This window comes from Shewanella sp. MF05913, assembly GCF_059758095.1.
Window position 1 is genome coordinate 346,029 of the sequence record NZ_JCAYNT010000002.1, and the last position, 57,671, is coordinate 403,699.

The following is a 57,671-nucleotide window of genomic DNA, read 5'->3' on the forward strand; positions in this document are numbered from 1 at the left end:
TCATTAAGGTTCCCGCTACAGGGAAACTCATGGTTGGCGAATGGAAACCGTAATCGTTAAGACGCTTAGCGATGTCCATTTCGGTCACGCCTGAGGTTTCTTTTAATGGACGTAAATCGATAATACATTCATGCGCTACACGGTCATTACGGCCGGTGAACAACACTGGGTAATGTGTTGATAGCTTTTTCATGATGTAGTTAGCGTTTAACAATGCCGTTTGGGTTGATTGCTTAATGCCTTTGGTGCCTAACAGCTTGATGTACATCCAGCTGATAGGCAGGATGCTGGCGCTGCCATATGGTGCGGCAGATACCGCGCCGTTATGGTCGCTTTCGCGGCCTGGCTTAACCACTACGTGGCCGGCAACAAATGGCGCAAGGTGCTTTTTAACACCGATAGGGCCCATACCTGGACCACCGCCGCCGTGCGGGATAGCAAAGGTTTTGTGCAAGTTTAAGTGCGATACATCTGCGCCGATAAAGCCAGGTGATGTTACCCCAACTTGTGCGTTCATGTTGGCGCCGTCTAGGTACACTTGACCGCCATATTGATGGACGATTTCGCATACTTCGCGGATAGATTCTTCGTACACACCGTGAGTCGATGGGTATGTGATCATAATGCACGATAAGCTGTCGGCTAACTCAGATGCTTTAGCGCGTAAGTCTTCTAAATCAACGTTACCTTGCTTGTCACACGCGGTGACAACCACTTTCATACCGGCAAGTTGCGCCGATGCTGGGTTGGTGCCGTGAGCAGACTGCGGAATTAAGCAAATGTCACGGTGCGCGTCGCCGCGAGACTCGTGGTATTTTCTAATGGCGAGTAAACCCGCGTATTCGCCTTGTGCGCCTGAGTTTGGTTGGATACACACTTCGTCGTAACCGGTGATTTTAACTAAATACTCAGACAGCTCATTGATTAACTGCGTGTAACCCTGGGCCTGATCTAATGGGCAGAATGGATGCATGTTGGCAAATTCTGGCCAGCTGACCGGCAGCATTTCTACAGCGGCGTTAAGCTTCATGGTGCATGAGCCTAACGAAATCATAGAGTGGTTTAAGGCTAAATCTTTATTCTCGAGACGCTTGATGTAACGCATCATCTCGGTTTCGCTCTGGTAGCGATTAAACGTTGGGTGAGTTAACACCGCATCTTGACGCACTAATGCTTCAGGAATTGACTGGCTACCATTAGCTACGATGTCAGCATCGATTACAGCAACATCTAGGCCGTGGCCTGTGCCTAAAATCACGTCGAACAATACTGCGATATCTTGACGCAGAGTGGTTTCATCTAGGCTGATACCCAATATGCCGTCGGCGTCGATACGTAAGTTAACTTGTGCGGCAATAGCGCGCTCATTGATGGCGGCTACGTCGGCGTCTTTTACGCTGATGGTGTCGAACCAGGTGTTGTTAACTAACGTTTGGCCTTTAGCTTGTAAGCCTGCGGCCAGGATGTCAGCTAAACGATTAATGCGTGATGCAATGGTTTTTAAGCCTTGTGGGCCATGGAACACAGCATAAAACGAGGCCATGTTGGCAAGCAAAATCTGCGCGGTACAAATGTTTGAGTTGGCTTTTTCGCGGCGAATATGTTGCTCGCGCGTTTGCATGGCCATACGTAATGCGCTGTTGCCGCGGGTGTCTTTTGACACTCCAATAATACGGCCTGGCATTGAACGCTTGTGTTCGTCACGGGCAACGAAGAATGCGGCGTGTGGTCCGCCGTATCCCATTGGTACGCCAAAACGTTGCGCGCTACCAAATACCACGTCTGCGCCCATGGCGCCTGGTGATTTAAGTAGCATTAACGACATAATATCAGCAGCAACGGTCACAATGACTTTGTTGTCACGCAGTGTGGCAAACAGTTCGGTGTAGTCTGTAATTTGGCCGTAACGGTTGGTGTATTGAAATAAGGCACCAAATAATTCGTAGTTTACCGCTTCATTGGCTGGGCCAACGACCACTTCAAAGCCAAAGCATTCTGCGCGGGTTTTCACTACGTCTAGGGTTTGCGGGAACACATCGTCAGCCACAAAGAAGATGTTGGCTTTTTTAGCTTTAGACACACGCTTAGCCAGCGCCATGGCTTCTGCGGCGGCGGTGGCTTCGTCGAGTAATGAGGCTGATGCAAGGTCAAGACCGGTTAGGTCCATCGACACTTGTTGGAAGTTTAAAATCGCTTCGAGACGACCTTGAGCGATTTCAGGTTGGTATGGCGTGTACGCAGTGTACCAACCTGGGTTTTCAAATACGTTACGCAAAATGACATTTGGTACTTGTACGCCGTAGTAACCCATACCGATATAGCTTTTAAAGACTGTGTTTTTGTCTGCTATGTCGCGGATATAAGCGATACCTTCGGCTTCGCCACATGAATCACCGATGGTGAGATCTTGTGGAAGGCGAATTTTACCCGGAACCGTTTGTGCGGTTAAATCGTCTAATGATTCTGCGCCAATGAAGTTCAACATTTCTTGTTGTTGTTCTGCATTTGGGCCGATATGACGAGTAAGGAAAAGTTCGTGCTGTTCTAGTTGTGTCAGGGTTTGCTTGGTCATGATAAACCTTGTTCCAAATCGACCAGTTAAGGCGGTAGGGCACAGAACTGGAAAAGGGTGAAAACGTGTAATACGTGACTAACCCGTTAAGGGTTTAAATGTTGCGCCCTCGCCCTTGGCTTATCGTTGCCATAGGTCCGAATAATAGCGCTTCATTTGGCGATGCATTTAGCGCAGTGCTAAAGATACATAGCAAAGAAGCTCCCTAGGGAGCTTCCTGTGGTTGGCGATTATTCTTCGTCAATCACTTCTTGATAACCGTCTGCATCAAGTAATGAATCAATTTCTGACTCATCTGATGGCATAATACGGAAGAACCAACCGTCGCCGAATGCGTCGCTGTTCACTAACTCTGGCGAGTCTTCTAATGCTTCGTTTACGGCAATCACGTCACCAGAAATCGGCGCGTAAATGTCTGACGCGGCTTTAACTGACTCAGCTACTGCGCAGTCTTCACCAGCAGTAACAGTGTCGCCTACTTCTGGTAATTCTACGAATACCATGTCGCCAAGAAGCTCTTGAGCATGCTCAGTGATACCTACTGTGTAGCTACCGTCTGCTTCTTTACGGATCCATTCGTGTGAAGATGCATATTTCAATTCTGCTGGAATAGTGCTCATTGCTGTTGTTCCTTTATCAAATGTTTTAGTGCTTAATCAATAATTTTTTGGGGTAAACCACAACCCGACTTAAGTAACTGCGGTGCTGTTGAAGATGTTCAATACACCGTAATACTCTAGCGCAGCAGTGGTTTACTCACACTTAAAAGGCTTGTTTACCGTTGCGCACAAAGCTGGGTGCAATCACGTTGACCGTGACGCGCTTTTTACGCATTTCAACTTCGGCGGTAGCGCCAATGCCATTAGGCACGCGGGCCATAGCGATAGAGTAACCTAACGTTGGCGAAAACGAACCGCTGGTGATCACACCTTGATGCTCTACACCGTCTGCGTCGGTAAAGAACACAGCCATATCATGGCGTAAAACGCCCTTTTCTTCCATGACTAAACCGACTAATTTTTTAGTGCCCGCGGCTTTAATGGCGGTCAGTGCGTCGCGGCCAATAAAGTCACGATCGCTTGGTTCCCACGCGACAGTCCAGCCCATGTTGGCGGCTAATGGATTGATTGACTCGTCCATGTCCTGACCGTATAGGTTCATGCCCGCTTCTAAACGTAGGGTGTCGCGTGCACCTAGGCCACATGGCTTAACGCCTGTGTCTAATAATGCTTGCCATAACGCTTCTGCTTCGGCTTCTGGAACAATGATTTCGTAGCCTGCTTCGCCGGTGTAACCGGTTGTGGCAATAAATAAGCTGCCTGACTGCACGCCAAAAAATGGCTTCATGCCGTCTACGGCTGCATTTTGCTCAGCGTTGAATACCTGTGCGGCTTTGGCTTTAGCGTTAGGGCCTTGTACGGCAATCATTGCCAGTTCAGGACGCTCGGTAACCACAACATCAAACGCAGCGGCTTGCTTGTTGATCCACGCTAAGTCTTTGTCGCGAGTGGCTGAGTTAACCACAACACGGTAGTGAGTATCGGTTAGGTAATAGGTAATAAGGTCGTCGATGATGCCAGCGCTTTCGTCTAGCATGCCACCGTAAAGGGCTTTGCCCGCAACGGTGAGTTTGGCGACATCGTTAGCAAGTAACTTACGTAAAAAGGCACAAGCTTCGTTGCCGGTTACGTCAACCACTGTCATGTGCGATACGTCGAACATGCCCGCATCTTGACGCACTGCATGGTGTTCTTCGATTTGAGAGCCGTAGTTAATCGGCATTTCCCAACCATGAAAATCAACCATTTTGGCTTTCGATTCTAAATGCTTGTTAAAAAGTACAGTTTTGCTAGCCATTATTATCCCTTTTTTTGAGGCCTTTCTTATGTAGGTCTTTGATAAAATGCGGTCAAAATTATACTCCGCAGACCTGTTTTGTATACAAAAAATTTTTCTAATCCGAGGTTTGTCGCATTAGTTTAGCTAATCCATTGCTGTAATTTTTTTACATAACTTTTTACAATAAAATGACTGATTTGACTGTATTGCCTGATATTAAACAACTTTCTACATTAGCTAAGATGAAATTGATTCGCGGCAAAGTTTAGGTAATGTCATTTTGTTACCCATAGCCTGTTTGATGAACACTGTTTTCAGCCCAGCGACATTATCGACCAGGGTTAAACCGATATCACGAATGGCTTTTTTAAGCGGGTTACTGCCGGCAAACAGTCTTTTGAAGCCTTCCATGATGGCAATCATTTCCATGGCGTCGGCTTTTCGCCAACGTTCTAGGGCGCGTAAATGGCTATATTCACCTAAATCTTTGCCTTGCTGGTGCAGTTCGTTAAAGGTGTCGACAATACTGGCCGCGTCTAAAAAGCCAAGGTTTACGCCCTGGCCAGCTAGCGGATGAATAGTATGAGCAGCGTCACCGGCTAACACCAAACGGTGGCGAGCAAAGTGGCGCGCATAACGCATACGCAGCGGGAATGATTGCCGTTCGCTCTCAACGCTACACACACCTAATCGACCATCTAAGGCAGCGGTTAAGGCTTTGCCAAATTCGACATCGTCTAAAGCTTGTAGGTGTTCGGCTTGCTCGGGCGACACCGACCACACGATGGAACATAAGTTATCTTGGTACAGTGGCAACATGGCTAATGGGCCGCCGGGTAAAAAGGCCTGTCTGGCAGTAGCGTCATGAGCAAGTTCGGTGCGCACTGTGGCGACAATAGCGTGGTGGCCGTAGTCCCAAAACGTTAATGGAATACTGCACTGCTGACGCACCCACGAGTTGGCACCGTCTGCAGCAACCACCACCGCAGCGCTGATATTGTCGCCATTGGCGAGCGTAAGCCAGGCTTCTCGCTCACCAAAGGCCACACGCTCAAGGCGTTGGTCTTCAAGGTGGGTAAGATTACTGATTTCACTGGCACGTTTGGCAAGGGCATGACTAATGGCATCGTTTTCGATAATCGAGCCTAAATAGGTTTCGCTAATGCTGTGAGCATCAAACTCAATTTTGCCTAGGCCGTCTTTGTCCCACACTGACATTTTTTGATACGGGCTAATGCGACTGTCGTCGAGGTATTGCCATGCGCCGAGATTTTCCAGCAGTTGTTGGCTGGCTTTATTGATGGCGCTAACACGTAATTTAGGTTCACCACTGACGGCCTGAGTTGTGCCTGCGTCTATTACCACCACATTCAGGTCGGCATTGGCTAACCCAATGGCAGTTGCGAGCCCGACCATACCACCGCCGACGATGGCTACATCATATGTTTTGGTTGAAAACATGGTCAATCCTTACCTTAAAATGAGTTAACGCCAGCCCATGGCAGTTTGTGCTACGGGGCGTTTTAACGGCGGCAGCCAAGACAATAAACGCAAGCCAATACTGCGCCCTGCGACTAATGGCCAATATTGATTGGAAAAGCCACGGACTAAAAATTCGATGTTACGTAAAGTGCTGTCGCGGTCTTGTTGGCGTGCGGCCAAATATTGATGCACGATGTCGCTACTGCCAAGATCGACTTTTACTTCAGTTTCACTATTGGCTTGCGTTAGCGCGGTTTCAATAACATCTAACAAGCCAACCACATCACGCAGGCCTAGGTTAAAGCCTTGCCCTGCAATAGGGTGTAACGTTTGCGCTGCATTACCGACAAACACACAGCGGTGATATATCGGCCTTGGCATGTATGACAAGGTAAGCGGATAACTGACACGCTGGCCAACATCGACAAACTGGCCGACGCGGTGGCCAAATACATGTTGTAATGCGGCTAAAAACTCGCTTTTATCGACGTTTTTCAATTCATCGGCTTGCGCTGGCGGCAATGCCCACACAAGTGAAAAACGCGATTGTCCTTTGGCAGAGTCTGTTAATTGCGCAGATGGCTGTTTTAATTGAGTTGAGGGCTCTTTTAATTGCGCTAAGGGCTCTTTTAATTGCGCTGATGGCTCTTTGGCTTGCGTCGATGATGCTTTAGATTGCGCTGAGAATGCGGTCATGTTTTGCATCGGCAGCAAGGCTAATGGGCCTGTTTGAGTAAAGCGCTCATAAGCCCAATGCTGGTGCGGTTGATTGGTGGTGACATTGGCAACGATAGCCGTTTGCTGAAAATCAACTTGTTCGGTGGTTTGGCCTAAATACTGGCGTACCACTGAGTGCGCGCCGTCTGCGGCCACCAGCAATTGACAATGTAACTGGCTGCCGTCATCTAACGACAACACATGGCCATCTTGCAGGGCCTGTAAAGCGGTGACCTTAGCGGGGCAATAAACCTGTACCGACGATTTCGCCAGTTCATCAAACAGTACGCTACCGACTTTAGCCAGTTCAACCACCTGCCCTAGCGCATCTAAGCCTAGCGGTTTGGCGTTAAGCTCAGTCATGCCAAAGTGGCCGCGATCGGACACATGGATGTTTTCAATCGGCGTGCCTAAATGCTTGAGCTTTGGCCAAATGCCTAAACGAGTCAGTTCAAAAATAGAGCCATGCGCAATGGCAATGGAGCGAGCATCAAAACCTGGGTGTTTATTGTCAGCAACATGAGCTTCAATTAAGGCGATACGCAGCGGGCGTGCGAGTGATGCAGATAACTTGGCTAACCCTAGGGCTAATGTCGCCCCAGCCATCGCGCCACCTACAATGGCAATGTCGACAGCTTGAGGTGAAGTTGAATGATGTGCTGTGGTCATACGCTGCGCCGCTGCTAATGAAAGCTAAAAATTAATGAATAGTCGATGACTGGTCGGTGTCATTTAATGGCATGTCTAAACCAAACTCTGAGTAACATAAAATGGCTGACATTCTGACAAACTCTTGCAATTCAACGTAGGCGGTTTCTGATTCGTCATCATCACCAACATCAAATTCAACCTGGGCAATTTCTGCTAAATCTTTAATGACTTCGCGAACGTCCGGTGATGCTTTAGCCAGTTCTGGCTGAATAATCGCAATGCCGGTTAAAAAGCTTTGCGTCCACAGGGCCAGTGCTTCAACACGGTGACTAAGCGAGACTTCTTCTTCTGGCAGTAATAAGGTAAAGCCAAATTCAAAATCTGCTAGACGAGCAACGGTGTCCTGGTAAAGCTCAGCAATTAATTGCTGTAGGTTAGACTCTAGCGGTTGGCCATCATTCATTAAGTCTGCCAGCGGTTTTAGCCACGCATAATTGTCTTGCTGTACACCACCACAAATTAGCCCAACAAGTGCACCGTGCACTTCTACAGGGTGCTGACCAATTTCGGCCGCATCTAAGGCTTTTTTAAGATTTTCGATACATAAAGAAGGTGGGGTTGCCATGGTTTTTTCCTAATAGCGCGATATCTGTCTCAATGCTAGCAGAGTTACTATGATGCTCCAAATACTAGCGCGACATGTGATCAAATTTGTGAATAGTAATACAATGATTGCAGGCGATTTGTTCACTCAAACAACAAATCGTTAAAAAGGGCCGCTGTTGCCTTGCGCTTTTAAATTCAGCCCTATATAGTTCGCGAACTGACTAAGGATTGGGGCGACATTATGAGTAACAGTGCTGTTGATATAACCCTTTTAGGGCGCACCTACTCTATTGGCTGTCCAAAAGGACGCGAAGATGCCTTACGCACCGTTGCCAGAGAAGTTGAAAACCAACTGACAACCTTAAAGTCGCGTACTAACAATTTAAGCCGTGAAGAATTAGCCATCATGGCTGCATTGAACATTGGCAATGAGTTGTTTGAAGAAAAGCAAAAAAATAAGCAATATATGGCGCAAATGGATGAGCGTATTTCGTTATTACAATCGACGTTGGAAACATCATTGGTTGAACGAAGCCGCAAGGATGACTAAACTAAGAATTCAGAATTAAGTGTAATACTTACTTCTACCCTGTTTTGCTCCCTGGGATATGCGCGAACTGGCTATGTCCCTGTGCCGATAATTACAAACCCAGGGTGAATGCTTTTGTTGACATTGTGCATGCTCGGCTCGTACCGAGAAGCCTTAGGAGATGAACATTTACCCGCCTTGAACCTACGGTTCAAGGGCTACGCCGGCAGCGGTGTTCTGGGGAGCATCCTATCATTTGTACTTCACAGTCGCGTTTACATCGCGATTTAATCTCAAATCACTGTGTTACCTTAACAGCATCAATCTTGTGCACCCGTTTATGATGTTATTCAATCTGTCACTAATGACCTAAATTGGTGCATCTCATTGCCATTTCTGTATATTAAGCAACCGTTCGCTTTAGAAAACAGTCATCCATTCACATTTTAAACTTTTAAATTTAGTAACTTTATTCATAAGGTTGTGTTACAAAACACATTAATGTATAAAGCCTTATATATTAATAGCTTGTATTTATGGATTATGACAAGTCTTACCTTTAGCCTGAAGTTATGCGGCATCATTATTGCGTTTCTGCTGTTCTCGTTAACAGGCTGTAAATCTCTCCCTACGCCCTCTCCAGCTAAACCGGTTAATGTTATTCCTCTCGAGTTAACTCACTTACCAACAGATGCTGCTACCCAGGGCTTGAATATTATTGATACTCAGTTGAGCTTAGGTGACCGGAATTTATACCTAGCCAATAATGGCAATATCAAAATGCTGTCTACCGCCCAATGTCAGCTAGAAATATCAGCCCATCGAGGTGACTTTAGACAACCAGAAAGCAGTGCAAATGCCATCGCGTCGGCGTTAAATGATAACTTTAATAGTGTTGAAATTGACGTAATGCTGCTTAAAGATGGCACCTGGGTTAATCATCACGATAGCCAGACAGGCCGCGCGACCGTGTATTACACTGGTGAACGATTTAAACTCAATCGCATGAACTTTCAGGCGTTTTCCAATCTCAAACTACGCGATAAGCAAACTAACAATTTACTCGATCAACGCCCTATTGCCGCTGTTGAAGCCTTTAAAACCTTCGCCGCATATCGCCATAATAATCAACAACTCAATGTAGAGATAAAATCTGATACCAACGGCCAAAAACTCGTTGAGCTTGATAATATGCTCCGAAAATATATTGGTTTAGGAGGATTTTATTATTCAGCCGCGGAACAAGAAATACTCTATAAGCTACGAGGCATTAATCCATCGGTGTATTTAGGGTTTATTCAGGGTGGACACCCAACAAGCATTGAAAAATTAACGGCTGATTTACGTAACGGCGTCAAAAACGATGCTTATTACTTAGATAATCAAAGTAAGCTTGAACTCGTAGGGCGATACGGCACCAAACGTTACCGCTCACGCTATAAAGACTATACGGCAAAATCGTCACTCTCTGCCATACACAAAAAGCTCGGTGATAATTCAGGACTCCACTTGGATATACGCAGCTTTATGCAGCATCCAAACGTTAAACATGACGCTCACCAACTGGGTATGAAGGTCTATACCTATTCACTTAATGGCAGCGAGTATCACCAGTCACAATTAATTAAATTAACCACGGTACAATTACCTGATGGCGCCATTGTTGATGCAACGCCTTATAAAATTTGCCAACGCTTATTTAATGCGGCTGTGCCGGCTAAACGCTATGAGCCATCAAGCCATCTTGGCCGTTATATTGTTTCTTTACCACAAGATGCTGACTTTGACCGTTTTAACGAAATGCGTGGATATCAAACTGAAGGTTACTATTTGTCATTAGATTCTGGCCTTGCTCCAATTAGCCGTCCACCAGTAAAAGTGGAGCCTAATAATATTCCTACCCCATTGTTAGAGCATGGTTTTCCTACAATCACAGATGAAAAAATTGATAACGATACGGGCGAGACAATTATTTTAAGGCTCCCCCAACGCCAGGCTAAATAGCGGTAAAAAAGCATAACGATAAAAAGATGATGGTTGATAAAGATTAATATGACTGAAGATAACAAAAGCCCATTTGCAACAAACTTGCTGAACAGCGCCCCGACACAAAAGAAAATGGAATCCGCGGTAAAACAGCTGGAAAAAGTACAAAAAAGTCAGCAATCAACCGCCAAAAAAGTAGAAAAGCAACAAGCCGTTGAAGCCCAGATTAGTAAAACGGGCCAACCCTTCTGGTGGATGCTGCTGATGTTCGTTTGTTCCGTAATGTATTTGTTCCCGGAAGCAGTATTTAATGCAGCATTAACCGATGTTGCTGGAGGACGAAACTCCAGTATGGAAGACTTACGCTTGGTTGAGCTTTTTGGCCGAACCATCAGCGGTATTGGTGTGACGTTACTGTTAGCAGATTTATTATTAAAAGGTAAACGAGTCGCTAAAGTGTCGCGCGCCTTAGGTTACTTCACCTTAATTGCGGCCATTGTGTGGCCAACGGTATTTTTTGGACAAAAATGGTTAGTCGATCATTTTATTATTGATGCATCAACGCCTGCTGAACGTCAACAAGCTTACTTGTCACAGTTACTTCGCAGTGCATTAATTGAAAACTCAATCAAATTCGAAGGCATAGAGTACGATCCCAATAAAGAACACAATGCGACCGAAAAAACCTTTCTCTCAGTATTTGGTGGGTTGGTTTACGCTGACGATAAATTAGTGGCCGATTTAAAAAACAAAAAAAGTCTGATAATGGAAAAATTTGTCCGCGATCGGGCAATGTCTCGTTTTGATGAACACTATCGTCACTATGATGATTTCCGCCAAACACTTCGCAATAAATATACCGAGTACGCCACGGGATCGAATCAATATAATCAAGCACTAGGCAGTGTACAAACTCGGTCTGATTCGTACTGGTTAGATACCCAAAATCAAGTTAAGCAAGGTTGGGAACAATATCAAAAAGGCACCAAGGCGTATGAAGCAAGAGTAGAATCTCGTGCACAAAAAATTGCGCCTAAACTGTATGACTATTTTGAACGTCGTAATAAATGTGCTGAAAAGAAAAGCGGCAGTAGTAAAGATAGCTGCTTTGAGCGACTGCAAAAAGGTTATGACAAAGAAATAGCCAAATACGGCATTCCTTATATTCCGCCTAATGATTGGCTCATTCGCGAAGAGATTTCAACGTCAGAAAATGTCGGTAATTCTATTATTTCGGGCATCATGACTTTAGGTCTATTCACGGCAATGCAAGCAGCAGATGCAGTAACAGGCGGTGATGCAGGCTTTAAAGATCATCGAATGGTATATACCAACGATGTAAAACACTATAAACGTGTGCTGATGGTAAAAATGGCCCCTGATTTTAGTAAAGAATCAGGAGGTTACCCATTAGGAATTAACTCAATCCATGAGTTTAGAGTACATGAGCTGACTAGCATCAAAGTCAATAAGAAGCTAAAGCAAAAAGGCTTAACGTTATCCCCTTCTTGGTCAATCACTGATCGCAATAGTTTTGATATTGCTGTCGCTAAAAAAGTGCGTCAGCAAGCCGATGCCGAGTGGCGAACCAAAATGAAAGCCAAGGGTAGCGACATGCCGCCTAATTTGAGTTGGCAAGCATTTCAGCAACAAGGCATGATCCAACAGCGTATTCAACGAGAAATGAAAGAGCTGTATGTAAACCCAACACTGGCGGATTGGAATAATCGCGAATTTAAACAACACATTATTGAACCTAATATCAAACGTAAAACCACTGAGTATCTGAATGTACTCGAAGCTCAACAAGTTGAATTTGCCGATGGCGGTGCATTTGAATCAACGGGTAAATCGGCATTACGTTCAACCATTATTCCGCCTATTTCTATGGCGATTAGCTTAGCATTAGTGTTACTTACCGTATTAAAACTCCCGATGAAAGCAGTCGAACTAGTACAAGCTAAACGGGCGTCCTTGACGCCTGAAGTTAAGCCTAATCGCCTGATAAAGCCGGTGATATCAACGGTATTACTCGCGTCAATATTTGTGGTTCCGTTATCAATGGGCGGTAACCAATACACTATGCCTGGCTCATCAATGCATTACTTTTTTGATCAAATGGAAAAGAATGATTCCGCCACAGTGTCATATACACTTAAATGGTTATTAGTGACCCTACCTATGGTGCAGCCTATCGGTTCATCTATTGATCAACGCTTGTTTATTACTGAAGGATTTAATGCCATCAGTGAATCGATTGATCGCTTTGATTTAGCAGTAATGCCCACACATGATTCAACGAAAACCGTTACATCATCACCTAAAAACTCAGCCTTATTGCCACTGACCATTAACAGCAATATTGCCAAAGCCAAGGTTTCAGTGATGAACATAAAACCCAAGTATCAAGCAGGCATGATGTTACGTGCAGGCAGTTACGACATTAAAGTCTCTGCGCCAGGACAAGAGCCAATGAGAAAGTGGGTTTATTTGAAGGCCGATGAAACGAGTTTTGACATCAATTTTGAATAAACAGCTTTTAGCTCAATAACAATAAATAGCTTAATAACAATAAATAGCAAAATGTATCACGCATTGATTATAGGAAGTATTACGTGAGTAAATTAGAACAATTCCAACGATTTATCCGTAATAACGGTAAAGACCTCACTGGTGTTGATGTCCCCGTAATATTAAGTAACGAACAAACAAAACAACCTCAGCTTAAGTTTACTTTTGGGTGGACGATCGAAATTGGGGTAAGTCAGCACGAACATGGATCTTATTGTCCTAATGGCATCCAATCTGGTAGTGCATCAAATGCGAGGGATTACGCCCACGACAAAGCAAAAGAGTATGTTAGCGGACAAAACTCGTTATTTAATGACCGTTTTATAAATATTCTTGGGCCTGATATTTCTAGCAATTTTTTGATCAGAAATAGAGACTTAAAATCTGCACCAGAAACCTATGTAGGCAGCAAAGTGTGTTACAACTGCAGCGGCTCTGGGTCACAAAGCTGTTATAATTGTAATGGCTCAGGCAAGAATTCTTGTACCGGTTGTAGTGGCAGCGGCCGCATTAGTGTGTCACGTTTCGACAGTTATAATAATCGCACGGTTTACACAACTGAATCATGCTCATCTTGCTGGGGAAGTGGCAAAAAAACCTGTTATACCTGCAACGGATCAGGTTCAGTAACCTGCAATACTTGTAATGGTGGTGGATATCTCTATTACAGTTACACCATTGATGGTGATGCTAAACGCAGCACTAAATGGGCTTATAACAGTAACGACTATCACGAATGGACTTCTGAATTCGTTAAAAATAATGGTTTAGACTTAGTTTATCATTTGACCGAGATAGCTGAAGTTGACGTTGAAGGCGCCCTTGATGGTTGTACTTTTATTTATGCTTTTACCGCTAAACTGCCGACGTTACAATTTACCGCTACGATAGATAAAGTCGATACAACAATGTGTTTTGCGGGTAAAAAAGACACAACACACAATGCCGGTGGAGTTTACGATCCTGCTGTATGGTTTGCAGCGCAAAAAATGACCGGAAATGACAAAGAAACCGACAAAGAAGTATTAGCAACACCCGCGATAAAGGACATTATTGAAGCGCACACCACCCAGACTCAAATTGCGTTACTAACAGAAAATTGGGTTTCAAAAGAGATTAACGATGCTGTTATCTCTAACTATCAACACTTAGTCACTAAGTTAAAAAAGCAGAGTGTTAAGGGTATTGCGCCCAACATGTTTTTAAGCTTAATAAAGTACACTTATTTGTTCTTTACGTTAGGAATGTTAATCGCGCTGTTATTTCCTTCATTTGCCGCAGAAACAAGTCATCGCATGAGCGTGTCACAAGTGCCTGAATGGATAATGGCGTTGCTGAGGATGAGATTTGATTTATTTGGGCTCCCCGCTTATATGAACTATGTGTTTGTTTTTGGGCTCCTGTGGTTAAGCTATAAGAGTGTGAAAAAGTGGTATTGGAAAAGTATCAGCAAAACTAAAATATGGTTGTTAGCGATAAGCATCACACTATTATTGCCACATATTGGCTTTACATGTTATTACAATACGTTAGAGCTACTTGAACTATCACCAGCTATCGGTAGCACGCTTGTTACAGGTTCAATATTAGTGGGTGTCTATTTACTTATTATTGGCATTAAAAGGCCACAGAGATGGTATAGCAAGTTGTTAGGCTTACTGGTTGGGTTTGGTATTTTCTGCGCAATTCAATTTGGACTTTATGCCATAAATCCTACCTATGGTTTTATTGCAGATCATGCGCACTATGTTGGTGACGTAACAACGTTATTGGCATCTGGCATAGATTTTATGAAAAACAATGTACTTGAATGGGGCATATTATCTATCAGCTTTACTTACTTCTTAACGCGAAGACGTTTTTGGTTAAAAGCAAAAACCATGGTGGCAGATTATGATAGCCCTGTATTACTAAAATCCATGAATATGGACAAATAGGATTAAGCATTTAGGTTAGTCGAGGTTAATCAGCTGCAACATGAGCAGATGATTAACCAGTGCTTTCATATCGACTCATAAAGCGCTAACCTACTTTCATTCTGTGTTTTGGTGTTTTTTAATTTGTCAGTGATGGAGTACTCCTAATATATGAGTATCACGCGTTTTATGACGAACAACGACAACCGTCCTGTTACGTCTACCTCTTCGGCACGCATTAGCTATTTTGCCACCCCATCTGAGTTTCAAGAGCCTTTGTTTGATAGCACAGACATGAGCCGCGACAATATTCGCCGCCATGTTAGGCAAGAGCGCAACAGTTTATCCACTGAAGAGCAAAGCCAATTAGCCTTAATTGCCAGCCGCCATATGCTGGCAGAAATTCAGGCCCAATCGGCACAGTATGTGGCCGTGTATTTAACCCATGACGGCGAATTAGCCACACAAAAATTGATTGATGCCTTGTGGGATTTAAACATCAATGTTTACTTGCCGCTTATCCATCCATTTTGCAAAGGTCACTTGTTATTTGTACGTTACGATCGTGACTCGGTGATGGTTAAAAACCAATACGGTATTAGCGAACCTAAACTCAATGTGCAGCATGTGATCACTGTTAATCAACTCGATATGATCATCACGCCGTTAGTGGCATTTGATGAACACGGTAATCGTATGGGCATGGGCGGCGGTTATTACGATCGCACCTTAGCTCAAGTTGTTAACAACAACCCCTTAGCCGTTGGTTTTGCCCACGATTGCCAGGAAGTGAGCCAGGTACCAACCGACTTTTGGGATATGCCATTGCCAGTGATTATTACCCCAACGAGACGATTGGCTATTTAAAATAGCTTAATACTATTAAGGTCGTGGCGCTTCGCCCACACCAGACCAAGAAGGGGAAAACTGCTTCCCCCTCTTGGATCTCCCCGGCAGCTCCGGCAAAGTGTTAATCCTTATAGCATAATAAAAATCACCTAACGACTCAGATGGTACATCTGATGTGAAGGGATTCACGAATGTCGTGGTGACATGGATGTCAAAAAACGACCATGTACCCCCGAGCCTGTTACATTTCTGCAAGGCAGGAGCCTAAATGCCTTGAAACACATGGATGTGTGAGAAAGGCCATGATGTCACTACGGCATTTTCATCACGCTATTTCGGACACTTTGACGGAGACACGTTGATACTGCAGATTCCTCTTACATACCAACTAGACTTTTAGAAGGTAGAAATTAAACATATCAGAATAGAAAAAGCCCCATCAATACATGTTATTGATGGGGCTTTTTAGTTAAATGATTAGACTAAAAGTGAGCTTATACAATCGCCTTATCAAGTGCCTGGCTAACATCAGCAATGATGTCGTCGATATGCTCAATACCCACTGAAATACGCACTAAGTCTTCTGATACACCAGCTTTGGCTAGCTCTGCACCGCTGAGCTGGCGATGAGTGGTACTAGCAGGGTGACAAGCGAGCGATTTAGCATCACCAATGTTGACTAAACGTAACACCATTTGCAGCGCATCAATAAACTTACCACCAGCCACTTTACCCGCTTCTGCGTTGGCGGCTTTAATGCCAAAACTGATGATACCTGAGGCTTTACCGCCGGTGATTTTTTGACAGGTTGCATGGTGCGGGCTATTGGGTAGTGCAGCATAATTGACCCAGCTAATACTTGGGTGTTTTTGTAAAAATTCAGCCAGCGCGAGTGCATTACTGCAATGACGTTCCATGCGTAGACTAAGGGTTTCGAGCCCTTGCAACAGCAAAAATGAACTGTGTGGCGACAAGGCTGCGCCAGTATTACGTAATGGCACTACGCGGCAACGGCCAATGTAGGCAGCGGGGCCAAAGGCGTCGGTGTAAACCACGCCGTGATAAGACGGATCGGGCTCATTAAGTATCGCAAAGCGTTTTTTGTTGGCCAACCAGTCAAACTTACCTGAGTCAATAATCACCCCACCAATAGTGGTGCCGTGACCGCCAATGTATTTGGTCAGTGAATGGATAACAATGTCGGCGCCGTGATCAAACGCGCGGCACAATACTGGCGTCGCGACAGTGTTATCAACAATTAATGGCACCCCATGTTTATGGGCAATATCGGCCAAACGCTGTAAGTCGACGATATTACCGGCAGGGTTACCAATTGATTCACAAAATAATGCTTTGGTTTTATCGTCAATTAATGCATCTAGACCGTCAAAGTCATCAAACGCTGCCATGCGCACTTCAACGCCTTGGCGCGGCAGCGTATGAGCAAATAAGTTATAGGTGCCGCCATACAGTTGGCTTGTGCTAACAATGTTGTCGCCCACTTGAGTGAGCGCTTGAATCGCATAGGTAATCGCCGCCATGCCAGATGCCACTGCAAGCGCGCCAATACCGCCTTCGATAGCCGCTAAGCGTTGCTCTAACACACTGGTGGTTGGGTTCATGATGCGGGTATAAATATTACCTGCGACTTTGAGGTCGAATAGGTCTGCGCCATGCTGGGTATCATCAAAGGTGTACGAGGTGGTTTGGTAAATCGGCACTGCCGCAGCTTTAGTCGTAGCTTCTGACTCGTAGCCATAATGTAATGCCAGTGATTCCAGTTTCATGTTTTCTGCAGACATAGCGACTTCCTTGAGATAATTGACTGTGGTGATATTGATTAATATCCACACTACCAATTAGCCATCTAGAAGTCTATAACAAAATACCGCGAAATGATGATAGCCATATAGCGGCACACTTTGTGTCGCTTTATATGCAATGACTAAGCGCTATAATTAAACGCTTATTTTACATGCCTACTTTAAATGCCTACCACCATCTACAGCATAACTGCGACCCGTCACATAATGGCTGCTTTGTAGATAATCGATAAGGCTAATAATTTCATTATTACCGGCCTCCCTTGGCAATATCGCTTTCGCTAATGCTTTGACTTTATAAGCATCATCGTCGTGCTCATTAAATAGAATCATCGCAGGGGCAATCGAGTTCACTTTAACGTGTGGCGCAAGCAAGCTGGCAAATGACAAGGTCATATTATGCAATGCCGCTTTACTGGCCGCGTAAGCAATGTGCTTTTTACTGCCCTTTTCGGCGACATAGTCGGTGATATGAATAATGTTGCTGGCACCGATACTGTCGTCATTGGTTTTAGCGGCAGCAACCAACAATGGCGCTAATGCAAGGTTGATTTGATACGGCGCAGACACATGAATTTGCATCATTCTGGCCATCGTGTCACTCGGGCTTAAGCCGCTGTTGTCTGGCAACCAGTCTGAAGCATTATGGATAATAGTGTCGAGGCGATCATGATGCTTATTGATGTGAGCAATAAGCTCATCAATAGCTGCAGGCTCAGTTAAGTCGCACGAATGCAAACTGGCTCCAAGTTTACCTAACTGCTCAATACTGTCGTAATGAGTACGATAAGTACCAATAACATGATGACCCTGAGCCAAATAATACTTAGCTAGTGCATAACCAATGCGCTTACCTACGCCGGTGATCAGTATTGTGCGTTCCATAATGCTCTCTTTATGTTTGGTTAATGACTTACCCTAAAACTTATCATAAGCAAATTAGGTGCTTATGATAAGCATTTATAATAAACGTTAAGGATTAAACTTTTAATACAAGGTTTGCAGCCTAAAAAAAATGGCCTCAACTCGGGGGAGGTTGAAGCCATTAAATAAATGGAAGTAGACCGTATAAAATTATGCTAAAAATTCAGCACGACTGGCTGGGTTTGCTTTAAAGCAACCGCCAAGCGCCGTGGTTTGGGTGCTCGATGACGTGTCCATAATGCCGCGAGATTTAACACAGTAATGAGTAGCGTTAATGCTAACTGCGACATCGTCGGTTTCGAGCAAGGTTTGCAGTGCCACTAAAATTTGTTGTGTGAGACGCTCTTGCACCTGCGGGCGTTGAGCAAAAAAGCGCACAATTCGGTTAATTTTAGATAAGCCAATAATGTTGCCTTTAGGAATGTAAGCCACTTTGGCTAGGCCATCGATGGTAATAAAATGATGCTCGCAGGTACTTACCACACTGATATTGCTGATTTTAACCATCTCTTCTACACCCATTTTATTGTCAATTTGGGTGATTTTAGGGAAGTTAGCGTAATCAAGGCCTGAGAAAATCTCGTTGACGTACATTTTAGCAATACGATGCGGGGTTTCAGCTAGACTGTCGTCGCTTAAATCGAGGCCAAGTGTCGACACAACTTCTGTCATTAAGCCTTTAATACGCTGATACTTTTGCTCGCTAGTCAGGTCACTTGGAATCAGTGGCGTTTCAAGGCCATGGTCAACTAACGCTTGTTGTACTTTTAATGCTTCTGCAGACAACTCGACGCGAGTTATGTCATTAATGGTGGTCATAATAACATCCTTAATAATAGGTTAGGCTTGATACTCTAAAGACAAAGAAACAGAGTCGGCAAAACGTAATGCATGCGGCTTATCAATAGTCACTCGTGCTAAGGTTACGCTTGGATGTTCACGACAAATGTCGAGCACGTCAGCCACCAGTTTTTCGAGTAATAAGAACCGGCCTTCTTCTACATGCTGAATCACTTTTTTAGTGATTATCTTGTAGTTTAGGGCATCGGCGACATCATCGGTTTGGAACGATCGATCCGCTGGATAATGGATCTCAATGTTGATCACCACGTCTTGCTGTTTTTCGCGTTCGTCTTGGTTAAACCCAATAAAGGTGCGTAAACGTAAGTTGGTGACGTTAATAATAGCTTGGCTTAATGGCATTATTTAGCCCTAGTGGATTGTTTTTAATCTATACGCCAGGGTGAAATAAAAAGATCATAAATCTTAAATGCTCACGCCGATCGCTAAATGATCAATGCTAATCACAATAAAGGTAAACTAGCTTGGGATCTGGTGCGTACAATCTCAATAAAAGCGACACGAGGTGAATAATGGAACTGACAATATTTTACGATGGCACTTGCCCGCTTTGTCTTAATGAAATGCAGCAATTAAAGCGCTACGACAGCTTAAACTGCATCGGGCTTGAAGACATTAACGCGGCAGATATTAATCAGCGTTTCCCTGACTTAGATGTAGAACAAGCCAATACCATATTGCATGGTTTGCAAGCGGATGGCAGTTGGCTGTATGGCTTAGACGTGACTGCTAAGGCATGGGGATTAACAGGTAAACACGGTTGGATAAAACTGCTGCGCCTGCCCGTGATTAAACCTGTGGCAGACCTCGCGTATTTGGCCTTTGCACGTAATCGCTACCGGATATCGTATTTACTGACCGGCAAAAAACGCTGTGATAATGGCAGTTGTAACATTAAATAAGGGCAAAGCGCATGAGCGATTCAACGACAACTGAAACCATTATTGTAATTGGGGCGTCATCGCTAATTGCCCAAGCCTTTATTGAACAAGCTTGTCATCAACACGTAAAGCAACAGCAGCCAAACTTACCTGTCGCAGAGCCGTTACAAATCATCACGGTTAGCCGTCAGGCCAGCATTAAATTGCCTGAACTAATGGGCATTGAACTAACTGACAGCGAACTAACTGACAGTGAACTAACGGGACGTATTAACCACCAGCACTTTAGCTGTGATTATCAACAAGCCTCAATAGAACAATGTGTTAGCGATATCGCGGCGATTGCAGGCACAGTGACTAGCATAGTGATGTGTAATGGCATTTTGCACAGTAAAAACCAGCACATCAGCACAAACGAACCAGCCTTAATGCCCGAGAAACGCATTGAAGATATTGATGCACATTCGTTAGAGCAGCTGTTTTATGCCAACAGTATTGTGCCGATGTTATGGCTAAGCGCCCTCACCCCATTGTTGTCGCAACCTCGTCATAAAGTAAGCGCTGAGCAAAAATGTGTTATCAATATATTGAGTGCTCGAGTCGGCAGCATTTCAGATAATCGCCTCGGCGGTTGGTATGGTTATCGCGCCTCAAAAGCGGCATTAAACATGCTCATTAAAACCACGGCAGTAGAATATGCTAGACGCCTTAAACGCGTGAAACTCATTGCGTTTCACCCCGGCACCACCGACACGCCATTATCAAAACCTTTTCAAGCCAACGTACCAGCAGGAAAGCTTTTTACCCCTGAATTTGTTGCCAGCCAGTTGCACCATATTATGGATAACATTGAGCCAAATGGTGAAGCTAGCTACCTTGACTGGCAAGGCGAGTCGATTAACTGGTAGCGCTCATTGATGTTACGGTTATGGCTAAGTACATGCCAAGTTGCTGATGCCATATGGTACTAAGGTGCCAATTAAATTGTGCCTAAATTGCTTTACCCTGAAAGTACTAAATTGGATTGAGGAACCGATACTATGTCGACGTTACACACGGGACTAAAAGGGAAAGTAGCACTGATTACCGGCTCAACAAGCGGTATAGGCTTAGCCACCGCTCATGTACTGGCTGAACAAGGTTGTCATATCGTATTGCATGGTTTGATGGCGCAAGATGAAGGGCAGACTTTAGCCACTGAGTTTGCTACCCAATACCAAATAAACACCTATTTTAGCAATGCCGATTTAAGAGACTCTGCCTGCATACATGAGTTTATGGATGCAGCCGTGGAGCAATTAGGCAGTATTGATATTTTAGTCAATAACGCTGGCATTCAGCACACTCAAGATGTGGCCAACTTTCCGATTGAAAAGTGGAACGACATCATCGCGATTAACTTATCTTCTGCATTTCATACCATCCAAAAAGTTGTGCCCGCAATGACCAATAAACAATGGGGGCGAATTATTAATATTGCCTCAGTACATGGTTTAGTCGGCTCAGCAAATAAAGTGGCATATTGCGCGGCAAAACACGGCATTGTGGGTTTAACCAAAGTGGTCGCCATTGAGTGTGCAGAGCAAGGCATTACGGTCAATGCGATATGCCCAGGCTGGGTTGATACGCCGCTTATCGGCAAACAAATTGACAACATCGCAAGCGACAAAAACCTGAGTTATGACGAGGCAAAATATCAACTGGTTACCGCAAAGCAACCGTTACCAGAAATGCTAGCGCCGAGACAGATTGGCGAGTTTGTATTGTTTCTTTGTGGCGGCGCGGCAAAAGGCATAACCGGTGCAGCATTACCAATGGATGGTGCCTGGACAGCGCAATAAGCTTGGGGTTATTGTTCTATAAAATGGTAGCGTTATATTATAACTTTCTGTTAAAAAATTTGGTCTGATTACAGCGTAAGATTCTGACAATTTTTTGCGCTAATAAACAATAGTTCAACTTGAGATTAATCTGCAGGCTCAATGATTCTCCGTTCGAAGTGTCCGAAATAGAATGATAAAAATGCCGTAGGGTCATCATGGATGATGACCCAGACTCGGGGGTACATGGATGTACCATCTGAGTCGTAGGCAATTTTTATTATGCTATGAGGATCAAACACTTTGTCGGAGCTGCGGGGGAGATCCAAGAGGGGGAAGCAGTTTTCCCCTTCTTGGTCGGGTGTGGGCGAAGCGCCACGACTTTGATTTTATTAACCCATCGCCAATACGAAACAATGATCACTTAGTTATGAAGAAAGGTATTAAATGTTAGCCCTTATTGATATCGATAAGGGCTTTTTTAATGCCTAAAACAATAAGCAGTGGTTAAGTCTTGGCCATAAACTCAGCGATATGTTGATAGGTTACCATGCATTCATCTTTCACTAAATCGTGCAATAACATGTAGGCGTGGATCATACCGTCGAACGAATGATGCTCGACATCCACTCCAGCAACAGTTAATGCATTGGCATAAGCTATGCCCTCATACCGGAGTGGATCGCAGCCTGCAGTAAAGATCAGCGTTTTAGGTAATGCTGCCGATATCGGCCCAAATAAAGGTGAAGCCTTTTTAATAATATCGGCATCGGTTGATTGAAAATACTGCTCGAAATACCATTTAATCCGAGACGTTTCGAGTAAGAACCCTGTGCCATTACTGTCTAATGATGGGCTTGTTAATGTGTAATCGACACTGGGGTATATCAAAATTTGTTGGTCTATTTTAAGCCGTTTATCCGTTAAGCTATTCATGCTTAAACTGGTGCAAATGGCACCACCGGCACTGTCACCAATAATCGTGACAGAATCTTGATGCTTAACATCACCGAGTAACTCAGCGTAACGTATAAGTACCTGTTCGCAATCATCAATCCCTGCGGGATAAGGATGCTCTGGTGCCAAGCGATACTCAACCGAAATCACCACACACTGAGCAATACTGGCAAGATGACGGCAGATAGGGTCGTACAACTCTACGCTGCCACACATGTGCCCACCACCATGAAAATGCACTAACACTTGCAAAGGTTTATCTGGCGCAGGACTATAAATTCTGACGGGAATAATACGGTCGGGTAACGTCAACGTTTTATCTGCAATATAAGACACCGCTGGAGAGTCACTCATTAACCCGCTTAGTTTGTTTAAGTTTTCCCGCAATATTGTCGGTGTAAATTGGATATTATTTTGCTTAGCCAGGGCAATGTTACTATTTGCCTGGGCCAAAAAATCAGTCAACTTAGTAGACACTGTGCCTCTCATTATCATGACTCCTTTGGTTTACCCGTTTCAGGTAGAAAATAACTGCCCACAAATACCGTGCCGGTAAGCAAGGTAATCATCAAAAATGAACTGGTGTAACTGCCATTATTCATATCCACTAACTTGCCAAATACCCATAGCACAATGGTTGATACCAGGTAACTAATCGACCAGAACAGACTAAACACCACGGTAATTTTTTGCCCTGTCATCTGTGGTAATTCATGGGGAATAGACACTAATGCGGTTATCGGGAAAAAGATAAAAAAGCCTAATACCATCGCACATAAGATTTGTAACCAAGGCTGCGAGCTAAACGATAGCCCGAGTACTGTGATAAAAATAATCAGCCCGCTTAAACGAATAATAGGTAGGCGCATTGGATTTTTTCGGCTGTATAACATCCCCGCAATGGTGCCGATAATGCCAAAACCAATCACCCACTTACTTTGACTAATGCCCGCTTGCGGATAAAAAGTGAATAGGCAGATATAAAATGACAGCAGCCCAGAATAAGTAAACGCGTAGAGCCAATTAAATTTGTCTTTTAGACCGTCCATATAACCATATTCAGTGGGTTCAGATCCTGCTGCGTGGTTAGCCGAAACGGGAGCGTCAAACTTAACCAGTAACCACACCATTGCCAGTACCAAGCTCGCGGCTGAAAACAACACTAAGCTATTTTGCCAGCTGCCCGTAAGTGAATTAATACTGGTCATGCCCCATAAAATAATTGCAGTACCGACGTTAAATGCCACCGCATTTAACCCATTAACCACCGGGCGGTCTTCTGGTACAAACCACTGCATGACAATAGGATTAAAGTACACAATCATAAAGGCTCCGCCTAAGCCCATTAAAAAACGGCTCACCAGCAGTAATTCATAACTCGTCGCTAGTGGCGTCACTATGCCGACAACAATTAATAACGCGGCTAACAAAAAGGCGTACTTGATACCAAACTTTACCGCGACATACGCAGCGCTAAACGTACCGACTATTTTAGCCAGTGTGACGGCACCACTGATAAAGCTTGCAGAGGCTAAACTCTCGATATGCATCGATGCCATGATGTTGTTCATACTGGCAGTACCGCCAACCCAAGCCATGGCAAAGAGCACATAACTCGTAAAGACTAAACCTTCGACCAGATATCTATGGGTTATTTTCATAGGCGTTATCGGTACCTTAAATGACACGAATGGAGTTAAATCATGTTATCTGATGGATATGGATAAATAAGTACTACCTTAGTGCACCGCGTTGTTAAAAATCTTTATCAAACAGGGCGTCTAGTGTAGTTTCGCAAGGATAAACAATAAAAATAATAGGGGAATAACTTGCAGGCTTGGTTATCTATTGATACTTGGTTGATCAGTTCAATTTCGATTGCTTATCTTGCCATGCTGTTTGTGGTTGCACAGTGGGGGCAAAATCGCGCCATAACAACGTTAGCCCAAAAACCCTGGGTCTATAGCCTCTCACTAGGGGTTTGCTGCACATCATGGGCGTTTTATGGCACTGTTGGTCAAGCTGCTACAACGGGCGCCTGGCTTGCCCCCATTTATATTGGTTCGATCATTTGCTTGGTGCTTGCGTGGCCGATGCTAATGCGCACGCTACAAATAATCAAAAGCCAAAACCTCACCTCTATTGCCGACTTTATAGCCTGCCGCTTTGATCGTTCGCCTAAAATTGCCGCCAGCGTTGCCATTGTGTCGCTACTGGGCACCATTCCTTATATCGCCTTACAGTTAAGAGCCATTAGCACCAGTTTTGATTTACTCACGGGCACGTTTCAGTCAGGCATTAGCACCGCATTTGTTGTTACCATTGTGCTGATTATTTTTAGCGTGTTGTTTGGCGCGCGCCAACTCTCCGCCAGTAAGCATAATCACGGCTTAGTGTTAGCCATTGCGTTTAGCTCTATCGTTAAATTATTTGCTCTGACGGCGGTGGGGATATTTGCCACTTTCTTTATATTCGATGGCTTTGGTGATTTGCTCAGCCAAGGGCAACACATTCAAGAAACCAGCCAATCAGACTCGACTTATCTTGTGGTGTCGCAGGTTATTTTGGGCGCGATTACCATCTATGCGTTACCGCAACAATTTCACATGATGATGATTGAAAACAATCATGATGAAGAGCTTAAATCTGCACGTTGGATGGTGCCGTTATATCTGTTATTGATTAATATTTTTGTATTGCCGATTGCATTAGCCGGACAACTTAGCTTTCCTGGCGGCAGTGTTGGCGCAGATACCTATGTACTGACATTACCGCTGTTTTATCAACAAGCATGGCTCGGCATATTGGTTTATGTCGGTGGACTTGCGGCGGCAACCGCCATGGTGATTGTGGCGGCAATTGTATTAAGCACCATGATTTCGACTGAAATTTTAACCCCATTACTATTACGGCTACCCAAATTTAGCTCTCAACAAACCCCGCAATTATCAGGTATTTTATTAAATTTACGCCGTGTTTCTATCGCGGTGATTTTACTGTCGGCCTTTGCATTTGAACGCTTTATCGATCAGCAAAATCACTTAGCCAGCATTGGTTTACTCTCATTTGTGCTGTTGTCTCAATTTGCACCCGCTGCAATTGGTGCCTTGTATTGGCGAAATGCCACTACTCAAGGTGCTTTTGTGGGCTTAATTATGGGCAGCATTGTGTGGCTGTATACCTTACTGTTGCCGGTGACATTTCCTGAAGCGCATTGGGTTAAATTTGGTTTGTTTGATATTGCGTGGTTAACCCCGACAGCCTTATTTGGCTTAACCAGTCTAGACAATATCAGCCATGGGGTATTTTACAGTTTAGCGGCAAACATTGGCTGCTTTGTGATTATCTCACTGCTTAAAGAGCAAAGTGTTGGCGAGGTGTTGCAAGCCGATTTATTTGTTAATAGAAAACCGGTGCAGCCAGAGAGACACTTGTCGGTCGATGACTTAGCCAGTTTATTAAACCGTTTTATTAATAAAGATGAAGCAGATGCGCTAATTGCTGAATCTAAAAAACGTGCGGGTAAAGATCAGCAACAACAACTTATTGATTATACTCGTTTAAAATTATCTGGCGTACTCGGATCCGCCTCGACCAGAATGGTGATGAGCGCTGCATCACGCAGCCAACAAATGCCGTTAGAAGATGTAGTAAGCATTGTTGACGAAGCTAACCAAATTTTTGAGTTTAACCGTGAGCTGCTGCAATCTGGGGTGGAGAATATTGAACAAGGCATTAGTGTTGTCGACGCCGACATGCGTTTAGTGGCCTGGAATCAACGTTATATTGAACTGCTCGATTACCCGCAAGATTTTGTCAAAGCCGGATTGCATATTGAACAATTAATTCGCTTCAATATCGACAGAGGAATTATTGTCGGCGATGAAGCCCATGAGTTGGTGGAAAAACGTTTAGCGCATATGCGCGGTGGCAGCCCACATCATTTTCAGCGCACCATGCTTAATGGCAAAGTATTAGAGATCCGCGGTCAAGCCATGCCTGGTGGCGGCTTTGTCAGTACATTTGCTGATATTACCGCGCACATTGAAGCTGAAAAAGCATTGCAATTGGCCAATGAAACACTCGAAAAACGGGTAGAAAGCCGCACCCAAGAATTGGAAAAAGCTAAAGCTGAGGCCGAGGCTGCTAACAGCAGTAAAACCCGCTTTCTAGCCGCGGCCAGTCATGACTTAATGCAGCCCTTTAATGCATTAACCTTATTTACCGACATGCTAAAGCAACGGGTAAAATCGACCGAGTTGCAAGATTTAGCCAGCCACATTGAAGAGTCATTAACCGTTGTTGAAAGCTTATTATCTGACCTGGTGGAAATATCACGCTTAGACAGTAAGTCGCTCAAAACCGAGCAAAGTCAATTTGCGATAGATGACTTACTGTCGACCTTAGTCAATGAGTTTAAAGCATTATCGGTTCAACAAGGTATTGATTTTAAATACCAAATATCTTCTTGTTTTGTAGAAAGCGACAAAAGACTGCTGCGCCGTATTATTCAGAATTTTTTATCTAATGCGTTTCATTACTCCCCTTCGGGCAAACGCAATCAGCATATAACATCCAAAACCTCTTCGCCTGACAATAAAGCAAATGGGCAGACTAGCAATACCGAGTTTGTCCCAAAAGTGTTATTAGGCGTTAGGCGGCTTGAGCACGCTTTATTAATCCAAGTTTGGGACAATGGTCCAGGTATTCCGCTTGATAAACAGCAAGCCATTTTTTGTGAATTTGAACGCTTAGAGCTCACTCGTGAAATTCCGGGGTTAGGACTAGGCTTGGCGATATGCGATCGAATTGCCAAGTTGTTGGATATCACAATATCGCTGCATTCTGAAGTGGGTAAAGGCACGTGTTTTAGTGTTGAAATACCCCGTGTATTACAGCAGAAAAAGCCAATTAAAGTGACTGAAACTGCCGAAGATGACATAAGCAGTGACAGCACTAATATTACCGTGCTGGTGATCGACAATGACGACCTGATGCTTAAAGCCATCTCATCTTTGCTCAGTGGCTGGGGATGTCAGGTGATTACCGCTAAAGACCAACCTAGTGCGATACAACAATTAATGACTCAACCTACACCCAAACTCATTATTGCTGACTATCATTTAGAGGACGATAAAAATGGGGTCGACCTGGTGGAATACTTACTGGCCAATCACGTTAATGACAGTAGCAAACCCACCTGTGTTATTTGCTCTGCCGACCCGTCGGAATCCGTAAGACAACACACCAGCAGTGCCCAGTTTAGTTTTGTACGCAAACCGCTTAAGGCAATCGCCTTAAAGCGGATTATAAAACAATTAACGCCAGAGTAATTAATACCACCACGACATAAACAACCACAAAAAATGCCTCACAGGGAGGCATTTAGGCTTAGCATTGACTCGTACTAACCCGCATTCATTGCGTCTTATCAATTATGCTTGCGCCTCCACCTGCTGGTTTTCCGTTGAGGTAATCATTAATTGCTGGAACACTAATCCTGCTTGGGTGCGATTATTGATTTCTAGTTTGAGCAAAATCGCTGAGACATGTTTTTTTACTGTGGTTTCTTTAATGTTTAAGTCATACGCAATTTGCTTATTTAACCGACCATTAGCAATGTTAGCCAGCACTGTGTATTGCTGCGGCGTGAGTTGGGCTAATTGCTTTGCCAAACGTTGATGCTCAGCGGCGGTGTGTTGATCAGCACTGATATTGGTGTGCTCGGGTAACCAAACGTCCCCCTCTAGCACTGTGTCTATTGCGGTTGATATCTGGGTTAAGTTTGCCGATTTAGGAATAAACGCACTGGCGCCAAAATTGATCGCTTTACGGATAATCTCTGGCTGATCGTCAGATGACACCATGATGACTGCAATGTCAGGGAAGTGATTTTGTAATAACGTGAGGCCAGTAAACCCGTCATTCCCCGGCATGTGTAAATCAATAAAAATAAGCTCAATATCGGGGTGTAGCTCCACTAAGGCTATTAACTCTTGAAAGTTTTCCGCCTCTAACACGTGTGCATCGTTGACGCTTTTTTGCACAGCCTGGGTGAGTGCAGCACGAAATAGTGGATGGTCATCTGCAATGGCCACTTTAATTTGAGACATCATGACTCCCTTACATTCGTTGTTATTGTTATTGTTATTGGAACGATAAAAAGAATAACCGGTTCTGATGAGACCGGCTATTCTTATCTGACCTGATGTGAAGGTCTCTTTGATAAGTGACTACAACAATTAGAACGTATAGCCAACCGTTAACGAAATAGTCTCTGGGTCGCCATAGTAACCCACTAAGGTATTATCGCCGCCTAAGCCAGGGGTAAAATCACCATCGCCTGTTGGCGTGACAAAGGCGTAGTTACCCACCAAATACTCTTCATCGGTGACGTTTTTCCAATGTAACCCAGCATTCCAATGACCATCATTGCTATACCAATTAACACCAAAGTTAAGCAAGCCGTAACCATCCTGGCTCAATAGGTTATCCACTACTGCTAAATCGTAATCGCTGCGGTAGTAGTAATTACCGTTAATGATAAAGCTGCCAATATCGGCTTCAATGTTGTAGCTAAAGCCTAGGTTGGCGGTGGTGTCTGGGGTATTAGTAATGGTGTAGGTATCGCTAATATCAATTTTAGTTCCAAGGTCATCGTAAGAGATCACTTCGTCAAAAGTAGCGTCAATTAAGCCGACATTAGCAAATAAGTTAAGTGAATCTGTCGCAGCATATTCAACCTCAAGCTCTAAGCCTGTGGCGGTTGATTTACCGATATTGCCTAAACGCTGATTAAGGTCTGAACTGTCTTCGCCTGGTAGCACAGTGACAAACTGTCTGTCCTTATGGTCGAGGTAAAATGCGGTGGCATTTAAACGGAGATTATCGTTCCACTCACTTTTAAAACCAATCTCGTATGAATTCACCGTTTCAGGATCAACCGCAGGCTCTGCGCCCGTTGCTCTTGGGTTAAACGTACCTGATTTAAATCCTTGTGAGTAGCTGGTAAATACCATCAAGTCATCATTCACTTGATACTCTAGACCGATTCGTGGATTGAATTTAGACCATGTTTCTTCGTCATCAAGCACTTTAGGTATTTGCGACTCAATTAACGCGTCATCGCGCACAAAACCAGGATACCAGCCGGTTTCAGGATAAATACTATCGAAAATAACTCCGTTATATACCGTGGCCTCTTTAGATTCGCGAGTATAGCGACCGCCTAATGTCATCGACAATTTTTCGGTAAAACTGTATGAACCTTGCACGTAAGCGGCGTAGCTTTCGCTATTATTACAACCACTGACTTCGCGAGTGAGTCCGCCATAAGCTTTAAAGGCTTCTTCTAAAATCGCATCGAACACGCCACAAGAATCACCGTCAAAATAGTAAATACCGGAAACTAAATTGAGGTTATCACCGACATAGTTAACTTGAAACTCTTGGCTAAATTGCTCATCTTCATAAATAGCCGGCACATCGAAAATACGTAAGCTGGTATTATCAAAGTCGATGTTGGTGAGAGACTCGCCTTCACGCTTTGCGGTAACCGATTTCGCACTCCAATTCTCATTGAAATTATATTCGACCGTTGCGCTCCAGCCTTCTGTTTCAACCTTATTCCAGGTAGGCATACTGGTGTAAGAGTCGTATTTGCTATCAGGCACTGGTGCGTCAGTTAATAAGCTAGGAAGTAGGCGATAGCCGCCTTTTGAGTTGGAGTCATCTTGGGTTTTATCGTATGTAAAGCGCATAAACAGGTCGTCTGTAGGTGTGTACTCAACACTTAACCGCCCTGCCATTACATCTTTATTATAGTTCTCGGTATCTTGGTCATCTAATGCTGAAGTTTTAAAATCACCAAAGCCGTCACGGTTTAAACTCGCAAAGGCAAAACCAACGTAAAGTTTGTCATCAACAATGGGTAATTGACCGGCAATTTTGGCATCTTTTTGGCCATAGCTGCCCACGGTGCCTTTAAGGCTTAATTCTCCGTCACCAGACATTTTTTTAGTGACATACTTAATCGCGCCACCAATGGTATTTTTGCCGTATAACGTGCCTTGTGGCCCGCGAAGCACCTCAATACGTTGTACATCAAGAATGTCTAACACTGCGCCTTGCGGACGGGCAATATAGACATCATCAATGTAAATACCGACACCAGGCTCGTAACCCCACAATGGGTCTTCCTGGCCTACACCGCGGATAAAGGCTGTTAGCGTAGAGTTAGTGCCTCGGCTTGATTGTAATGTGGTGTTAGGGGAAAACTGCTGAATTTCGGTCATCACGCTGATGCCATTTTCGGCTAACTCTGTGGCACTCACCGATGTCACCGCCACAGGCACATTTTGTAAACTCTCTACAGTTTTACGTGCAGTGACTTCAATGCGCTCTAGTACTGGTTGCTTAACGTCGCTGTTATTTTCTTCTGCGGCTATCGCATGCTGCGCGGTTAACACTGACGAAATGGCTAAGGCAATGCAGCTCATTTTAATCGTATTCTGTTTCATACAGGTCCCCGTTGTAATAGTTATTATTAATGGTTTTACTTACTGCAAATTCTGATTAACAACTCATTTTGCTTATTGGTTTATTGACGATTCTTTGTTCACATATTGACTGTATCGTATTTTCAAGCTTATTGAATCGGTACTATAGTAGTATGCGTTTTGCCTGTTCTCGCTAAACAAATAAAAAAAACACATTCAAAAACATACCGTTATATTTTATCTGTAAATTAAAGCCCCCAAAGCTTAATCACTTCATTAACGCTGCTAATCGGCGCTTTAAGCAAAAAGTCACTTTGTTCACCGCCATGTTTTATGTCTGGATTTACGGCAATGCCGTGACCAAAATTGTTAATCGTAACAAGTTCGATAGACGCATTGTTTTGATCATCTTTCCAACGTGAAATACTGTAACCAGATTCATTTATCACCGTCGGCTTAGCATTAGATTGAGTTAACACTTGCCATTGAGATGCGAGCATTTTTGCATTGTTCGCACTGACAACATTGTCACTGTCACCTGTCCAGATACTTAATGAAGGCCAACGGGTTTGCTTAGGATGTATAGCTTTGGCAAATTGGGCTAATTCTTCAACTGACTGCGCAGGCCCTTGTTTCATACAAGAGATCGCTTTGATCAAATTGTCGGCACAGGGATACGGCAAGCCAGCGATGACCGCACCGCTTTGAAACAGATTGGGGTAATTGACCATTGCAGCGCTCGCCATGGCACCCCCCGCTGATAACCCGATAACATAAACATGCTTTGCGCCTAGCTTTTCTTGAGTGGTGACTATCATGTTTTTTATCGATAACATTTCACCACTGTCTATTTGCGTATCTTGACTTGCAAACCAGTTGAAACAACCCTTTACGTTATTGTCATAGCTTTGTTGTGGCACTAAAACCGCAAACTGATTCGCTATCGCTAATGACGTTAGGCCGCTTTTGTTGGCCAACTCAACTCCGTCTTGAATACAGCCATGCAGTAACACCACTAAAGATAAATCCCCTGTAAGAGAAGCGTTTGAGCCTTGCGTCACAGGAAGATAAGAGCTTGTCAGCGCACCTGGATTATCACCAAAATCGGTAAGAGGGATATAAGGCGTGTCGGTTGCTTGAACAGACTGGATTGAAAGAAAACAACCCAGTAAAAGCAGCGGCATAATTAAGCTGTATTTTTTATTGATCATTTCAGCGGCTTCCAAATTTAACATATTAGTAACTTGCAGAATTTTGCGCCAAACAGCAATGGCACTTTAGATCCACATGAAAAATAATGTCGGTATGTTGATGAAAGGTAGGACAATAAACGCGGAACTTTGCAGCGATGAAGGATTGTGGGGGTAGACAATGTGAATAATGAAATGGGAGTAAACCGGCAGGCGAGCTATTCGGTATTCGATATTCAGTGCTAGGTGCTAGGTGCTAGGTGCTAGGCATTTTAAGCCAAAAAAAACGCGAAGCCATTAGCTTCGCGTTTTAGAGCATCGATTTGTTAATTACTTAACAAATTCAACGCCTAATTTGATGTCACCTTTAAGGGTGTCTAGCATTGCATCGCGAGCGTTAGCTTCAAATGCGCTGATTTCACCGTAAGGTAATACTTTTTCTACGCCGTTTTTGCCAAGTAGGATTGGCTGTGCGAAGAATGTAGCGTGCTCACTGCCGCCGTCAACATAGGCACATTCAACCACGTTGGCTTCGCCTTGTAGACCACGTACCAATGATAAACCAAAGCGACATGCTGCTTGGCCCATTGATAATGTTGCGCTACCGCCACCGGCTTTAGCTTCAACAACTTCAGTACCCGCGTTTTGAATGCGAGTTGTCATTGCGGCAACTTCTTCATCAGTGAAAGTCACACCTTCAACTTGAGAAAGTAGTGGCAGAATAGTCACACCGCTGTGGCCGCCGATAACGTTAACTTTAACGTCAGCAACGTTTAAGCCTTTAAGCTCAGCGATAAAGGTTTCGCTGCGGATAACGTCAAGCGTAGTGATACCGAATAAACGGTTTTTGTCATACACACCGGCATTTTTCAATACTTCAGCAGCAATCGCTACCGTGGTGTTCACTGGGTTAGTAATAATACCCACTAATGCTTTAGGGCAAGTTACAGCCACTTTTTCCATTAGGTTACGTACGATACCCGCGTTGATGTTGAATAGATCTGAACGATCCATACCAGGCTTACGCGCAACACCAGCAGACATTAACACGACGTCTGCGCCAACTAATGCAGCCGTTGGATCTTCACCAGCAAAACCTTTTACTTCTACGTCTGTTGGGATGTGACTTAAGTCAACCGCAACACCAGGAGTAACAGGAGCGATGTCATATAGAGACAACTTTGAGCCCGCAGGCAGTTGAGTTTTTAACAGTAAAGCTAGCGCCTGGCCGATACCACCAGCAGCACCTAATACAGCAACTTTCATAATTATCTCCATCAATTTATGCAGTTTGTGACATTGATCTAAATTGTCGTGGCGTCACATTACTGCATCGTCACAATAATTTCAATTATACGTTAGTGGACAGTCGTAAATAAGTGAGCGCTAATAAGGTTTAAGCTGAAATTTGTGCATGAATTATGCTCAACGTCATCCTCATTATGAAGCGAAATCCCTTATCAATATCACTACTTTTGTTGGCAACTGCCAGTCATTTTATATGTATAAATATGCACCACCTGTTCGATTTACCCTGCTAAGAAAGGCACGGCAAGCCATTGCTGCTAGCGCCATGTTTACTTACTGACGCAATCAACCCCCGTTAACGCGCATGTTATACCGTGTGTTTGATCATACACTCTTACTAAGCGGTGTCATTTTGGCGTACACTAAAGCTGCCGCGGGCGAATAAATAAAAAACTCAATAGCCACTGCCGCATTCCTCAATATCCAATTACTGACGAGAATTTCATGATAATAAGAGCTGGCCAACACGCCGATTTACACGCCTTAGTTAATTTTAATCAAGCCATGGCAATGGAAACCGAAAACCTTACTCTTGATGCCGACAAACTCACTCTAGGAGTTGAAGGTTTGCTAACTCATCCTGAACGGGGTGTTTATTTAGTCGCTGAAGTAGATGGCGAAATTGTCGGTTCGCTGATGGTGACTTACGAGTGGAGCGATTGGCGCGCCAGTAATTATTACTGGATCCAAAGTGTGTATGTTCGTCCGCAAAATCGTCGTCAGGGTATTTATGGCAAACTCTACCAAGCGGTAAAAGACTTTGCCGCCGCCAATGGTGGCACAGCTAGCTTTAGATTATATGTTGAACATGACAACGCCGTTGCCCAAAAAACCTATGAGTCTTTGGGCATGCAGCAAAGCCATTATTTGATGTATGAAGAAAATACCAAGTAAAACGGTTGAAATCCCTATCTAACCACCCGCAAAGTCAGCACTTAGCCGGTGGTTATATTGTGTACCGAACCCGCTCTCAGGTTACCTAGATTGAATTTAAGTTCTGACGCTAAAGCGCATCATCACTGGTGCGTGGTCGGTACTGTCACTGTCGCGCTCATAATCTGGGCGAACCAGATGTCTGTCGAAGGTTTGATAATCAATGATATGGGCTAAATTTTGCTGTTGAGTCGGGTTAAACTCGCTTGAGACTAAAATGTAATCAAGCACCGATCCTGTGTTGCCATAATAGTGCGTAGCTTGCCTTACAGCATGTGGTTCGTCATCAAGCAATGAAGCGGATTCAAACTCATCTTGCGCCAAAGTGGCATTGCATTTAGTTGCCGCAATAAACAACTCATAACTGTCGAACAAACTGCTTTGATGTAATTCTGCCATTAATGAGGTTTCACCAAGCTTGGCTAATTGCGGGTCTTCAATGTCACTGCGAAACACCCGCAGTTGATTATTAAATGCCGCTAACAGCTCGCTGCCTAAGGTGTCATTAAAGTCGCCCATTAACAGAAACGGTTGCAGGGCTTGTTGGCGCCTCATGAGCATTTGATGGCATAACAATGCTGACTCACTGCCGCGCTGTAAACTTGAGGCCCAACGTCCAAGCACCTGGCGTGCAACAAAGTCTGGTCCGCCTTGTAAACCGCTCTCGCTAATATCATCACGGCTTACGCCACTGCGTTTTGATTTAAGGTGAATAACATAACAATCGCACGGCCCAAATACCGGTAATTGAATGGTGGCACGAAGCGGTTTGCGGCTAAAGGCAAAGGTATCAGCTAAGCCTAATTGAGCAATCCATTGCGGATCTGGGCTGACATTAACTGAATCCACAATCGGGTATTTTGATGCGATAGCGACTACTGGACTGCGGTAAACATAATCGCTGATCACTTCTGGCTCATCTAAGGCCACAAAGTACTCATAGCCTAACGATTGAGTCAGTTTAGCTAAGGCATCTGGGCTAAATACTTCTTGAAAACCGATAATATCTGGCTGACTTTGATTAATAAAATCACTTAACCAGGCACACTTTTTTTGCCATTGTTTATCACTGTAAATATTTTCAAAATCATAAAACGCATAAGGCGGTTCAATAAAGTTAAATAAGTTAATACTCACCACATTAAAGCTAAGCTCAGATGCAGTAGGCGATGATGCGTCGTTTACGTTTAACATATGTTAATCCTAATAAAACCTCTTGCTAAGATACTGATTTGCGAGTGAGAACACCATGAGTAACAATACTCGATTTAGCTTATTAAGCCCTTATCGCGGCCTTGTAGATTTTAATCTAAAATAAATTGAACCGAATCCAAATCGCCCACGTAAAACTTACCAATGAATGAATTAAGCGTTCTTGATTAACCAATAGCGATTAACCAATAGCGATTAACCACCATTGATTAATCACTAGGACATTCGTTGCCATTAAATCTAACCCGATTTAACCCTATGTATGAAAGAGTCAACAACCTCCGTAAGACCCTTTGGCTTATCCCTCACCCTGATAAGCCATTTTTTTACGGCAAAATTTACCCAACCAAAACCAAACAATACTGATAGGGGATCAATGATGTTAGCCTTTAACACTGATAAACTACTTAAATACAGCTTCATCAACGGCGTGATTGTCGCGGCATTATTAATGAACCCAGCTTACAGTGCGAGTGAGGATAATATGTTATTTCGTTTTGCAGATGAGGATCATTTTGAAGGTTGGCAGATCAATAATGACACCGTGATGGGCGGCGTATCACAAAGCCAGATTAAACAGAATCAACAGCAAGGCCTGTTGTTTACCGGCAATGTATCGTTAGACAATAACGGTGGATTTGCATCGACAGAGTCGCGTTTTACCCATCAAATATCTGCCGCATCAACACTCACCATTGCGCTTAAAGGTGACGGTAAGGTTTATCAGTTGCGTTTAAAAACGCCTCAACTGTCTTATGGTGAAGCGTACGTGGCTAACTTTACCACTCAAGCAGATACATTGACTGAGCACACTTTTACCGCCGCAGATTTTACTGTCAGCTTTAGAGGACGGGTTGTAAGCAACGCGCCGGAATTAAACTTGCTAGAAATAGAGCGGATTGGGTTTCTCGTGGCACAAAAACAGCAAGGACCATTTGCAATTGAGTTACATTCTATTGCGTTTGAAAATAAACAATAATCACCCACGTATCGCTGAATTTAAAGGCTAAACATTGAAATTACCTGTGCAAATTAAAGGCATCATTTTCGATTTAGACGGCACTCTTGTTGAGTCGAGTTTAGACTTTGAGTTAATTCGCCAACAAATCGGCTGCCCAGAGGGTATCGACTTGCTCAAGTATGTCGACGACCTGAGCTGTCAAACCAGCCAGGCTCGCGCCAATAACATTATCATTGAACACGAATACCAAGATGCCATAACAGCCAAGCCCATCAAAGGCATGGCCGAATTAATTAGTGCCATTGAAACTGCAAAAATGCCTACGGCGATTGTCACCCGCAACAGTCTGGCTGCCAGCACCATGAAAGTGAAACAAAATGCTATCGCCATTGATAATGTGCTAACTCGTGAAGACTACCCCGCAAAACCGGCTCCAGATGCACTATTAGCAATTGCAAACCAATGGCAAATTGCCCCTGAGCACATTATGTATGTCGGCGACTATTTATATGATATTCAAGCCGCCAATAATGCAGGGATGGTAGCCTGTTTAATTACTCACGGTGTTGAAAAGCGCTATCAAGACCTTGCCGATATAGTCATTGATGAGCTCAATCAACTGCTGCCTTTCATCCAGTAGTTTGGCGCCATTATCCTAGTCTGTAACATTTGAATGTGAGAATCCTTATGAATCGAATTCACCCTAAAAAATTACTTCACAGCAAGTGGACCAAAGTTGAAGTGGTTAATAAACTCAAACATTTTAGCGTTATTAAAGTGGAATATGATGAGCTACAAAATGTAACTGAATGCATTATTCGCGCAGAAATGAATGCCGCTGAATTTGCTATCGAATGGCGCGATTTAAAAGACCCGCTGCAGTGGAAAATAGGCTGGCAATGATTTTTCACTGCACAGTAAATCACACGCCAAATCGTGTTGCTTCAAAACGATTTAATAGTCGATGAATCAAATAACACAGTAATAATGTGGCGACGATGGCGACTAAAATGCTGCTTATACGGTATAAGGCACTAAAAACAAGATCATTATTTGGCGTAAGGTACTGGCCAAATAATATGCCTAAGGTGGTCATGGCGCCAAAGCCGACTCCTGAGCCGCTGGCCTCTTTAACGTGCACCTGGCTAAATAACATCAAGCCTATCCACAAAAGTGGCACGACAAAAAGTAGCATGCCAGACCAATCATAAAGCAATGCCTGCCCGACTAAACCAAAAATTACGCCAAATAAGGTCCCTATCGCACGCTTTCTGGCATAGCCCAGTGCCCCATTCCAATGCATGGGAAATAACAGCAGTAACGTGGTGGCTTGGGCTGACATTGAATCTTGTAAATTAAACATCTGAAACACAATAAATGACGCGGTAGCGATAGAGGCACCCAATAATGCTTCGTGGCGCATACGATTCGGCGCTTTTACCACACTGGCCATCGGCGGCCTTGGTGCAACGTCTGGCCATAATGCTGTCATCGCATAGGCAATAATCACCGAGGCGAGTGTCGCCCAAAAGTTACTGAAAATGAGGTTGTTGATGTCCATGCCCGGATAACTGGCAAAATGCAGCATAATGCTTAAGCTAATCACGCCATTTGCACCGAACAAAAATAAACTGCCACGCGACATGGCGGCAAACCGATACAAAAACAATAAAAAAACGATGGGTAACATGGCCCCAGGATGACCGCCAAATAAGCCACCGAGAATACCGACTTCAAGCCCAGCCATAACCGACGAAGCCAACAGTTGTCGCATGGCATGAGCGTTCATTACCGGAACTAGTCCAAGTAATAACATCGGCGTGACGGTAAAAAACACCCCATAATTTAGGTCGAATAATTTGCAAATCGCAAACCCCAGTGTAGCACCAGTAGCAATGCGCAAACATTGGCGTAAATCATTGGTAGTTAACGGACTATGACGTAATAACATCTGCATACCTTCAAGATACGTCACGACAAACACTAGGTTTGCCGCGACTTTAGTGGCGCAATAAGGCGAGTAACAACATCGATATTTTGATCGGAATTAATATATATAGTGCAGCACGCTAATCAGCTTAATCTGTACTTTGGCTAAAAAACCTAGCACCACATTATTAGGGACTAATTGCACAGTGGCGCGGGCACCGGCGGGTAAGGTATTAACCACTTGATGATCGAGAGCCAAATGCAAACGTAAACGCTGAGCATCACGCACCCAGCGCGCTGACGCCTCTGGCGTGGCTAAACGCCCATTCGCATCAAACTGCCCTGCACTCACTCCAGCATCGACATTGCTGACTTTGGCTTGATATAAACGCCCTGGTTGGCCGTCAAAAGTAATATAAGCGGTAGATTGAGACTCTATTCCTCTTAAGCTTTTTTCTCTAAAGTCGGCAATAATATCGACTTTTTCAGATACCACTGCGAGTAATGGCTGACCAACTGTGGCAAAACTGCCGACTTCTAGTTGTAGATTAGTGACCACTCCATTTTGATCGGCGCGCACCTGGGTGTATGACAGATTTAACTCGGCCTGAGCGAGACGATTTTGAGCTTGGCGCATTTTTAGATTCTCTGCACCATCACGCCCACGACTCACCACCAATTGACTTAGACGCGCATTGGCTGCCATTAAGTTAGCTTCTGCTGTTGAGGCGTCACTTTGTGCTTGATCGGCTAATTGCTGTGATACACCACGGCTTGCATAAAGTGCATCAAGCCGTTTTGCCTCACTGCGTTTTTGCTGGGCACTACTTTGCTTAGCGTTAACATCGGCTTGAGCGGCTAATATCTCAGCATCGAGCTCAGCATTGTCTTGTTTGGCTTGCTCTAAGGCTAAATTGGCTTGCTCAACAGCCAGTTCATATGGCGCGGAGTCGATACTAAATAACACATCACCTTTAGCGACCACTTGATTGTTTGCTACGGCTATCGAGGCTATTTTACCGCTGACTTGCGGAGTGACTTTGGTCACCATACGTGTTGCCATTGCCTGTGGGGTCATTGGCATCATGGCGTCGGCAAACATAAAGTAGCCAAACACTGATACAAACAGAAATATGGATATTTTAACGAGTCGTGCAAATTGTTGATCTGGGGTCATATACTTTCTCATTACTCACTTTTGCCTAGGCAGCTACGCAGAGGTTTTATCTAATGTTGCCAGCGCATTCGCACTGATTTGACTGATGGTGCGTTCAAACTCGTTGAGTTGTTGCTGGCTAATGCCTGCTAATAAATTACGTCGCACTAACATGATTTTACTTTCCATCTGCTTAAGCATCTCAATCCCATCAGGGGTTAAGCTGACAATGCGTGCCCGTTTATCTTTTTCGCAGCAACGACGCTGCACATAGCCCTGCTCTTCTAATTGATTAAGGGTGCGCATTAATGATGGCAATTCAATTTCTAACGCATCTGCAAGCACCTTTTGGCTGACGTTGTCGCCTAAGCGCAATAGCTTCCATAATGCGGTCCAGCGCGGATGAGTGAGACCTAGTGGGATTAATTCTGCATCCGCAGCCGTTCGCCATAAACGGTGCAATCGACCTAAATTTTCAGCAAGAGACAGTTCTTTTAATCTTTCTAATTCTGGGGACATGAGATGCACCTACTTAGTTAGCGTGCTAAGCATTATAACTAGTTAGCATGCTAAGTAAATAGCTTTATCGAATAAGATAAACCGCGTTGTAATAACAGAGTAAGCTTAATAGTGATGTCATTTAGACATTTAAATGTCTAAATGACGCATTTGGATACGGTGATTTAGACACTGAAACAAGCCGGCGGATTGGCATAACACTAGACTCAAGTAACTCAAGTAACTCAAGTAACTCAAGTAACTCAAGTAACTCAAGTAACTTAAGTAAACAAAAAAAGGGCCTTGATGACCTTTTTGTGATCGACGTAACCTCTTTGTTCTTGTTGTTAGATTCACATTTGTCATAATGACAATCACATAGTTTCTATTGGAGTTGGTCATGGCGTTAAGTCAAACAGATCTCACTCGTATCGCCCTTGATATCACAGCAAATTTATCTAATCGCGATCGTTTTTCACGCTTACTGACCACTCTTAGAGAGACCCTAGATTGTGATGCGGCAGCATTATTGTCGTTTCAAGGCCATCAATTTACCCCGTTAGCTATCGATGGTCTCAGTGCAGACGTACTCGGACGACGCTTTATTGTAAATGAACATCCAAGGCTTGAGGCCATTGCACGAGCCGGCGATGTGGTGAGGTTTCCTGCCGACAGCGCACTGCCCGACCCGTACGATGGCCTTATTCCTAATCTGGAAGGTGATTTAAAAGTGCATGCTTGCGTGGGATTGCCACTGTTTGCAAATGAACAGTTAATTGGGGCGCTAACCATTGATGCGTTTGACCCAAACAAATTTGATCAATTTACCAATAATGAGCTGCGCAGTATCAGTGCTATTACCGCAGCGTCACTGAATAATGCCTTGTTGATTGATAAGTTAGAAAAACAAGCTAACAACCTCACGATTAGCAGCACTAAACCAACTGGACAATTAGATACTCAAACCGAAATTATTGGTCAAGACGATAATTTTATTGCCTTACTGAACGAGGTCAACGTAGTTGCTGCTACAGAATTAAATGTACTGATTTTAGGCGAAACAGGCACAGGTAAAGAGCTCATCGCCAAGGCGGTACATTTGCACTCACCAAGGGCAAGTAAACCTTTAGTGTATTTAAACTGCGCCGCATTAGCAGAATCTGTGGCCGAAAGTGAATTGTTTGGCCACGTAAAAGGCGCATTTACGGGGGCCATTAGCCATCGCAGTGGCAAGTTTGAAGTCGCCGATAAAGGCACATTATTTTTAGATGAAATTGGTGAATTACCACTAAATTTGCAAGCAAAGTTACTACGGGTGCTGCAATACGGTGATTTGCAAAAGGTCGGTGACGATCGCAGTTTAAAAGTGGACGTAAGAATTATTGCCGCCACCAATAAAGATCTTAAAAGCGAAGTATTAGCAGGACGTTTTCGTGCAGATTTATACCATCGATTAAGTGTATTCCCTGTTGTTGTACCACCACTTAGGGAGCGCCCGCAGGATATTCATTTATTGGCCGGTTTTTTTGTTGAACGCTATCGCCAACAGCTGCAACTCAGCCATTTAGGCTTAGACACTGCTGCGCTATCATTACTGAGCCAATATGACTGGCCAGGTAACATTCGCGAACTTGAACATGCCATTCATCGCGCGGCGGTATTGGCTCGTTCGGCTGGCGTACACAAAGGCATGTGCATGATTCAACCTCAGCACTTTGAGTTTGCTCCACATCACGATGAAAAGGTGCTACCTCATAAAAATATCGGCATTAAACAATCATTAACATCTTTACCACAAATGAACTTACGTGATGCAACAGATCAGTTTCAACGTCAGTTTATTGAACAAGTACTGGCCCAAACTGAGAGTAATTGGGCTGCGACTGCACGCAGCCTGCAGCTTGATTCTGGCAACTTACACCGTTTAGCTAAACGCTTGGGATTAAAATGACTAAAGTGCAAAAAAATCAGTTGAGTTTTTAAGTTTAATAAGTGACGATGCGCGCTATAACACCAATTCGATTAATGATGTGATCATTCACAGAATAATTGGAATTTGCATGGCACAGTATAAATAGTCAAGCTTAGCAAGATATTGTAACCTGACTAATATAACGTCTATTTTTAGGAATAATGTACCCCTTATGATGATTTCGTTACGCACAGCATTCGTAGCCACGACTGCGATATTATTAAGCTTCTCAAGCACTGCGGTTGAATATCGTTTACCGACTAATGGCAGCAAATTAGTGGGTGAGAACCAGTATTATGTGGTTCCACAAGAAGGCAAGCTCACACTAGAGCAAATCGCTGCCAAATTTCAATTAGGCTTAACTAACCTTACCGAAGCCAACCCGGGTGTCGATCCATTTTTACCAAAACCAGGTAGCACGTTAATTATTCCTCACCAGTTAATTCTGCCAGACACTAAGCAAGAAGGCATTGTGATTAACTCTGCTGAAATGCGTTTATATTATTATCCTAAGGGTAAAAATATTGTTGAAGTATTGCCTATTGGTATTGGCCAAATAGGCCGTGATACTCCAGAAAACTGGGTTACCACTGTACAACGTAAACGCGCCAACCCAACGTGGACGCCAACGGCAAATACTCGTCGTATTTATGCCTCTAACGGCATTACCTTACCCGCAGTGTGGCCAGCTGGCCCAGATAATCCAATGGGGTTATATGCACTGTATGTCGGTAACCTATTTGCGGTTCACGGCACTAACGCCACATTTGGTATAGGTTTACGTGTTAGCTCTGGTTGTATCCGTTTACGCGACGAAGACATTAAACACTTATTTGAAACTGTGCCGGTTGGTACTCGTGTTGAATTTTTAAATAAACCGATCAAGGCAACTGCGGAGCCAGATGGCAGTCGTTATCTTGAAGTGCATGAGCCATTGTCTAAAACTCAAGCTGAGTTTGATTCAAAAGAGCCGGTTGCGTTAACGTTAGACAAAAACATGACACGTTTTCTGGCTCACCCAGAAACAGACTCAACAACATTAAAACGTTTATTAGAAAAACGTACTGGCATGCCAACACGCATTAATCCATAAATGCTCTTGGCCTTCATAGGCAAAGTGTATTAACAAAAATGGCTTGATTACTCCGGTTTAGCGGATGTTAATCAAGCCATTTTTTATTGTTGACGTTTAAATGTCTACATTCACTCAAGGAATTTATTCAATAAAAGTGTTATGCCTATCAAGGTCTTAGTTCAATATCTTGCTCATTGGTTTCATCGGTATTGAGTGTATCACCTAAAGTTTGATTGGTTTGCTCCAATGCATGCAAGTCTTCCATCGCGGTATTGATATCAGTTTGTCCTGCACCAATAAGCTCTTCGCGCTGCTCGACAAATGCACTTTGCTGCTCAACATCTTGCATTAATAATGCAGCATCATCTTCGGTTATATCATTTAAGGTTTGCGGAGACTGACTGGCTTGGTTTGTGACAGGATCAGGCGTCACATTTGGCGACATGATGACTGAGTTTATTTGCGGTAAAAATAGAATACCCGCAACAATAATGGCTCCAGCCAAAGCAGCATAAGCCCATTTAGGGGATGACGCAGATTTATTTGAGTCGGTCATGGCAGGCATATTAACCGCGGTAGAACCCGCTTCTGGTTCAGGCAGCACTGACGCCTCTGGCCCTTTGGTGCGCATACCAATAAACTGGCCGCCATCGTAAATTTCCATTTGATGACTCGACACTTCGCCGTCAACGACGCCAGAACTGACAATGACTAATTTATTACAGTGTAATTTACCTTTAAACACACCTGAGACGCGCATTTCCTGACAAAACACTTCACCTTCAACTTCGCCGCCAACAGCAATCTCAATTTGATGACTTGAACTAATTTTACCTTTGGTTTTGCCAGCAATCATTGCAGGACCACGAATGCTCATATCGCCCGCTAATGACATGTCAGCACCTATGTAGGTTATCCCCTTATTCTTATTATTCACTTAGCATCCTTTTCGGGTTTGAGTAGGGCGTGTTTATCTTTGTTTATTTTTTATGTTGAGAGCTAAAATGGCTTTAGGCAAGGCGGATAATTGTGGGCATAGTTGCCCTCGGCAACTGCTCCTGCGTTGCTCTACCTCCTGCATCCATGCAGTCGTACGTCGAGATTATTCAACGCGGCATAAAGCCATTTTAGCCTCAACCCTACGGGCAGTGGCTATTTTCCAGCCATACTGCCCACAAATTCACTTATTTAGCAGGCTAAACGGCGTTCATTTGCGATTGTCTGACAGAAAAATTGCCGACTGCATAATTTATCAACAAAGATAAACACGCCCTTGGGTTAATAAATTGTTACAGGCAACCATGAATCTTAAAGTAAATATGCAGCATAATAAAGCCTACGATTCATGCTATATTACCTAGATCAACAATTTGCCTTTTGTGTTACGTTTATATCCTTATGTCGACATCCGCTAACAATAAATCCAGCTCCCCATCGGTAATTGCACGCTCAAATGCAGCTTTATCTCAAGTCGCAACGGATTCGCCATTACAAGCATACCAAAAAGCATTAAACGAAAACCTGCAACAAGACCCCGCACAGCAGCAAGCATTGTTGGCATTAGAGGCGCTTTATCAGCAGCATATAACCACAACATCAGCGGTAAAAGGTTTGTACATGTGGGGTGATGTTGGCCGGGGGAAAACCTTTTTAATGGACTTGTTCTATCAGTGCATTAATCAATACCATCTCGGTAAGCAATACCATCGCGATAATCAAGCGCCGATATTACGTCTGCACTTTCATCGATTTATGGCCATGATCCACCAGCAACTTAATCAAACCTCTGGGATCCGCGATCCTCTCACCCATATTGCCAAACAGATCGCCTCGCAATATCAACTCATTTGTTTTGATGAGTTTTTTGTGTCAGACATTGGTGATGCGATTTTGCTGGCTCGGCTGTTTGATACTCTATTCCACTCGGGGGTAACCTTAGTGGCTACGTCCAATATTCCAATTGTCGACTTATACAAAAACGGTTTACAGCGCGATCGTTTTTTACCGACAATCGATTTACTGCAGCGTTTTACCCAAGAGATCCACCTTGATGGTGATAAAGATCATCGCATGACTCTGGCAGCTTCGCGGCAGCCCCATCAAACATCATTAGCCTGGGTTTCTCTGCCATCAATTGAAGATGCTGATGATATCTTTACTCAAATGAGCCAATTATTTAGCCATACAAGTGTGCCAAAAATCTCTCAACAGATTTTACGGATCTGCCAGCGCGACATTGCTATCGAAGCACGGCATGACCGACTTGGCTGGTTTGAATTTTCTGCATTATGTGAAGGCCCAAGATCAGCATTAGATTATATAGAAATTGCCAGTCAATTTAGCTACGTGTTACTAAGTAACGTGCCCCAGCTAGGTGGTCAAGTTCGCAGTTGGATTAGAGCAAGAGGCACTGAAGATGGTTCGCAAGCCACTGTAACCGGTGAGCGTCAATTAGCGTATGCGAGCGAGGACGATCCCGCTCGACGCTTTATTAGTTTGGTGGATGAACTGTATGATCAAAAAGTCATTTTGATCATACACAGTCACTGGTTGTTAGATGAGTTATATCTCGATGGGGCGCTATCATTTGAATTTAGGCGCACTTATAGCCGCTTAACAGAAATGAAGCAGTGGGCGATATTTGCAGCAAACGAGCACGCATAACGGCTCAATGACCCCGTTTGACGTACCGCGTCAATTTATGCTGCTTGATAATTTTCGACGTCACTAAAACGACGCAAAAAATTGTCTAACGCATCATTAGACGGGTATTCAAACTGGTATTTATTATGAAAAAACACCGTTAAGCTTACCTGTGCATCCGACAATACAATGGTGTAACCGTCATGATCGGTTTGCGCACTAATGCCGCATAAATAATAGTCGTTACCAAAGACATTGTTTTTGGTCTCATCGTTGTCAGCCATACGTTTTTCACCGTATTGAGTCACTTTATTAAACACTTTTAACGCACGGTGAATATCAATTTCATTTTTCATCATATACATCCGGTGAACTACACATATCCTACAATACGCTCACAACAACAATGCTGTCCAATTGTCTTAAAAAAATGCTTAAAACAGTTCCATTTCACCCTGCAACAAGGCAGAATCGCCGTACTTCATAACAGACAGAACCCAATACTATGCCTGATATTGTGATCGCTTTTTTTGCCCTCGGTTTGATCGCGGGGTTAATTAAGTCAGATTTAAAAGTCCCCAAAGCCACCTACGAAACCTTGTCAATTTTACTGATGCTAACCCTCGGTCTTAAAGGCGGCATGGCACTACACGGCGAAACCGCCAATCTAGCAATATCTGAATTACTGGCAGTGATTGCATTAGGATTTATTATCCCACTGAGCTTGTACCCTCTTTTACGCAAACTCATTAAATTACCGCAAAAAGAAGCCATTAGCATTGCAGCCCATTATGGATCGGTGAGTGCGGGAACTTTTGCTGTAGTGATGGCGATGGTCGATAAATCGCAATGGCCATTACGCCCTGAAACCACCTTGTATTTAGTGTTACTCGAATTGCCAGCCATTATCATTATGTTGTGGCTACATCGGTACTTACAGGCTAAAACCGCGGGCAATGAAGTGCACTCGTCTGCGGGCAGTATTTTGCATGAGGCTCTCACCAGCCGCGGGGTCGTATTGCTCTGTGGTGGCGTTGTAATTGGCTGGCTATATGGCACCAGTGGCATGGCGCCTTTAACACCAATGTTGCTTGCCGGATTTAAAACCTTGTTAGCCTTGTTCTTACTCGAAATGGGGATCAGTACGGCTAAAGTGTGTTTTCCTATTCCTTATAAACAATGGCGTTTATTGGCTTTTGCTGCGGTGGCACCGTTTGTGTTGGCGTGGGTTGGTATCGGATTAGGCTTTGCGCTTGAGTTACCCTCAGGTAGCATTTTAGTATTAGCCGGATTAAGTGCCAGTGCCTCATATATTGCCGCTCCTGCAGCAATTAAAGCCGCGATCCCAGATGCGAATATTGGGCTGGCCATGTTGGCATCACTCGGAATTACGTTCCCTGTAAATGTGCTTATTGGCTTGCCACTTTATCAAATGTGGATTGAACAACTCTTGATGTAATGGCTTATCAAAATAAAAAGGCCCACTAACTAATATTGTCAGTGGGCCTTTTTATTTTATCCACTTAATCGCTTTTATGATGTTTTGCTTTTTCGATAAACATGGCTTGATCGGCAAGTGCGAGGTATTCACATAAATCCATATCTTGTTTCGCATGACGGCTCACCACACCCTGGCTGTAAGCTAATGCATAAGATTTACCATTTTGTTGATTGTGCTGCTTCACTAAATCGGCAAAACGCTGCAATACCGAGTCGACAGAAACCTGCTCTCTCTGGCTAAGTAAGACCACAAACTCATCGCCGGCAAAACGTGCTATAACATCCGACTCTCTAAAACAGTCAATCAACAAATCCGCAAAACACTTAAGTGCAATATCACCTTCTTCATGACCAAACTCATCGTTAATCTCTTTGAAATAATCCAGATCAAAAAAGATCAGGCTCGTACTTAAACCAAGTCGGTCAGTATTGGCGAGAGTTTTCTCTGCTAGTAATTCAAATCCACGTCGATTAGAAATCGCGGTTAATGCATCTAATGTATTTTGCTGAATCGATAGCAATTCATCTTCAACTAATCGGCCTAAATCTTCTAAAGCTTGTTCATCTTGTTGGCTAAATTCCTTGGGATTATCGTCAATAATACACAATGTCCCCACACGCATACCATTTGGCATGGTTAACGGAAAGCCAGCATAAAAACGAATATTAGGCGCGGCAAGCACCAGCGGATTGTCGGCAAAACGGGGATCATTTAAGGCGTCGGGCACAATCATGACTTTAGGTTGATTAATGGCATGACCACAAAATGAAATATCTCGACTCGTTTCACAAACGTCTAAACCTTGCACCGATTTAAACCATTGTCGATCGCTGTCGATCAAACTCACCACGCTAATCGATACCGAAAATAGGCGCCTTGCGAGGCGAGTAATACGATCGAAACGTTCCTCAGCCATGGTATCGAGTATGTGCAAGCCTCTGAGGGTTTCGAGTCGTGAGTGCTCATTTTCAGGTATCGGAGCTAACAGCATTAATACCGCCTTTGACTAAAACAGATGCCCTAATCAAAGCAGTAAAATGCGGCTATTTCAAGCTAAAACCTGTTTAGACAGATAATATTTCATTATAAATTTCAATGACAGCGTCGGTTTTTTGTTCCACTGCATGATGAGGTAACTTACCGGGTAATTGTTGTAACGTCAGTTCATGGTTTTCATCACGTAGCCAACAATAGGTTTGCGTTAAGTGCTGCGCGTGCATGACCGGGATTAACTCTAAGTCCGCTAACACCTCAAAAATCCGCACATTGTCAGACCAAATGGTCAATTCTTGATGTTGGTGTGCGTAAGCAAGGACTAAGTATTGGGCAATAAACTCGATGTCAGCAATGCCACCCGCACTTTGTTTAAGATCAAACAGCCCGGGTTCAGCGTGCAATAAATGATCGCGCATTTTAGTGCGCATATCGCGTACCGCCTTTGCAAGCTCAGTTTGATCCCGTTCAAGTTGTAATATTTGTCCGCGGACTTCACTAAATCGCGCTGCTAATACATTGTCTCCAAATACAAAACGTGCCCTAACCAATGCTTGATGTTCCCATGTCCAAGCTTCGGTTAATTGATATTGGCCAAACTGCTCTATTTCGCTCACTAACAACCCCGATGCGCCCGATGGACGCAAGCGCATATCGACCTCGTATAACTCACCCGAGGTGGTACGGGTGGCAAATAAATGCACGATACGCTGAGCCAGTTTTAAATAAAAATGACTATTATCGATTGGTCGTTCACCATTGGTGCTACCCGCACCGCTATGACCATGTAAAAAAACCAAATCTAAATCTGAGCCGTAACCCAGCTCAATACCACCTAACTTACCGTAACCTATTACCGCAAAGCCCATGTTACTTGGGCTTGTGCCTTCTGGCACACCATGTCGAGCTGCAACCTGGTGCCAGGCTTGTAGCACGACCTGTTCAATAATCGCTTCTGCCAAAAAGGTTAAATGATCGCTCACTTGCATCACTGGCAATACACCTGTGACATCGGCGGCGGCAATTTTTAACTGCTGTGACAGCTTAAACTGTCGCAGTGCTTCCATTTGCTGTTCCATGTCATCTTCTGGCACGCGCAGTAAATATTGGCGTAACTCACTTGGATAATCATCAATGGAGGTAATATCGTATAGCTGCGATGGGTCAATGAGCTCATCAAGCAACATGGGGAAGTTAGCCAGCTCTCGTGCAATCCAAGGACTGGCACAACATAAGCTCACTAATTGCTGCCTTGCTCCTGGGTTTTCACATAACAATTCAAGGTAGGTGGTGCGGGTTAAAATTTTATCCAGTACGTTAGATACAGGCTTAAATGCCAAGCTTGGGGTAGATTGATTAAATAACTCTTCAAGCAGTTTTGGCATGAGTTTGTCTAAAGTTTCACGGCCACGAGGGCCAATTGAGCGTTTAGACACGGTTTGACGCCAATCACTTAACATTGGCCAAAGCGCTTCATCTTCGATTTGCTGCTCTTGCAATAACGTTGCGGCATCATCGTCTTGTTGAATATTCCAAAACAAAGATGACCAGTGATCGTTGTAATCTTGATTATCACTGCCACCCACAGTGGCATTAAAATGGCCGTGAATGGTAGACATCGCATCTGCAATTTGTTGCCGTAATTGCGCTTCATCGGCAAGATCGAGCGCTACGCACAATCGTTGCCAATCAAGATCGTTATTGGGTAAGGTTTGCGTTTGCTTGTCGTCGATGGCTTGTAATAAGTTTTCCACTCGGCGCAGTAAAATATAACTGTGTTTAAGCTCATCGACTGCGAGATACTCTAATTGCCCGAGGCTATATAAGGTATCGATAGCACCGAATAAACTTTGTTGGCGTAACGCGGGTTCGCGGCCGCCTCGGATTAACTGAAAGCTTTGCACCACGAACTCGACTTCACGGATCCCGCCAGCGCCCAGCTTAATGTTGTCGGTTAATTGCCTGCGTCTGACTTCTTGGGCAATGAGTTGCTTCATTTTACGTAATGATTCAATGGCAGAGAAATCGATATAACGTCGATAAACAAACGGGCGCAATAGATCATGCAGTTCGTCGCAATAACCACTCCACGGCCCCAGTACACGAGCCTTCACCATGGCGTAGCGTTCCCAATCGCGCCCTTGCTCTTGGTAATAATCTTCTAAACCGCTAAAACTGACGACTAACGGCCCACTTTCGCCATAAGGACGCAGGCGCATATCGACACGAAATACAAAACCGTCAACGGTGACTTGATCAAGTATGTTAACGAGTCGCTGACCCATTTTGATAAAAAACTGTTGATTAGCTTGGGTACGACGTCCGCCGACCGTCTCGCCATGTTCAGGAAAGGTAAAGATTAAATCGATGTCGGATGAAAAATTAAGCTCACGGCCACCCAGCTTACCCATGCCCAATATCAGTAACGGCTGCGGCTTACCCTCAGCGCTTGTTGGGGTGCCAAATTGCTTGCACATGTCTTGATAGACCCAATCGCGGCCTGCAATAACCAAGGCTTCAGCGAGAGAAGACAAATCAAGTAACGATGCTTCAACTGCGGCGTAGTTTACAAAGTCGCGCCACGCTAACCGTACCATTTGCAGATTACGATAACGTCGTAAAACAGATTTTGCTTGTTCTTCTTGAGTAATGTCTTCTAAAAGTGCATGTAATTCGACATCAAACTGACTGCGTATAACGTCTTCTAATAGTCCATCAAATAGCTTGGGGATCCATTCAGGATGACGACATAATTGCTCAGCAATAAAATCACTTAGGCCAAACACTAACTTTAATTCCTGTTGTTGCTCGGCAGTCAATGCTGTTTTAGCGTCGGGCCAAACTTCGCAAAGTCTTAACCAGTAACGATCTGCTGTTTCCACTAGCGCTGCAGATAACACCTTGTTACTTTGGTTTTGCATGGCAATTAATATCCCTAAAGAAAATGAATGTTGGACATATTATGTCGTGAATGCTATATCTAATGATCAGTCTATTGATGCAGATTAATATCATTGACATCAAGATTACTATAACCTGTGTCATATTGAATTAGCACATGAAAAATCTACATTTTGGAGAAAACATGGTAGGTCACCTCCCCCGTGTACTCACATTGATAACCGTGATGATTGTTGCACTGGCCCTAAGCGCCTGCGGCGACGACAGACCGGAGCAAATTGCTAAGTACCAGCAGTTAACGCAACAACGTCTTGAGTTACTTGCTACATCGCTTAAAGACGATCAATTACGCAATGCCAATCTACTGAAGCAATACACCAGTATTTTAGCCAAGCGTCAGCCTGATCTCACCCCTTTGCTTGATGAGCTTGCCAAAGATGCAGGCACAGACGGACCTATGTTCCAGTCGCTAACGCGTCGTTATAAAGATCTGGGTAATAGTGCAAACTTTGTCGACCTAGATCAGCAGTTGGCCGAGGCGCAAAATATTTATCAAGCCGCCGACACGAGCTTATATAACGACATGTTATCTGATCCGGTTAACGTGGTTGCCGATATGTCTAAAGGCCAATTAGCCCGAGTCAATGCTATTAGCCGTGAAGCTGAAGCACTGGCCAATGGTACTGATGGTAGCGGTGCGGGTAGCCAACTTGTTGGCAACCCGGCTTATGGCAGCTGGCAAAACAACTCAAGTGGTATGTCTATTTGGGCTTGGTACGGCATGTATGCGATGTTCTCAAACTTTTCGCGCCCTATTGGTTATGACAGCTGGTCAAATCGTCGCGGTTACAGCTATTACAACGATGTTGGCCGTTATCGCTACACATCGCCAAAACAAGCCACCTCACAAGCTAAAACGTTTGAACAAACGAAGAAGCGTTTTGACAGCCAAGGTAAGCGTTTTGATAGCCCTTATGCTAAAACTCGCACAGGCTCAACAACCTTGTCGCGTCAGAGCGCTAGCGCACCAAAACCCAGTAGCACGACTCGTACGGCAAGCTCTAGCAGTAAGTTTCGTTCGAATTATTCTAAAGACAGCAGTTTTCGTAACTCAAGCAGCCGCACTAGTCGCGGTGTTAGCCGTGGTAAATAGGTAAGGACTCCCCATGACATTTTTTCAAGAATATGGCTTAACTCAACCACTGGCGATCATCTTAGCAATCGACTTAAGTATCGCCATTGTGTTACTGGCATTGATGCGTTACTTACAGGGTTGGAGCATCAAAGTGAACAGCAGCGCCGAATTGGCTGAGCGTGATAATTTTGCTTTTGGTATTAGCACCGCCGGTGCTGTTGCCGCATTAGGCATTGTACTCACGGGTGCCATTACCGGCGAAGCCGCACCATCATACCTAACCGAAGCCATTGGCATGTCGGCTTATGGTTTGTTTGGTCTAGTGCTGATTAAGCTAGGTCGCTTTTTACATGACAAAATCGCGTTAAACGAATTTGCTAAAAATGCAGAGATTTTAAAAGGTAACGTTTCTGTTGCTATCGTTGATGCCGCAGCAGCCATTGCCACTGCGATTATTATTCGCGCTGTGCTGATGTGGGCAGAAGACATCACCCTCGATACCTTCATCGCTATTTTCAGTGCGTTTTTAATCTCACAACTCATATTGGTATTGTTAACCCGTTTACGTGAGCGTCGTTATGCTAAACGTAATCAAAACGCATCGATGCAACAAGCATTAGTACAAGGGCAAACAGCCTTAGCACTGCGTCACAGTGGGTACATGATTGCCATGGCATTAAGCTTTAATGCCGCCAGTCATTTTATTATCTATCAGCCAACGGCTTACGTAACCAACATTATCGGTTGGTTTGTATTCTCGTTAATTATGCTTGTCGCACTGTCTTTACTCATTGCCTTAGTGAAAAAGCTGGTTTTAGCGGGGATCAACCTGGCTGAAGAAGTTGAAAAGCAACACAACATTGGTATTGCCGCAGTAGAAATGGCAATCAGTATTGCTGTTGCGCTTATTTTAACGGCGTTGATGGCGTAATTTATGACAACCCCTTTGCTTGAATCTAGCCCCGACGCATTACCACAAGGGGGCGAAGAGCAAAGCCCTCCAGTATCCCGCAATGTGTCGTGGTTTGATGATGCCCTATTACTGGGCATCATGGCTGCACTAGCGGGATGCGGCCTTATTTACGAATATCTATTATCACACTATGCAGGGCGCATCTTAGGTGCGCTAGAAGCAGCCATTTACACCATGATTGGCTTAATGATTGTGTCGATGGGTGTTGGTGCATTCGCTGCCCGTAAAATCAAATGTGCTTTTACCGGTTTTGCCATGCTCGAATTAACGGTGGCAATGTGCGGCTCTTTTGCCATTATCATTACAGCTGCTGTTATCGGCTTTGGTCAGCAATTACCTCTCACCATTGCCAATACCCTTGGCTTACCACCTGATCATTTACCTAATGGCGGCTTTATTGCCAGCTTACAAACCTTAAGCGAATACTTACCCTACGTTTGGGGCGTATTACTCGGGTTAATGATTGGTATGGAAATCCCATTAATTGCGCGAGTACGGCAATCCTTATCTGAAGCACACTTACTGCATAACGCCGGCACCATATATGGTGCCGATTACATTGGTGCAGGTATTGGTGCGGCTATTTGGGTTGGGTTTATGCTGGCGATTGATATTCAACTGGCTGCGGCATTAACGGCCAGTGTGAACTTACTGGCAGGTCTTGCGTTTATATGGCGTTTTTGGGCACAGATCCGTCACGTGAAACTCCTGCTTGTAGGCCACATTATTGCCAGTGTTGTGATTGGTTTATTGGCCATTAAAGGCCCTACGTGGGAACAGCACTTTAATAACCTGCTGTATAAAGACCATGTGGTATACGCCAAAGCCACGCGGTTCCAGCAGCTCAACTTTACAGAACGTTTGCGCGGTGGCGGATTACCTCCCGTTTATAATTTATACATTAATGGGCGTCTGCAATTTTCTAGCAGCGACGAGCATATTTATCACAGCTTTTTAGTGCACCCAACCCTGGCGGCCAGTGCCCGTCATGACAATGTATTAATTATTGGCGGTGGTGACGGCCTTGGGCTTAAACAAGTGCTTAAATGGCAACCCAAAGCCGTTACTCTGATGGATTTAGACCAAGATCTATTAACGTTATTTCAATCGCCTCCTGCAGATATGCCGCAACATTTAAGTGATGCATTACTGACATTAAATGGTGATGCCTTAAATGATCCTCGTTTAACCTTAATGGTTGATGACGCTTTTAACGGCGTCGATAAATTGATCCGTAATGGCCAAATGTTTGATGCCATCATTGTTGATTTGCCAGACCCTAGCCATCCTGATTTAAACAAACTCTATTCTGACTTATTTTACAAAAAGCTTAATGAATTACTCAATGCAGATGGTGTGATTACGGTGCAATCAACCTCGCCTTATCATGCGCCTAATGCTTTTATTTCAGTGGGTAAAACGCTCAGCGCAGCAGGGTTTAACGTTAAACAATACCATCATAACGTGCCCAGTTTTGGCGAATGGGGTTGGAGTATTGCCACTAAAACAGGCAAAGATGCTCAGCAGCGATTAGCGGTTTTACAGCAAATCCCGGTACCTGAGGACTGGTTAACATCAGGACTTATTCATGGTGCGTTTGAATTCCCAAAGCATTTTTATGATGATATAGACAAAATCAAAGTGAACGAAATAGGCTCACTCCAGCTGTATAACTATCACTTAACGGCTTGGTCAGAAAACGAATTAATAAATCTTTTTTAATTGGACCAGATAGCGCTTGACATATTATGTCCAGATGCTATCTTTACTCACAGACATAATATGTCAATTAAGGACGAATATGAACATCCATACTATTGCGAGTCACCTAAACGGACTATGCGACCAAAGCCAAACCGGCTTTCAGTTTGACTGCTATCCGATTGATGGTGATGTTGAAGTGTTACAAGTTAATGTTGTTGGCCGTGAAGAAATTCCGGTGTTTGTATCAGTAACTGACAACCAAATATTGTGTATCAGTTATTTATGGGGCGAAAACGAAGTAAACCAGGCCCGCCGCGCTGAAATGTTTGAGACCATGTTAGAGCTCAACATTCCAATGCCATTATCTTCATTTGCAAAAATTGATGATAAGTACGTGGTTTACGGTGCATTGTCAGTGCAATCAAGCATGATTGAAATTGAACAAGAATTAGCAGTACTATCAGACAACTGTCTGGAAGTTATCGACGAACTCGTCGAATTTTTAAACTAAGGAGCCACATTATGGGCATTCTAAACAAGATTCTTACAGCGTTTCGTGGTGGTGCAACAGAAGTTGGCCAGAGTATCGTAGACGCAAACTCAACACGTATTTTTGAACAAGAAATTCGTGATGCAGAAAAGCATTTAACCAAAGCTAAACGTGAGCTAACTGACGTGATGGCTAAAGAAATGCAAGCCAGTCGTGAAATTGATCGTCTAAAACGCAGTGTTGCAGAGCATGAAGGCTATGTAACCCAGGCGCTAGACAAAGGTAATGAAGCGTTAGCTATCGAAATTGCTGAAAAAATTGCTCAGCTAGACGAGGAATTGTCTGAACAGCAAACCGCTAACGACAGCTTTAGTTCACACGCTGTACGTTTAAAAGATTTAGTGAAAAAGACCGAACGTCAATTGTCTGATTATCAACGTCAATTAACCATGGTTAAAACCACTGAAAGCGTACAAAAAGCGACAGCAACCATTACTGACTCATTTGCGTCTAGCAATTCAAAACTGCTTAATGCTAAAGACTCGTTAGAGCGTATTAAAGCGCGCCAGCAACAGTTTGATGACCGCTTAAAAGCGTCTGAAACCCTAGCTGAAGAAAACAGCGACAAGTCTCTGCACAAGAAGTTAGCAGAAGCCGGTATTGGCGAGCAGAAGTCAAATGCCAACGCTGTGTTAGATCGTATTAAAGCGCGTAAGGGTTAATTGGTATGGGATTTCTTAGCGGCCTTTTTGGCAAAAAAGAAGCCCCGAAGCGCCAGCTTGACCACCCAAACAAACTGCTCAAGGGTGATATGTTAACCCTTGATGACAGTTTTGCTTTGCCCGCACAATTGCGCGGGCAACAGCTAAAGGTTGAAGCCATTCATACTTATGAATATCAGCGCTCGCAGCTTTGTGAATTCTTATTGCGTGGCCATAGCGGCACTGCAATCTTTTTGTCTTATATTCAAGAAGACGAGTCTTACCTCAGTATTTCAATCAAAATCAATCGTGCCGATGTTGAACAAATGTTTGACCTTGATGCTTTTGCTGAAATATTTGAAGAACCCGGTAAAGCGCTCCTGACAACCCAATCACTGTCAGCAGAACTTGAAACCGAGTTTGGTCAATGGTTGAGTGAAGAGTATCATCAGGTTGAGTTTGCTGGATTTGGTTATTTTCATCGTCAAGACTACCGTGGCTTAACACCACCTCAAGATGACAATGGTGCAAAAGGCGAAGGCTTTGAAAGCTATAGCCTAGTGAACAATCAAGACACTCATGCCGTTGATATTGAAGTGTATGAAGGCGGCGACACTGAAGTGATGTTGACCTTATATCGCCCATTATCCGATATTAGAGAATACTGGCCGGCAAGCTGACATCAGTAGGAGATGACGTTCTTATGAGCTCAGGTAAACCGTTACCCGATAAATGGCTTAAAAACCAACAAGCAGCAAAGGCCACTCAAGTGGCTTTTGATCTGGATGAAAAGTTTCAATACTCCATCCGCAAAGCCGCTTTAGATAAAGGCGTAAGTCCGTCGGATCAAATACGCACTATCCTCGGATTATCGGTTTCTAAGCGTCCAAAACGTCCACGTTTAACCGTATCAT

General features: G+C 44.0%; 48 protein-coding genes and 1 other RNA gene (2 of these 49 cut by a window edge). 25 read left to right on the plus strand and 24 right to left on the minus strand.

The genetic code is table 11. From position 1 onward, the window contains the following. From gcvP to AC19MV_RS04950, 6 genes are all read right to left on the minus strand, one after another. A protein-coding gene (gene gcvP, locus AC19MV_RS04925; protein WP_498306083.1) for an aminomethyl-transferring glycine dehydrogenase crosses the window boundary here: on the minus strand, window positions 1-2,572 show its 5' portion. The gene continues 317 nt to the left of window position 1, outside the view; the window shows 2,572 of its 2,889 coding nt (coding positions 1-2,572); the start codon lies at window positions 2,570-2,572; its stop codon lies off the left edge, out of view. 230 nt (window positions 2,573-2,802) lie between these two features. After that, complete coding sequence (gene gcvH, locus AC19MV_RS04930) at window positions 2,803-3,192, minus strand: glycine cleavage system protein GcvH (protein ID WP_432399866.1); 390 nt, start codon at window positions 3,190-3,192, stop codon at window positions 2,803-2,805. Between the two features lie 142 nt (window positions 3,193-3,334). Beyond that, on the minus strand, window positions 3,335-4,429 hold the full coding sequence (gene gcvT / locus AC19MV_RS04935; RefSeq protein ID WP_498306085.1) for a glycine cleavage system aminomethyltransferase GcvT: 1,095 nt from the start codon (window positions 4,427-4,429) through the stop codon (window positions 3,335-3,337). A 219-nt stretch (window positions 4,430-4,648) separates the two neighbouring features. Continuing rightward, window positions 4,649-5,872, minus strand: coding sequence for an FAD-dependent oxidoreductase (locus tag AC19MV_RS04940; RefSeq protein WP_498306087.1), 1,224 nt, complete (start codon window positions 5,870-5,872; stop codon window positions 4,649-4,651). Window positions 5,873-5,896: 24 nt separating this feature from the next. After that, window positions 5,897-7,279, minus strand: coding sequence for a UbiH/UbiF/VisC/COQ6 family ubiquinone biosynthesis hydroxylase (locus AC19MV_RS04945; protein ID WP_498306089.1), 1,383 nt, complete (start codon window positions 7,277-7,279; stop codon window positions 5,897-5,899). 31 nt (window positions 7,280-7,310) lie between these two features. Further along, window positions 7,311-7,886, minus strand: a complete 576-nt coding sequence (locus AC19MV_RS04950) for a UPF0149 family protein (protein ID WP_498296575.1) — start codon at window positions 7,884-7,886, stop codon at window positions 7,311-7,313. 222 nt (window positions 7,887-8,108) lie between these two features. Here AC19MV_RS04950 and AC19MV_RS04955 point away from each other — a divergent pair, with 222 nt between their 5' ends. The 6 genes from AC19MV_RS04955 to AC19MV_RS04980 all read left to right on the plus strand — a co-directional run bounded on the left by AC19MV_RS04955 (window position 8,109) and on the right by AC19MV_RS04980 (window position 15,736). After that, window positions 8,109-8,417 (plus strand): cell division protein ZapA, encoded by a 309-nt coding sequence (locus tag AC19MV_RS04955; protein ID WP_188953784.1) that lies wholly within the window; start codon window positions 8,109-8,111, stop codon window positions 8,415-8,417. A gap of 45 nt (window positions 8,418-8,462) precedes the next feature. Next, window positions 8,463-8,644: non-coding RNA, 6S RNA (gene ssrS / locus AC19MV_RS04960), on the plus strand. A 295-nt stretch (window positions 8,645-8,939) separates the two neighbouring features. Next, complete coding sequence (locus AC19MV_RS04965; protein WP_498306091.1) at window positions 8,940-10,400, plus strand: glycerophosphodiester phosphodiesterase; 1,461 nt, start codon at window positions 8,940-8,942, stop codon at window positions 10,398-10,400. Window positions 10,401-10,448: 48 nt separating this feature from the next. Continuing rightward, entirely contained in the window at window positions 10,449-12,914 is a 2,466-nt protein-coding gene (locus AC19MV_RS04970; RefSeq protein WP_498306093.1) for a peptidase associated/transthyretin-like domain-containing protein, read from the plus strand. Between the two features lie 83 nt (window positions 12,915-12,997). Next, window positions 12,998-14,890 carry a hypothetical protein gene (locus tag AC19MV_RS04975; RefSeq protein ID WP_498306095.1) on the plus strand — a complete coding sequence of 631 codons (1,893 nt, stop codon included), beginning with the start codon at window positions 12,998-13,000 and terminating at the stop codon, window positions 14,888-14,890. A gap of 150 nt (window positions 14,891-15,040) precedes the next feature. Beyond that, complete coding sequence (locus AC19MV_RS04980; RefSeq protein WP_498306097.1) at window positions 15,041-15,736, plus strand: 5-formyltetrahydrofolate cyclo-ligase; 696 nt, start codon at window positions 15,041-15,043, stop codon at window positions 15,734-15,736. Window positions 15,737-16,212: 476 nt separating this feature from the next. On the opposite strand, the gene AC19MV_RS04985 is transcribed toward AC19MV_RS04980, so the two are convergent. From AC19MV_RS04985 to folX, 4 genes are all read right to left on the minus strand, one after another. Beyond that, the gene (locus AC19MV_RS04985; protein WP_498306269.1) at window positions 16,213-17,505 is read right to left on the minus strand and encodes an O-acetylhomoserine aminocarboxypropyltransferase/cysteine synthase family protein; all 1,293 of its coding nucleotides are present in this window, start codon (window positions 17,503-17,505) and stop codon (window positions 16,213-16,215) included. A gap of 192 nt (window positions 17,506-17,697) precedes the next feature. Beyond that, on the minus strand, window positions 17,698-18,426 hold the full coding sequence (gene folM / locus AC19MV_RS04990; protein WP_498306099.1) for a dihydromonapterin reductase: 729 nt from the start codon (window positions 18,424-18,426) through the stop codon (window positions 17,698-17,700). A gap of 189 nt (window positions 18,427-18,615) precedes the next feature. Next, the gene (gene folE, locus AC19MV_RS04995) at window positions 18,616-19,284 is read right to left on the minus strand and encodes a GTP cyclohydrolase I FolE (protein WP_432399885.1); all 669 of its coding nucleotides are present in this window, start codon (window positions 19,282-19,284) and stop codon (window positions 18,616-18,618) included. A gap of 21 nt (window positions 19,285-19,305) precedes the next feature. Next, window positions 19,306-19,668, minus strand: coding sequence for a dihydroneopterin triphosphate 2'-epimerase (gene folX / locus AC19MV_RS05000; RefSeq protein ID WP_160052566.1), 363 nt, complete (start codon window positions 19,666-19,668; stop codon window positions 19,306-19,308). 170 nt (window positions 19,669-19,838) lie between these two features. On the opposite strand from folX, the gene AC19MV_RS05005 reads away from it, so the two are divergent. The 3 genes from AC19MV_RS05005 (at window position 19,839) to AC19MV_RS05015 (ending at window position 22,048) form a co-directional block, all read left to right on the plus strand. Next, window positions 19,839-20,228 carry a thiol-disulfide oxidoreductase DCC family protein gene (locus tag AC19MV_RS05005; protein ID WP_432399886.1) on the plus strand — a complete coding sequence of 130 codons (390 nt, stop codon included), beginning with the start codon at window positions 19,839-19,841 and terminating at the stop codon, window positions 20,226-20,228. Between the two features lie 11 nt (window positions 20,229-20,239). Then, on the plus strand, window positions 20,240-21,115 hold the full coding sequence (locus AC19MV_RS05010; RefSeq protein WP_498306101.1) for an SDR family NAD(P)-dependent oxidoreductase: 876 nt from the start codon (window positions 20,240-20,242) through the stop codon (window positions 21,113-21,115). Window positions 21,116-21,247: 132 nt separating this feature from the next. Next, window positions 21,248-22,048 (plus strand): 3-hydroxybutyrate dehydrogenase, encoded by an 801-nt coding sequence (locus tag AC19MV_RS05015; RefSeq protein WP_498306103.1) that lies wholly within the window; start codon window positions 21,248-21,250, stop codon window positions 22,046-22,048. A gap of 486 nt (window positions 22,049-22,534) precedes the next feature. On the opposite strand, the gene AC19MV_RS05020 is transcribed toward AC19MV_RS05015, so the two are convergent. Next, window positions 22,535-23,473, minus strand: a complete 939-nt coding sequence (locus tag AC19MV_RS05020) for an alpha/beta hydrolase (RefSeq protein WP_498306105.1) — start codon at window positions 23,471-23,473, stop codon at window positions 22,535-22,537. Window positions 23,474-23,475: 2 nt separating this feature from the next. Continuing rightward, window positions 23,476-24,645, minus strand: a complete 1,170-nt coding sequence (locus AC19MV_RS05025; RefSeq protein WP_498306107.1) for an MFS transporter — start codon at window positions 24,643-24,645, stop codon at window positions 23,476-23,478. A gap of 168 nt (window positions 24,646-24,813) precedes the next feature. Between AC19MV_RS05025 and AC19MV_RS05030 the strand changes: the two genes are divergently transcribed. Then, window positions 24,814-28,317: a hybrid sensor histidine kinase/response regulator gene (locus AC19MV_RS05030; RefSeq protein ID WP_498306109.1), complete on the plus strand. Its 3,504-nt coding sequence runs from the start codon at window positions 24,814-24,816 to the stop codon at window positions 28,315-28,317. 102 nt (window positions 28,318-28,419) lie between these two features. On the opposite strand, the gene AC19MV_RS05035 is transcribed toward AC19MV_RS05030, so the two are convergent. From AC19MV_RS05035 to mdh, 4 genes are all read right to left on the minus strand, one after another. Next, window positions 28,420-29,097, minus strand: a complete 678-nt coding sequence (locus AC19MV_RS05035) for a response regulator transcription factor (RefSeq protein WP_432399895.1) — start codon at window positions 29,095-29,097, stop codon at window positions 28,420-28,422. Window positions 29,098-29,226: 129 nt separating this feature from the next. After that, complete coding sequence (locus AC19MV_RS05040; RefSeq protein WP_498306111.1) at window positions 29,227-31,503, minus strand: TonB-dependent receptor; 2,277 nt, start codon at window positions 31,501-31,503, stop codon at window positions 29,227-29,229. Window positions 31,504-31,730: 227 nt separating this feature from the next. Further along, on the minus strand, window positions 31,731-32,717 hold the full coding sequence (locus AC19MV_RS05045; RefSeq protein ID WP_498306113.1) for an extracellular catalytic domain type 1 short-chain-length polyhydroxyalkanoate depolymerase: 987 nt from the start codon (window positions 32,715-32,717) through the stop codon (window positions 31,731-31,733). 285 nt (window positions 32,718-33,002) lie between these two features. Then, complete coding sequence (gene mdh / locus AC19MV_RS05050; RefSeq protein ID WP_432399898.1) at window positions 33,003-33,938, minus strand: malate dehydrogenase; 936 nt, start codon at window positions 33,936-33,938, stop codon at window positions 33,003-33,005. 486 nt (window positions 33,939-34,424) lie between these two features. Here mdh and AC19MV_RS05055 point away from each other — a divergent pair, with 486 nt between their 5' ends. Further along, a complete protein-coding gene (locus AC19MV_RS05055; protein ID WP_498296600.1) occupies window positions 34,425-34,874 on the plus strand; it encodes a GNAT family N-acetyltransferase in 450 nt (149 codons plus the stop codon). Between the two features lie 96 nt (window positions 34,875-34,970). Here the strand turns inward: AC19MV_RS05055 and AC19MV_RS05060 are convergent, their stop codons facing one another. Then, on the minus strand, window positions 34,971-36,107 hold the full coding sequence (locus tag AC19MV_RS05060; protein ID WP_498306115.1) for an endonuclease/exonuclease/phosphatase family protein: 1,137 nt from the start codon (window positions 36,105-36,107) through the stop codon (window positions 34,971-34,973). Between the two features lie 394 nt (window positions 36,108-36,501). Here AC19MV_RS05060 and AC19MV_RS05065 point away from each other — a divergent pair, with 394 nt between their 5' ends. The 3 genes from AC19MV_RS05065 to AC19MV_RS05075 are packed head-to-tail and all read left to right on the plus strand — an operon-like array spanning window position 36,502 to window position 37,989. After that, on the plus strand, window positions 36,502-37,104 hold the full coding sequence (locus AC19MV_RS05065) for a CIA30 family protein (RefSeq protein WP_498306117.1): 603 nt from the start codon (window positions 36,502-36,504) through the stop codon (window positions 37,102-37,104). A 34-nt stretch (window positions 37,105-37,138) separates the two neighbouring features. Then, window positions 37,139-37,726 (plus strand): HAD family hydrolase, encoded by a 588-nt coding sequence (locus tag AC19MV_RS05070; protein WP_498306119.1) that lies wholly within the window; start codon window positions 37,139-37,141, stop codon window positions 37,724-37,726. A 47-nt stretch (window positions 37,727-37,773) separates the two neighbouring features. After that, entirely contained in the window at window positions 37,774-37,989 is a 216-nt protein-coding gene (locus AC19MV_RS05075; RefSeq protein ID WP_498306120.1) for a TIGR02450 family Trp-rich protein, read from the plus strand. 19 nt (window positions 37,990-38,008) lie between these two features. On the opposite strand, the gene AC19MV_RS05080 is transcribed toward AC19MV_RS05075, so the two are convergent. The 3 genes from AC19MV_RS05080 to AC19MV_RS05090 all read right to left on the minus strand — a co-directional run bounded on the left by AC19MV_RS05080 (window position 38,009) and on the right by AC19MV_RS05090 (window position 40,690). After that, entirely contained in the window at window positions 38,009-39,037 is a 1,029-nt protein-coding gene (locus AC19MV_RS05080; RefSeq protein WP_498306122.1) for a DUF2955 domain-containing protein, read from the minus strand. Between the two features lie 96 nt (window positions 39,038-39,133). Next, window positions 39,134-40,192: an HlyD family secretion protein gene (locus AC19MV_RS05085; RefSeq protein WP_498296609.1), complete on the minus strand. Its 1,059-nt coding sequence runs from the start codon at window positions 40,190-40,192 to the stop codon at window positions 39,134-39,136. 33 nt (window positions 40,193-40,225) lie between these two features. Continuing rightward, window positions 40,226-40,690, minus strand: coding sequence for a MarR family transcriptional regulator (locus AC19MV_RS05090; protein WP_432399905.1), 465 nt, complete (start codon window positions 40,688-40,690; stop codon window positions 40,226-40,228). Window positions 40,691-41,069: 379 nt separating this feature from the next. On the opposite strand from AC19MV_RS05090, the gene norR reads away from it, so the two are divergent. Together norR and AC19MV_RS05100 are read left to right on the plus strand one after the other, a co-directional pair. Next, window positions 41,070-42,620: a nitric oxide reductase transcriptional regulator NorR gene (gene norR / locus AC19MV_RS05095; RefSeq protein WP_498306124.1), complete on the plus strand. Its 1,551-nt coding sequence runs from the start codon at window positions 41,070-41,072 to the stop codon at window positions 42,618-42,620. Between the two features lie 196 nt (window positions 42,621-42,816). Continuing rightward, a complete protein-coding gene (locus AC19MV_RS05100) occupies window positions 42,817-43,734 on the plus strand; it encodes a L,D-transpeptidase family protein (protein WP_432400132.1) in 918 nt (305 codons plus the stop codon). Between the two features lie 148 nt (window positions 43,735-43,882). Here AC19MV_RS05100 and AC19MV_RS05105 read toward each other — a convergent pair whose 3' ends face one another. Continuing rightward, a complete protein-coding gene (locus tag AC19MV_RS05105; RefSeq protein ID WP_498306126.1) occupies window positions 43,883-44,653 on the minus strand; it encodes a bactofilin family protein in 771 nt (256 codons plus the stop codon). A 461-nt stretch (window positions 44,654-45,114) separates the two neighbouring features. Here AC19MV_RS05105 and zapE point away from each other — a divergent pair, with 461 nt between their 5' ends. Continuing rightward, window positions 45,115-46,380: a cell division protein ZapE gene (gene zapE, locus AC19MV_RS05110; RefSeq protein WP_498306128.1), complete on the plus strand. Its 1,266-nt coding sequence runs from the start codon at window positions 45,115-45,117 to the stop codon at window positions 46,378-46,380. A 35-nt stretch (window positions 46,381-46,415) separates the two neighbouring features. Here zapE and AC19MV_RS05115 read toward each other — a convergent pair whose 3' ends face one another. Further along, complete coding sequence (locus AC19MV_RS05115; protein WP_432399911.1) at window positions 46,416-46,718, minus strand: DUF3081 domain-containing protein; 303 nt, start codon at window positions 46,716-46,718, stop codon at window positions 46,416-46,418. A gap of 146 nt (window positions 46,719-46,864) precedes the next feature. On the opposite strand from AC19MV_RS05115, the gene AC19MV_RS05120 reads away from it, so the two are divergent. After that, on the plus strand, window positions 46,865-47,818 hold the full coding sequence (locus AC19MV_RS05120) for a sodium-dependent bicarbonate transport family permease (RefSeq protein ID WP_432399912.1): 954 nt from the start codon (window positions 46,865-46,867) through the stop codon (window positions 47,816-47,818). A 64-nt stretch (window positions 47,819-47,882) separates the two neighbouring features. On the opposite strand, the gene AC19MV_RS05125 is transcribed toward AC19MV_RS05120, so the two are convergent. Together AC19MV_RS05125 and glnE are read right to left on the minus strand one after the other, a co-directional pair. Next, window positions 47,883-48,851 (minus strand): GGDEF domain-containing protein, encoded by a 969-nt coding sequence (locus AC19MV_RS05125; protein WP_498306130.1) that lies wholly within the window; start codon window positions 48,849-48,851, stop codon window positions 47,883-47,885. Window positions 48,852-48,924: 73 nt separating this feature from the next. Beyond that, entirely contained in the window at window positions 48,925-51,780 is a 2,856-nt protein-coding gene (gene glnE, locus AC19MV_RS05130) for a bifunctional [glutamate--ammonia ligase]-adenylyl-L-tyrosine phosphorylase/[glutamate--ammonia-ligase] adenylyltransferase (protein ID WP_498306271.1), read from the minus strand. A gap of 158 nt (window positions 51,781-51,938) precedes the next feature. On the opposite strand from glnE, the gene AC19MV_RS05135 reads away from it, so the two are divergent. The 7 genes from AC19MV_RS05135 to AC19MV_RS05165 all read left to right on the plus strand — a co-directional run. Next, window positions 51,939-52,907 carry a hypothetical protein gene (locus AC19MV_RS05135; RefSeq protein ID WP_498296623.1) on the plus strand — a complete coding sequence of 323 codons (969 nt, stop codon included), beginning with the start codon at window positions 51,939-51,941 and terminating at the stop codon, window positions 52,905-52,907. Between the two features lie 13 nt (window positions 52,908-52,920). Next, window positions 52,921-53,820, plus strand: a complete 900-nt coding sequence (locus AC19MV_RS05140; protein WP_432399915.1) for a DUF350 domain-containing protein — start codon at window positions 52,921-52,923, stop codon at window positions 53,818-53,820. Window positions 53,821-53,823: 3 nt separating this feature from the next. Next, a complete protein-coding gene (locus AC19MV_RS05145) occupies window positions 53,824-55,584 on the plus strand; it encodes a polyamine aminopropyltransferase (RefSeq protein ID WP_498306132.1) in 1,761 nt (586 codons plus the stop codon). A 79-nt stretch (window positions 55,585-55,663) separates the two neighbouring features. Further along, window positions 55,664-56,077, plus strand: coding sequence for a YjfI family protein (locus AC19MV_RS05150; protein ID WP_160052590.1), 414 nt, complete (start codon window positions 55,664-55,666; stop codon window positions 56,075-56,077). 11 nt (window positions 56,078-56,088) lie between these two features. Then, window positions 56,089-56,778, plus strand: coding sequence for a PspA/IM30 family protein (locus AC19MV_RS05155; protein WP_160052591.1), 690 nt, complete (start codon window positions 56,089-56,091; stop codon window positions 56,776-56,778). 5 nt (window positions 56,779-56,783) lie between these two features. Continuing rightward, entirely contained in the window at window positions 56,784-57,437 is a 654-nt protein-coding gene (locus tag AC19MV_RS05160; RefSeq protein ID WP_432399918.1) for a hypothetical protein, read from the plus strand. A gap of 23 nt (window positions 57,438-57,460) precedes the next feature. After that, window positions 57,461-57,671: the 5' portion of a hypothetical protein gene (locus AC19MV_RS05165; RefSeq protein WP_160052593.1), read on the plus strand. The gene runs 125 nt beyond the window's last position; the window shows 211 of its 336 coding nt (coding positions 1-211); its start codon is at window positions 57,461-57,463; the stop codon falls past the right edge of the window.

Excerpts from the sequence above, each read along its gene's own strand:
- gcvH (WP_432399866.1), bottom strand. The coding sequence starts at position 3,192 with ATGAGCACTATTCCAGCAGAATTGAAATATGCATCTTCACACGAATGG.
- gcvT (WP_498306085.1), bottom strand. The coding sequence starts at position 4,429 with ATGGCTAGCAAAACTGTACTTTTTAACAAGCATTTAGAATCGAAAGCC.
- AC19MV_RS04940 (WP_498306087.1), bottom strand. The coding sequence starts at position 5,872 with ATGTTTTCAACCAAAACATATGATGTAGCCATCGTCGGCGGTGGTATG.
- AC19MV_RS04945 (WP_498306089.1), bottom strand. The coding sequence starts at position 7,279 with ATGACCACAGCACATCATTCAACTTCACCTCAAGCTGTCGACATTGCC.
- AC19MV_RS04950 (WP_498296575.1), bottom strand. The coding sequence starts at position 7,886 with ATGGCAACCCCACCTTCTTTATGTATCGAAAATCTTAAAAAAGCCTTA.
- AC19MV_RS04955 (WP_188953784.1), top strand. The coding sequence starts at position 8,109 with ATGAGTAACAGTGCTGTTGATATAACCCTTTTAGGGCGCACCTACTCT.
- AC19MV_RS04965 (WP_498306091.1), top strand. The coding sequence starts at position 8,940 with ATGACAAGTCTTACCTTTAGCCTGAAGTTATGCGGCATCATTATTGCG.
- AC19MV_RS04970 (WP_498306093.1), top strand. The coding sequence starts at position 10,449 with ATGACTGAAGATAACAAAAGCCCATTTGCAACAAACTTGCTGAACAGC.
- AC19MV_RS04980 (WP_498306097.1), top strand. The coding sequence starts at position 15,041 with ATGAGTATCACGCGTTTTATGACGAACAACGACAACCGTCCTGTTACG.
- AC19MV_RS04985 (WP_498306269.1), bottom strand. The coding sequence starts at position 17,505 with ATGAAACTGGAATCACTGGCATTACATTATGGCTACGAGTCAGAAGCT.
- folM (WP_498306099.1), bottom strand. The coding sequence starts at position 18,426 with ATGGAACGCACAATACTGATCACCGGCGTAGGTAAGCGCATTGGTTAT.
- folE (WP_432399885.1), bottom strand. The coding sequence starts at position 19,284 with ATGACCACCATTAATGACATAACTCGCGTCGAGTTGTCTGCAGAAGCA.
- folX (WP_160052566.1), bottom strand. The coding sequence starts at position 19,668 with ATGCCATTAAGCCAAGCTATTATTAACGTCACCAACTTACGTTTACGC.
- AC19MV_RS05005 (WP_432399886.1), top strand. The coding sequence starts at position 19,839 with ATGGAACTGACAATATTTTACGATGGCACTTGCCCGCTTTGTCTTAAT.
- AC19MV_RS05010 (WP_498306101.1), top strand. The coding sequence starts at position 20,240 with ATGAGCGATTCAACGACAACTGAAACCATTATTGTAATTGGGGCGTCA.
- AC19MV_RS05015 (WP_498306103.1), top strand. The coding sequence starts at position 21,248 with ATGTCGACGTTACACACGGGACTAAAAGGGAAAGTAGCACTGATTACC.
- AC19MV_RS05020 (WP_498306105.1), bottom strand. The coding sequence starts at position 23,473 with ATGAGAGGCACAGTGTCTACTAAGTTGACTGATTTTTTGGCCCAGGCA.
- AC19MV_RS05025 (WP_498306107.1), bottom strand. The coding sequence starts at position 24,645 with ATGAAAATAACCCATAGATATCTGGTCGAAGGTTTAGTCTTTACGAGT.
- AC19MV_RS05035 (WP_432399895.1), bottom strand. The coding sequence starts at position 29,097 with ATGTCTCAAATTAAAGTGGCCATTGCAGATGACCATCCACTATTTCGT.
- AC19MV_RS05040 (WP_498306111.1), bottom strand. The coding sequence starts at position 31,503 with ATGAAACAGAATACGATTAAAATGAGCTGCATTGCCTTAGCCATTTCG.
- AC19MV_RS05045 (WP_498306113.1), bottom strand. The coding sequence starts at position 32,717 with ATGTTAAATTTGGAAGCCGCTGAAATGATCAATAAAAAATACAGCTTA.
- mdh (WP_432399898.1), bottom strand. The coding sequence starts at position 33,938 with ATGAAAGTTGCTGTATTAGGTGCTGCTGGTGGTATCGGCCAGGCGCTA.
- AC19MV_RS05055 (WP_498296600.1), top strand. The coding sequence starts at position 34,425 with ATGATAATAAGAGCTGGCCAACACGCCGATTTACACGCCTTAGTTAAT.
- AC19MV_RS05060 (WP_498306115.1), bottom strand. The coding sequence starts at position 36,107 with ATGTTAAACGTAAACGACGCATCATCGCCTACTGCATCTGAGCTTAGC.
- AC19MV_RS05065 (WP_498306117.1), top strand. The coding sequence starts at position 36,502 with ATGATGTTAGCCTTTAACACTGATAAACTACTTAAATACAGCTTCATC.
- AC19MV_RS05075 (WP_498306120.1), top strand. The coding sequence starts at position 37,774 with ATGAATCGAATTCACCCTAAAAAATTACTTCACAGCAAGTGGACCAAA.
- AC19MV_RS05080 (WP_498306122.1), bottom strand. The coding sequence starts at position 39,037 with ATGTTATTACGTCATAGTCCGTTAACTACCAATGATTTACGCCAATGT.
- AC19MV_RS05085 (WP_498296609.1), bottom strand. The coding sequence starts at position 40,192 with ATGACCCCAGATCAACAATTTGCACGACTCGTTAAAATATCCATATTT.
- AC19MV_RS05090 (WP_432399905.1), bottom strand. The coding sequence starts at position 40,690 with ATGTCCCCAGAATTAGAAAGATTAAAAGAACTGTCTCTTGCTGAAAAT.
- norR (WP_498306124.1), top strand. The coding sequence starts at position 41,070 with ATGGCGTTAAGTCAAACAGATCTCACTCGTATCGCCCTTGATATCACA.
- AC19MV_RS05100 (WP_432400132.1), top strand. The coding sequence starts at position 42,817 with ATGATTTCGTTACGCACAGCATTCGTAGCCACGACTGCGATATTATTA.
- zapE (WP_498306128.1), top strand. The coding sequence starts at position 45,115 with ATGTCGACATCCGCTAACAATAAATCCAGCTCCCCATCGGTAATTGCA.
- AC19MV_RS05115 (WP_432399911.1), bottom strand. The coding sequence starts at position 46,718 with ATGATGAAAAATGAAATTGATATTCACCGTGCGTTAAAAGTGTTTAAT.
- AC19MV_RS05120 (WP_432399912.1), top strand. The coding sequence starts at position 46,865 with ATGCCTGATATTGTGATCGCTTTTTTTGCCCTCGGTTTGATCGCGGGG.
- AC19MV_RS05125 (WP_498306130.1), bottom strand. The coding sequence starts at position 48,851 with ATGCTGTTAGCTCCGATACCTGAAAATGAGCACTCACGACTCGAAACC.
- AC19MV_RS05135 (WP_498296623.1), top strand. The coding sequence starts at position 51,939 with ATGGTAGGTCACCTCCCCCGTGTACTCACATTGATAACCGTGATGATT.
- AC19MV_RS05140 (WP_432399915.1), top strand. The coding sequence starts at position 52,921 with ATGACATTTTTTCAAGAATATGGCTTAACTCAACCACTGGCGATCATC.
- AC19MV_RS05145 (WP_498306132.1), top strand. The coding sequence starts at position 53,824 with ATGACAACCCCTTTGCTTGAATCTAGCCCCGACGCATTACCACAAGGG.
- AC19MV_RS05150 (WP_160052590.1), top strand. The coding sequence starts at position 55,664 with ATGAACATCCATACTATTGCGAGTCACCTAAACGGACTATGCGACCAA.
- AC19MV_RS05155 (WP_160052591.1), top strand. The coding sequence starts at position 56,089 with ATGGGCATTCTAAACAAGATTCTTACAGCGTTTCGTGGTGGTGCAACA.
- AC19MV_RS05160 (WP_432399918.1), top strand. The coding sequence starts at position 56,784 with ATGGGATTTCTTAGCGGCCTTTTTGGCAAAAAAGAAGCCCCGAAGCGC.